Source organism: Carboxylicivirga sp. M1479, from assembly GCF_007097485.1.
Lineage (GTDB): Bacteria > Bacteroidota > Bacteroidia > Bacteroidales > Marinilabiliaceae > Carboxylicivirga.
Window position 1 is genome coordinate 1 of sequence record NZ_VKDE01000035.1, and the last position, 57671, is coordinate 57671.

50 protein-coding genes and 1 pseudogene (1 of these 51 running past the window's edge) are annotated in these 57671 nt (G+C 38.5%); 18 read left to right on the plus strand and 33 right to left on the minus strand.

The genetic code is table 11. The features are described from left to right. Both FNN09_RS21210 and FNN09_RS17900 read left to right on the plus strand, forming a co-directional pair. A pseudogene (locus tag FNN09_RS21210) lies at positions 1-259 on the plus strand (IS1595 family transposase); the annotation flags it as partial. Between the two features lie 169 nt (positions 260-428). Beyond that, positions 429-674 carry a hypothetical protein gene (locus FNN09_RS17900; protein ID WP_143303855.1) on the plus strand — a complete coding sequence of 82 codons (246 nt, stop codon included), beginning with the start codon at positions 429-431 and terminating at the stop codon, positions 672-674. Between the two features lie 30 nt (positions 675-704). Here the strand turns inward: FNN09_RS17900 and pgl are convergent, their stop codons facing one another. The 4 genes from pgl to FNN09_RS17920 form a co-directional block, all read right to left on the minus strand. Beyond that, positions 705-1406, minus strand: coding sequence for a 6-phosphogluconolactonase (pgl, locus tag FNN09_RS17905; protein ID WP_255434166.1), 702 nt, complete (start codon positions 1404-1406; stop codon positions 705-707). 61 nt (positions 1407-1467) lie between these two features. Further along, a complete protein-coding gene (gene zwf / locus FNN09_RS17910) occupies positions 1468-2997 on the minus strand; it encodes a glucose-6-phosphate dehydrogenase (RefSeq protein ID WP_143303857.1) in 1530 nt (509 codons plus the stop codon). A gap of 476 nt (positions 2998-3473) precedes the next feature. Next, the gene (locus tag FNN09_RS17915; RefSeq protein WP_143303858.1) at positions 3474-6119 is read right to left on the minus strand and encodes a DUF5686 and carboxypeptidase regulatory-like domain-containing protein; all 2646 of its coding nucleotides are present in this window, start codon (positions 6117-6119) and stop codon (positions 3474-3476) included. Between the two features lie 149 nt (positions 6120-6268). Further along, the gene (locus FNN09_RS17920; RefSeq protein ID WP_143303859.1) at positions 6269-7030 is read right to left on the minus strand and encodes a DUF481 domain-containing protein; all 762 of its coding nucleotides are present in this window, start codon (positions 7028-7030) and stop codon (positions 6269-6271) included. 175 nt (positions 7031-7205) lie between these two features. Between FNN09_RS17920 and FNN09_RS17925 the strand changes: the two genes are divergently transcribed. From FNN09_RS17925 to FNN09_RS17935, 3 genes are all read left to right on the plus strand, one after another. Continuing rightward, entirely contained in the window at positions 7206-8405 is a 1200-nt protein-coding gene (locus FNN09_RS17925) for a pyridoxal phosphate-dependent aminotransferase (protein WP_143303860.1), read from the plus strand. A 159-nt stretch (positions 8406-8564) separates the two neighbouring features. After that, positions 8565-9809 (plus strand): ABC transporter permease, encoded by a 1245-nt coding sequence (locus tag FNN09_RS17930; protein WP_143303861.1) that lies wholly within the window; start codon positions 8565-8567, stop codon positions 9807-9809. Positions 9810-10188: 379 nt separating this feature from the next. After that, the gene (locus FNN09_RS17935) at positions 10189-10869 is read left to right on the plus strand and encodes a CoA pyrophosphatase (protein WP_143303862.1); all 681 of its coding nucleotides are present in this window, start codon (positions 10189-10191) and stop codon (positions 10867-10869) included. On the opposite strand, the gene FNN09_RS17940 is transcribed toward FNN09_RS17935, so the two are convergent. From FNN09_RS17940 to era, 4 genes are all read right to left on the minus strand, one after another. Further along, complete coding sequence (locus FNN09_RS17940) at positions 10817-12235, minus strand: transporter substrate-binding domain-containing protein (protein ID WP_143303863.1); 1419 nt, start codon at positions 12233-12235, stop codon at positions 10817-10819. The genes FNN09_RS17935 and FNN09_RS17940 overlap by 53 nt on opposite strands. A 52-nt stretch (positions 12236-12287) precedes the next feature. Continuing rightward, the gene (locus tag FNN09_RS17945) at positions 12288-14294 is read right to left on the minus strand and encodes a putative porin (protein WP_143303864.1); all 2007 of its coding nucleotides are present in this window, start codon (positions 14292-14294) and stop codon (positions 12288-12290) included. Between the two features lie 151 nt (positions 14295-14445). Further along, positions 14446-15750: a ribosome biogenesis GTPase Der gene (der, locus tag FNN09_RS17950; RefSeq protein WP_143303865.1), complete on the minus strand. Its 1305-nt coding sequence runs from the start codon at positions 15748-15750 to the stop codon at positions 14446-14448. An 89-nt stretch (positions 15751-15839) separates the two neighbouring features. Further along, positions 15840-16724, minus strand: a complete 885-nt coding sequence (gene era, locus FNN09_RS17955) for a GTPase Era (RefSeq protein WP_143303866.1) — start codon at positions 16722-16724, stop codon at positions 15840-15842. 297 nt (positions 16725-17021) lie between these two features. On the opposite strand from era, the gene FNN09_RS17960 reads away from it, so the two are divergent. The 3 genes from FNN09_RS17960 (at position 17022) to FNN09_RS17970 (ending at position 21082) form a co-directional block, all read left to right on the plus strand. Then, the gene (locus FNN09_RS17960; RefSeq protein ID WP_221932532.1) at positions 17022-19322 is read left to right on the plus strand and encodes a family 20 glycosylhydrolase; all 2301 of its coding nucleotides are present in this window, start codon (positions 17022-17024) and stop codon (positions 19320-19322) included. 244 nt (positions 19323-19566) lie between these two features. Beyond that, entirely contained in the window at positions 19567-20151 is a 585-nt protein-coding gene (locus tag FNN09_RS17965; protein WP_143303867.1) for an FKBP-type peptidyl-prolyl cis-trans isomerase, read from the plus strand. A gap of 112 nt (positions 20152-20263) precedes the next feature. Beyond that, positions 20264-21082 (plus strand): FKBP-type peptidyl-prolyl cis-trans isomerase, encoded by an 819-nt coding sequence (locus tag FNN09_RS17970; protein WP_366520179.1) that lies wholly within the window; start codon positions 20264-20266, stop codon positions 21080-21082. A 995-nt stretch (positions 21083-22077) separates the two neighbouring features. Here the strand turns inward: FNN09_RS17970 and FNN09_RS17975 are convergent. Both FNN09_RS17975 and guaB read right to left on the minus strand, forming a co-directional pair. Further along, the gene (locus FNN09_RS17975) at positions 22078-23706 is read right to left on the minus strand and encodes an IS1182 family transposase (RefSeq protein ID WP_143303868.1); all 1629 of its coding nucleotides are present in this window, start codon (positions 23704-23706) and stop codon (positions 22078-22080) included. 122 nt (positions 23707-23828) lie between these two features. Then, the gene (guaB, locus tag FNN09_RS17980; protein ID WP_143303869.1) at positions 23829-25298 is read right to left on the minus strand and encodes an IMP dehydrogenase; all 1470 of its coding nucleotides are present in this window, start codon (positions 25296-25298) and stop codon (positions 23829-23831) included. Between the two features lie 200 nt (positions 25299-25498). Here guaB and FNN09_RS17985 point away from each other — a divergent pair, with 200 nt between their 5' ends. Further along, positions 25499-27415, plus strand: coding sequence for an ATP-dependent DNA helicase RecQ (locus FNN09_RS17985; RefSeq protein ID WP_143303870.1), 1917 nt, complete (start codon positions 25499-25501; stop codon positions 27413-27415). Positions 27416-27457: 42 nt separating this feature from the next. Then, entirely contained in the window at positions 27458-28396 is a 939-nt protein-coding gene (gene miaA, locus FNN09_RS17990) for a tRNA (adenosine(37)-N6)-dimethylallyltransferase MiaA (RefSeq protein ID WP_143303871.1), read from the plus strand. Between the two features lie 26 nt (positions 28397-28422). On the opposite strand, the gene FNN09_RS17995 is transcribed toward miaA, so the two are convergent. Continuing rightward, positions 28423-29244 (minus strand): hypothetical protein, encoded by an 822-nt coding sequence (locus tag FNN09_RS17995; RefSeq protein ID WP_143303872.1) that lies wholly within the window; start codon positions 29242-29244, stop codon positions 28423-28425. Positions 29245-29426: 182 nt separating this feature from the next. On the opposite strand from FNN09_RS17995, the gene FNN09_RS18000 reads away from it, so the two are divergent. Then, positions 29427-30833 carry an adenylate/guanylate cyclase domain-containing protein gene (locus FNN09_RS18000; RefSeq protein ID WP_143303873.1) on the plus strand — a complete coding sequence of 469 codons (1407 nt, stop codon included), beginning with the start codon at positions 29427-29429 and terminating at the stop codon, positions 30831-30833. Positions 30834-30872: 39 nt separating this feature from the next. Here FNN09_RS18000 and FNN09_RS18005 read toward each other — a convergent pair whose 3' ends face one another. Continuing rightward, positions 30873-32909 carry a M3 family metallopeptidase gene (locus FNN09_RS18005; RefSeq protein ID WP_143303874.1) on the minus strand — a complete coding sequence of 679 codons (2037 nt, stop codon included), beginning with the start codon at positions 32907-32909 and terminating at the stop codon, positions 30873-30875. 165 nt (positions 32910-33074) lie between these two features. Between FNN09_RS18005 and FNN09_RS18010 the strand changes: the two genes are divergently transcribed. Together FNN09_RS18010 and FNN09_RS18015 are read left to right on the plus strand one after the other, a co-directional pair. Beyond that, positions 33075-34241: a hypothetical protein gene (locus tag FNN09_RS18010; RefSeq protein ID WP_143303875.1), complete on the plus strand. Its 1167-nt coding sequence runs from the start codon at positions 33075-33077 to the stop codon at positions 34239-34241. A 26-nt stretch (positions 34242-34267) separates the two neighbouring features. Continuing rightward, a complete protein-coding gene (locus FNN09_RS18015) occupies positions 34268-35254 on the plus strand; it encodes a DUF6588 family protein (protein WP_143303876.1) in 987 nt (328 codons plus the stop codon). 431 nt (positions 35255-35685) lie between these two features. Here FNN09_RS18015 and FNN09_RS18020 read toward each other — a convergent pair whose 3' ends face one another. Then, a complete protein-coding gene (locus FNN09_RS18020; RefSeq protein ID WP_143303877.1) occupies positions 35686-36219 on the minus strand; it encodes a nitroreductase family protein in 534 nt (177 codons plus the stop codon). 90 nt (positions 36220-36309) lie between these two features. On the opposite strand from FNN09_RS18020, the gene FNN09_RS18025 reads away from it, so the two are divergent. Next, the gene (locus FNN09_RS18025; RefSeq protein WP_143303878.1) at positions 36310-37074 is read left to right on the plus strand and encodes a YdcF family protein; all 765 of its coding nucleotides are present in this window, start codon (positions 36310-36312) and stop codon (positions 37072-37074) included. Between the two features lie 20 nt (positions 37075-37094). Here the strand turns inward: FNN09_RS18025 and FNN09_RS18030 are convergent, their stop codons facing one another. Both FNN09_RS18030 and FNN09_RS18035 read right to left on the minus strand, forming a co-directional pair. Beyond that, positions 37095-37655 carry a hypothetical protein gene (locus tag FNN09_RS18030; protein WP_143303879.1) on the minus strand — a complete coding sequence of 187 codons (561 nt, stop codon included), beginning with the start codon at positions 37653-37655 and terminating at the stop codon, positions 37095-37097. Between the two features lie 10 nt (positions 37656-37665). After that, on the minus strand, positions 37666-37863 hold the full coding sequence (locus tag FNN09_RS18035) for a hypothetical protein (RefSeq protein ID WP_143303880.1): 198 nt from the start codon (positions 37861-37863) through the stop codon (positions 37666-37668). A gap of 143 nt (positions 37864-38006) precedes the next feature. Here FNN09_RS18035 and FNN09_RS18040 point away from each other — a divergent pair, with 143 nt between their 5' ends. Beyond that, positions 38007-38534 (plus strand): DUF4251 domain-containing protein, encoded by a 528-nt coding sequence (locus FNN09_RS18040; RefSeq protein WP_143303881.1) that lies wholly within the window; start codon positions 38007-38009, stop codon positions 38532-38534. 86 nt (positions 38535-38620) lie between these two features. Here FNN09_RS18040 and FNN09_RS18045 read toward each other — a convergent pair whose 3' ends face one another. From FNN09_RS18045 to FNN09_RS18125, 17 genes are all read right to left on the minus strand, one after another. After that, on the minus strand, positions 38621-39010 hold the full coding sequence (locus FNN09_RS18045) for an SRPBCC domain-containing protein (RefSeq protein WP_143303882.1): 390 nt from the start codon (positions 39008-39010) through the stop codon (positions 38621-38623). A gap of 92 nt (positions 39011-39102) precedes the next feature. Continuing rightward, positions 39103-39474, minus strand: coding sequence for a hypothetical protein (locus tag FNN09_RS18050; RefSeq protein WP_143303883.1), 372 nt, complete (start codon positions 39472-39474; stop codon positions 39103-39105). A 132-nt stretch (positions 39475-39606) separates the two neighbouring features. Beyond that, positions 39607-40290: a dethiobiotin synthase gene (gene bioD / locus FNN09_RS18055; protein ID WP_143303884.1), complete on the minus strand. Its 684-nt coding sequence runs from the start codon at positions 40288-40290 to the stop codon at positions 39607-39609. A 2-nt stretch (positions 40291-40292) separates the two neighbouring features. After that, positions 40293-41126 (minus strand): methyltransferase domain-containing protein, encoded by an 834-nt coding sequence (locus FNN09_RS18060; RefSeq protein ID WP_143303885.1) that lies wholly within the window; start codon positions 41124-41126, stop codon positions 40293-40295. Continuing rightward, complete coding sequence (locus FNN09_RS18065; RefSeq protein ID WP_143303886.1) at positions 41089-41757, minus strand: DUF452 family protein; 669 nt, start codon at positions 41755-41757, stop codon at positions 41089-41091. The genes FNN09_RS18060 and FNN09_RS18065 overlap by 38 nt, the downstream gene beginning before the upstream one ends. Beyond that, complete coding sequence (locus tag FNN09_RS18070) at positions 41747-42913, minus strand: 8-amino-7-oxononanoate synthase (protein ID WP_143303887.1); 1167 nt, start codon at positions 42911-42913, stop codon at positions 41747-41749. Before FNN09_RS18070 ends, FNN09_RS18065 begins: the two co-directional genes overlap by 11 nt. Then, on the minus strand, positions 42910-44202 hold the full coding sequence (gene bioA / locus FNN09_RS18075) for an adenosylmethionine--8-amino-7-oxononanoate transaminase (protein WP_143303888.1): 1293 nt from the start codon (positions 44200-44202) through the stop codon (positions 42910-42912). Before bioA ends, FNN09_RS18070 begins: the two co-directional genes overlap by 4 nt. Positions 44203-44210: 8 nt before the next feature. Beyond that, complete coding sequence (bioB, locus tag FNN09_RS18080) at positions 44211-45203, minus strand: biotin synthase BioB (protein ID WP_143303889.1); 993 nt, start codon at positions 45201-45203, stop codon at positions 44211-44213. Positions 45204-45256: 53 nt separating this feature from the next. After that, complete coding sequence (locus FNN09_RS18085; protein ID WP_143303890.1) at positions 45257-45583, minus strand: hypothetical protein; 327 nt, start codon at positions 45581-45583, stop codon at positions 45257-45259. A gap of 101 nt (positions 45584-45684) precedes the next feature. Then, positions 45685-46239 carry a 2-oxoacid:acceptor oxidoreductase family protein gene (locus tag FNN09_RS18090; protein ID WP_143303891.1) on the minus strand — a complete coding sequence of 185 codons (555 nt, stop codon included), beginning with the start codon at positions 46237-46239 and terminating at the stop codon, positions 45685-45687. Positions 46240-46267: 28 nt separating this feature from the next. Beyond that, on the minus strand, positions 46268-47032 hold the full coding sequence (locus FNN09_RS18095; RefSeq protein ID WP_143303892.1) for a thiamine pyrophosphate-dependent enzyme: 765 nt from the start codon (positions 47030-47032) through the stop codon (positions 46268-46270). A 3-nt stretch (positions 47033-47035) separates the two neighbouring features. Beyond that, a complete protein-coding gene (locus FNN09_RS18100; protein WP_143303893.1) occupies positions 47036-48118 on the minus strand; it encodes a 3-methyl-2-oxobutanoate dehydrogenase subunit VorB in 1083 nt (360 codons plus the stop codon). A gap of 30 nt (positions 48119-48148) precedes the next feature. Next, a complete protein-coding gene (locus tag FNN09_RS18105; RefSeq protein WP_143303894.1) occupies positions 48149-48385 on the minus strand; it encodes a ferredoxin family protein in 237 nt (78 codons plus the stop codon). A 127-nt stretch (positions 48386-48512) separates the two neighbouring features. Continuing rightward, positions 48513-49832 (minus strand): pyridoxal phosphate-dependent aminotransferase, encoded by a 1320-nt coding sequence (locus tag FNN09_RS18110; protein ID WP_143303895.1) that lies wholly within the window; start codon positions 49830-49832, stop codon positions 48513-48515. Positions 49833-49927: 95 nt separating this feature from the next. Continuing rightward, on the minus strand, positions 49928-50452 hold the full coding sequence (locus FNN09_RS18115; RefSeq protein WP_143303896.1) for a flavodoxin: 525 nt from the start codon (positions 50450-50452) through the stop codon (positions 49928-49930). A 71-nt stretch (positions 50453-50523) separates the two neighbouring features. Continuing rightward, entirely contained in the window at positions 50524-51231 is a 708-nt protein-coding gene (locus FNN09_RS18120; protein WP_221932533.1) for a hypothetical protein, read from the minus strand. A gap of 356 nt (positions 51232-51587) precedes the next feature. Next, on the minus strand, positions 51588-53648 hold the full coding sequence (locus tag FNN09_RS18125; RefSeq protein ID WP_143303897.1) for an acetate--CoA ligase family protein: 2061 nt from the start codon (positions 53646-53648) through the stop codon (positions 51588-51590). 246 nt (positions 53649-53894) lie between these two features. Here FNN09_RS18125 and hydE point away from each other — a divergent pair, with 246 nt between their 5' ends. The 3 genes from hydE to FNN09_RS18140 are packed head-to-tail and all read left to right on the plus strand — an operon-like array spanning position 53895 to position 56716. Beyond that, positions 53895-54989 carry a [FeFe] hydrogenase H-cluster radical SAM maturase HydE gene (hydE, locus tag FNN09_RS18130; protein ID WP_255434167.1) on the plus strand — a complete coding sequence of 365 codons (1095 nt, stop codon included), beginning with the start codon at positions 53895-53897 and terminating at the stop codon, positions 54987-54989. Positions 54990-55012: 23 nt separating this feature from the next. Next, a complete protein-coding gene (locus FNN09_RS18135; RefSeq protein WP_143303898.1) occupies positions 55013-56245 on the plus strand; it encodes an exo-beta-N-acetylmuramidase NamZ domain-containing protein in 1233 nt (410 codons plus the stop codon). 21 nt (positions 56246-56266) lie between these two features. After that, entirely contained in the window at positions 56267-56716 is a 450-nt protein-coding gene (locus tag FNN09_RS18140) for a VOC family protein (protein WP_143303899.1), read from the plus strand. A 21-nt stretch (positions 56717-56737) separates the two neighbouring features. Here FNN09_RS18140 and FNN09_RS18145 read toward each other — a convergent pair whose 3' ends face one another. Next, positions 56738-57671: the 3' portion of an MFS transporter gene (locus FNN09_RS18145; RefSeq protein ID WP_143303900.1), read on the minus strand. The gene runs 368 nt beyond the window's last position; only the last 934 of its 1302 coding nucleotides appear in the window; its start codon lies off the right edge, out of view — the gene reads right to left on this strand; its stop codon occupies positions 56738-56740.

A 57671-nucleotide genomic window follows, 5' to 3' on the forward strand; every position in this document is an offset into this window, starting at 1 on the left:
AGTAGTTAAGGAAGAGGATGAAAAAGTATTGCCAAATGTCCATCGTATAGCTTCGTTGCTTAAAAGATGGTTACTAGGAACACATCAAAGCTATTTGAATAAAAATAAGCTGGGTTATTATTTGGATGAATATGTATTCAGGTACAATAGAAGAACCTCTAAAAGCAGAGGCTTGCTATTTATGCGACTACTTGAGCAGGCTGTTATTACAGAACCTGTGACATACGATAAAATTATAAAAGAAAATCACGGGTGTTGATGAGATACCCCATTAAATTATATTCATAATGTTTCAACTGATGTTAGTAAAATTGCCTATTAATAATTGAATCTCACCTATGGAATTAAAGGCAAGAGTGGTGATCTCGTTGTGATAAGTATTTCAAGTGGTCATCTCGTTTTGCAAAGTGCACTTGAAAGTTGGCAAAATGTACTTGAAGGCAAGAAAAATGCACTTGAAAGATGGATTAGTGCACTTGAAAGACGACATAGAGTATCGCATAGGCAGATTTGTGTACCGCATAGGCAGTAATGTGCACTTGAAAGGGAACAGAGCCTACTTGAAAGACAGCAAAGCCTACCTGAAAGACAGCAATACGCACTTGAAGGCAAGAAACATGCACTTGAACACGCGATGTGTTCACTTCAATGGAGGAAAAATCTACCTGAAGTGAATTTTTGAGCACTTGTAAGAAAAACTATTGCTAAAGACTTTCAGCAGCTTCTTTATCCAATAGCCAAGTGGCCTTGTTCATATTTACTAAAGCCGCTGGATACTGTTGATAATTATTTTTTTTATTAAAAATCTCATCCACCTTTTCGGCTTTGTTAGCACCCGTTACTAAAAAAATGATCTCTTTACTGTTATTTATGACTTTGCCCGTAAGGCTCACTCGTACCTGCCCAGTTTCGGGGTGTTGTGCGAGCTCGCAAATGTTGTTACTATCCCACAACTTTATTTGATGTGGAAAGATGGATGCTGTATGTCCATCATCACCCATGCCTAGTAGCATAATGTCAAACTGGGGTATGTGGTTGACATGCGGCACATTGTCGTTTATTGTTGCGCTGTATGCTTTAACAGCTTCTTGTGGGTCAAGCTCACCCTTTACCCTAAATATATTGATGGCTCTTGTTTTAACATGATCAAATAAGTGCTCACGGGTCATGCCAAAGTTGCTCTCTGGATTGGTTGGAAGAACGCATCGTTCATCGCCCCAGAAGAAGCGAATTTTTGTCCAATCAATTGATTTTTCAAAATCTCGTGCCAACACTTCAAAAATGACTTTGGGCGTACTTCCTCCTGAAAGAGCTATGTTTAAATCGGGTTTTTCTTTTGTTTTGTTTAGTAAATACTCACCAAAATAAGTGGCTAATTCTTGTTTTGAATCAAATATCTTATGCATGATGTTTTAGTTTGTGTCAGGAATAGTTTTGCGGTATTTTGCAAGTGCAGATCCTGAAGTTTTACAATTCACAGTAATTACCGTCGTTAGCCAGGTTTTTACAAGGATAACGCCAGGTTATGTCATCTTCATCAATTAGATCGTCTGATACATCAGGGCCCCATGTTCCAGCCGGATAGCCATGCACTGGTATGCTTTCATCGTTTTTCCAGGCATTTAGTATTGGATCAACAAATTTCCACGCGGCCTCTACGGCATCGCCACGGTGGTATAACGTGCCATCGCCCAACATGCAATCTAATAACAATCGTTCATAGGCGCTCGGAAGATAGGTGTCTGATAAATCGCTGTAATGGAAGTCCATGTTCACATTCTGCACTTTAAAACCTGCACCTGGTACCTTCATGCCAAACTTCATCAACACACCTTCGTCGGGCTGAATACGAATGACCAGCTGGTTGTAATTTTTGCAGATGGATTCGTCATCGGCAAACAAATGATGCGGAGTTGCTTTAAAGTGAATAACGATTTCGGTTACTCGCGTTGGTAGCATTTTACCACTTCGGATGTAAAATGGTACATCGGCCCATCGCCAATTATCGATAAAAAGTTTAATGGCGGCAAATGTCTCAGTTCGAGAGTTATCGGCCACGCCTTCTTCATCGCGATACCCTTTTACGTGTTGACCTTTAATTTTTGACGCCGTGTATTGTCCGCGGATGGCGTATTTCGATACATCATCTTCTTTTATCGGACGTAAAGAATGAAATACTTTGGCAATTTCGTTACGTATATTCGTTGAGTCAATGAGAGCAGGCGGCTCCATAGCCACCAATCCAACCAAGAGCAATAAATGATTTTGAATCATATCGCGCATGGCACCAGAGCCTTCGTAATAACCACCTCTGTTACCTACACCAATGTTTTCAGCGCCGGTAATTTCTACATGATGAATGTAATTACGATTCCATAGCGGTTCAAAAATACCATTGGAAAAGCGTGTGACCAATAGGTTCTGAACTGTTTCTTTACCCAAATAATGGTCGATTCGATAAATCTGATCTTCCTTAAAATATTGTAGTAGTTCTTTGTTAAGCTTTTTAGCAGTTTTAAGATCGTAGCCAAATGGTTTTTCAACTATTAACCGTTTAAACCCGCTTGTTTCATCACTTAAGCCTTGCTCAGATAATTGTGCTGGTATAATGTTGTACATGCTCGGCGGCGTGGCCATGTAATAAATGAAATTACTGCCTGTTTTATACCGTTCATCTAATTCGCGCAGCTTCCCTTTTAGTAGGCAGTACTCATCCGGATCTTTGGTGTCAAATGAGAAGTAATGTAGTTTCTCAAGGTATTGATCAAGCTTTTTCTGGTTATCCGGTTTGTTGAGGGCAAATTGTTCGATACCCAATTTCATTTTCTCTCTAAACGCAACATCACTCAGGTCTGTTCTTCCTAAACCCAGAATGGCAAAGTTTTCTGGTAATAATCCCTGATCGAAAAGATCAAAAACAGCAGGAACCAATTTGCGATAGGTTAAATCGCCTGAGGCGCCGAATATTACTAGTATATGGTTTTTAGCTTGATTCATTTTTTTGAAATTTTTACAACCTGAGTTCGATTTATATTTAAAACTCGGGTTTATAAGTCAAGGTGCCGTAGTATTAAAGCAATACTAATACACACAGCAAAATAAACATGCCGTAATGATTTTAACAAGTGCAGGCTTGTTATTGTTTGCTCAAAAAAAGAACGCATCTCTATGTGCTATAAGCAGAGTGAGATGTGTTCTTAATTTTTTCATTGGGTTATCCACCCAAACCGGACTTCATTTTTTGTCATGACACAAAAAACGAAGCAAAAAAAGTCTAGGCTACACCCTTCTCACTCAAAAAAACAAGGATTTCATGACTGAAATTGTTTTAAACTCATCCTTTTCGTACCTCAAAAGGATTCAAACAGAAAACAATTTTTAACCGTCATTTCAAACCTGTTTTTTGGTTCACAGGCTGAGGCCAGTCCTAGCCAAGTATTCTTATATCTTAATTAAAATTGATTAGAATATAATTAATCATTGATGTTGATACCGACTCTAAATCCCCATCGTGCGTAATTACCATCTTCAAAACCGACAAATACACCTGCGCTGCCTATCAGGAATATTTGATTCATGCTGTAACCTACCTCGGCATAGTTTTTATAGTTTGGTTGAGTGAGATAGCTGGTATAAAGGTTTTCTGTCCACAAGCGATTACTCAGACCCGGTAAGAATTTAAGCAATAGGTAAGAGGCGGTGTAAGATACATGCGCTTTGGCATACCATTCGTTGGTGCTGTATCTGTAATCATCTAATAACATAAAGGCATTGTTCCAGCTTTTGAAATTAACTGGTATTTCTGATGTGTTGAAATGCTGGAAACGCGAGAAGTGCATTTGATCATTCCGCGAGAAATATCCTGCACCCACTTGCCAGTTAAAAGCATTAAAAATTCCCCATTCTCGTTTCTGCGAAATATCGCCACAGATGAGTTCATAATCTGAATCGCTTTCGAAAACACCGTTTAGGCCTCTGACATAATTTACCCTAAACGTTGGGTATTTTGAGCCATACATTATTTTACGCCCTTTATACATGCGGTAGCGTCTGCGAGGAGTATAGCTAATATCAATGGATGTAAACAGGTCGCTTTGATCCATTAAGTGTTCGGGGCCTACCTGATCATTGGGCGGAATATTATCAACATAGGGTGTGTCTTGCTCCAGAATTGACCAATTGGTATTGTTGTCGAGTTGTTCGTACTGACTGTATGATGCTGCCAATTTAATGCGCATGCCGTGTATGAGGTCAAAAGAACCATTGGCGGCCACATAATCCTTTTGGTAAAGCTTCATATAATGTTCTTTAAAAAACAAGGCAGAGAACATGTTTAAGGTTCGGTCAATACCGTATCGACTATTGAAATCGCGACTCAGTTGTCCGCCATACAGACCAATGTTGGCTCTTTTTAAAGGTGCAAAAGTGTAAGTTGCTTTGGCATCCCACATCACTTTTTCTCGTGCAAAAGCATAAGCTACCATTGGTTCAAAACGAAAGGAATGTACCGAATCAATTTTGTGGCGTATCGTGAATTTTTGCTGATAACTCCATCCGTCAACAGCATTAAAATCAACTTGACTAAGGCCAATTAAACCATGGTAAGTAATTCGTGTAGATGAGTCGTTGGCATAAAAGGTATGCCCCGATAGAAAACCACCTGAAATTTTACTAAAGGCCGACTGCTTTTTCTTTTTTGTTGAGGTGGTATCGCTTTTTATTTCGGCCAGCTTAATGGAGTCTTTGACTTCAAAACTGCGCAATTCATCACTGGTCAGCGGAATTGGTCGGATGGTTTCCCAATAGGATGAGTCTTTGCTGACTGTATCTTTTTTGTGCGTAATTTTATATGTGTCTTTTATTTCCAAAGGCTCTTCTTCCTGTTCATTTTTTCTGGATTCCTTTTCAATTAAACGCGATAGCCTGATCATATCTCGGTTTGATAGCTCTTCTTTGGCAAGGAGCTCCTCCATCTTTTTTTGTTGACGCGACTGTTCGGCTTGTTCTTGTGCTAGGGTTTCTGCTGCTTCTTTGGCAGCATCCTCGGCCGCGTATTGCTTCATTAAAGTATTGGGTACTGGTAACGAAGTATTGAGTTTAATGTCGGAGTATTTAACGGAGCCTGCATATCGAAAGTCGGCTTTAACCCCCATGATTGATGCCTTTAATATGAAGCGATGACTGATAGGGAGCCAAGAGCGTTCTTTAACAGGGGCATAAACCTGCTTGATGTTTAGTTCGCCATAAAAGGCATCGTTGGTAACATCAATAGAGTGGATGTTCCAAAGGTTATCTACAATGTAGATGTATCCGCTGTAGCTTTGTTGGCTTTTTCGCTTTGGTACCACCTTAATTTTATTAACCGCAACATCTCCCTCGTAGAAGAAGCCCTCGTATACAAATTTATAATGCGAAAAAGCATTGGGGGCCAGTGGCGAAATAGCCATGTCTTGCGTTGGTTCGTAAAAACTATAGGTAATGTAGCCAATTACATTATCATCATTGGTATCCGGAAAAGTAGAACGTGATGAGAGTACAGTATGGTTGTAAATATCAGGTGCTGTAAACTCAATTTCATTCATCGACTCCAGAGTGTATGTTTCGCCCACCTTAATGTCAGGTGCTTCCTCATCCTTTTCCATCATTTTTTGAAAAAGCTTAGGAATTTTCTTCATAAGCAAGCTTCCCTTAAGGTATACTTCAGCTTTGTATTGTTCTGTCTGCCGCTGGTAGTAGGGAGCTAAACTAATGGCTTTTCGCATTATAGGATAAGCAGGATCTTCGCCACCCGAATACACACGTACCTCTTTAATGCGATACTCTTGCTTTTTGAGCACAATGTTATTGGTAATGAATTCGTCATTCACATCAACGGTAATTTCGGTCTTTTGAAACCCCAGGCCTTGAAAAACGATGGTGTATTGGCCTTTTTCCAGTAGAATTTCATATTCGCCCAAGTCGTTTGTGGTGGTGCCTGATGTGGTTTCTTTAAGGTAAATAGTTGCGAATGGAACAGAATTGCCCTCGCTGTCACTAACAATGCCTTTAATACCTTGAGAAAAAGTGAGTATGGGCATAAGTGAAATCAACCCAGTCAGTAGTAATTTTTGGATTAACATAGCGTTAAGATGTTGGTTTAGTTAGTGTAAATATAGTTATTCTATTGAATATTTAATGCGACGATACGGTAACGCATTCCACAATTCAATGTAGGGCGAATAAGCAACTATAATAGTTACACGTTTTTCAACAAAAAACACTTGAACGCTTAAAATTTCAAGCTGAATGAGTTGTTAATTGTGTAGAACAAAGGATCAACATCGGGTGGTACCAAATTATCGTAATCAAAGCGCAGGTATAGAGCAAATGAAAACTTTTTGGTGATTTTTATGCCTAAGCGTGTTTCACTCCAAATACGAAAATCAGCAGGGTCTGAATAATCTGGCTCGTAATAGGTGCTGTGGGCTAAAGAGGCATTGGGTGAAATTTGCCAATCGGTTGACAACATGGAGCTAAACTTAACCAAGCTTTTTCTACGTTCGTACGTGCTTGTCTCAAATAATTCGTTGAGGTAGATGGTATAGGCCACCAAAAAGAGTGAAAACTTCTCTTTGTCAGCAATGTTAAAGCGAGGGCCTCCACCTAGTATGTGGCGGTGCTTTAATTGTTTTACTCTGTTGTAATGATATTGATAAAAGGCTTCTGCAATAATTATTTTATCGGGCACCCAGTAGTTGTACTTAAACATCATGCCTCCATTATTAACATTACTCTCGTTATCAACCTTGCTATAACCAACCTCCGACGAAAAAAGGTAGGTGTTGTCGTTATCGTTATACTGCAGTTTAAAGCGCGACATGATTTGAATCATATCGGTAGTCGTATGTACAAAGTTAAGTCCTAGGTTAACATCGCCCTGGAAACCCTTGTTAGGGTTTTTTGTTCGTCTTTTATCAATGCTAACAATTTGTGCAATTGAAGAAAAACTAACGAGTAGAAATAATATTAATGTAAAAAATCCCTTGTGCATAAGCTGGACAAATATGCCACAAAAATACGCTTTCCATTGAGATGTGAAAACATGTATTCAAAACAGCAACTTTCATCAGCTAAAAAACTGCTTAAAATCATGAAATTTGTATTGATTAATAATCTAAATTTGCGGATATAAAAGAATTATTTGAAACACATTAAAAAGTATTACAATGCCTAATATTTCTGATAGAGGACAACAGATGCCGGCATCGCCAATTCGTAAGCTGGTGCCATTTGCCGAAGAGGCGAAAGCAAGAGGAACAAAGGTGTATCATTTAAATATTGGTCAGCCCGATATTAAAACACCTGAGGTGGCTTTAGATGCTATACGCAACATTGACCTTAAAGTGGTTGAGTACAGTCATTCTGCTGGTATCGTAAGCTATCGTCAGAAACTGGCTAAGATGTACCAGAGCATTAATATTAATGTGGATGAGAATGAGATAATGGTAACTGCAGGTGGTTCAGAGGCCATTACTTTTGCCTTTTTAACTTGTTTAAATCCTGGTGATGAGGTGATTATTCCTGAGCCATTCTATGCTAATTACAATGGTTTTGCCGTGTCGGCAGGGGTTGAGGTTAAGCCTATTCGCTCAAGCATTGAAGATGGTTTTGCTTTACCTGCTATCGAAGAGTTTGAGAAAATGATTACTCCTAATACCAAGGCAATTGTAATCTGTAACCCTAATAACCCAACTGGTTATTTATACTCTCAAGATGAGATGGATCAGTTAAAGCAAATTGTGAAGAAGCATGAGCTTTATTTGTTTTCTGATGAGGTGTATCGTGAGTTTTGTTACGATGGAGAGAAGCATATATCAGCCATGCACCTGGATGGAATTGAGAATAACGTAGTAATGTTTGATTCGGTTTCTAAAAGATACAGTGAGTGTGGTGTTCGTATTGGGGCTTTGGTAACTAAAAATAAATCCATTATTGATACGGCAATGAAATTTGCTCAGGCACGTTTAAGCCCTCCTGGTTTTGGTCAGATTGCTGCCGAGGCATCATTGGATACGCCTAAAGAGTATTTTGATGAGGTGTACAACGAGTACATCGATCGTCGTAATTTCCTTGTGGAGGGATTAAACAAGATTGAAGGTGTTTATTCTCCAATGCCTAAAGGTGCTTTTTACACAGTTGCCAAATTACCAATTGATGATTCAGATAAATTCTGTCAGTGGATTTTGAGTGATTTTAATCATAATGGTCAAACGGTAATGATGGCGCCAGCTTCAGGTTTTTACAGTACTCCGGGAGCAGGTAAAAACGAAGTACGCATTGCATACGTTCTAAATAAAGAGGACTTAGGAAATGCCATTGAAACACTAGAGGCTGCACTTAAAGTGTACCCTGGTCGCACAAAATAAAAGTTAGTGTTATATAACGAAAAGCAGGAGAGTATTCTCCTGCTTTTTATTTATTCAACGGGTGTTGTTGGTTATTTAACCATGGCACCCGTTGACTATTTATAGGCTTAGCCCTTATTCTTTCTCTTCTTTTTCTACCTTTGTATAAAACCATACACATTGAATTTCGAACTATTTATAGCCAAAAAAATTGCTTCAGGGGGTCTAACAGGCAAACGTCTTGCAGGTCCGGTAATTAAAGTTGCCACACTTGGTATCGTATTAGGTGTAGTCGTAATGATTTTGTCTTTGGCTGTAGGTTTTGGGTTTAAAGGGGAAATTCGTAAAAAAATAAGTGGGTTTGCATCGCATATTCAGGTGGTTAGTTATGATTATAACTATTCGCCCGAAACCAATCCGATTACAGCCAATGCAACATTGGAAGAGCAAATTAATGAAGTAGATGGAGTTTCCTATATCCAAAGGTTTGCAACCAAGCCAGGCATCATAAAAGCCAATGAAGCTATACAGGGTATAGTACTCAAAGGAGTGGGGCAGGAGTATAATTGGGATTTTATTCAGTCCATTTTAGTCGATGGACGACTGCCTTCGTTCAGTGATACTCTTCGTTTAGGTGAGATTTTAATATCAGAAGAAATAGCAAAGCTTCTGGCCTTGCAAGTTGGAGATAAGATGCGCATGTATTTTATGGATGACAGACCCTTGCTAAGACGCTTTACGATAGCAGGTATTTATAACTCACACTTTCCTGAGTATGATAAATTATATGCTTTTGTTGATATAAAGCACATTCAGAAATTGAATGGATGGAATGAAGAGCAAGTATCGGGTTATGAAATTGGCGTGAATGATTTTAGCCAAATGCATTTGGTCAATGATGAAATATTTTATTTGACAAGTGCCACGGTGGAAGAGAATGGTACCATGCTGAGGACGCGTACTATTGAGCAGCTTCAACCACAAATATTCGGATGGCTCGATATCTTAGATACCAATGTGTATGTCATTCTTATTCTTATAATCCTGGTGGCCAGTTTCAATATGATTTCAGGTTTGTTAATTCTTATACTTGAACGAACAAACATGATTGGTATTTTTAAAGCCATTGGTGCCAATGACTGGAGCCTGAGAAAGGTCTTTGTTTATTTATCAAGCTTTATCATAGGGCGTGGAATGATTTGGGGTAATGTTATCGGTTTATCCTTGTGTTTGATTCAGAAATATACTCAATTGATTAAGTTGGATCCTTCCAATTATTATTTATCAACTGTACCTATTCATATTGATATTGTACAAATGATCGCCTTAAACTTATGTGTTCTCATTGTAACCATGAGCATGATGTTGGGGCCTTCATATCTGGTCTCTCGAATCCTTCCTGTCAAAGCAATACGCTTTAATTAGGGCTGTTCGATTTGTGACGCTCGCTGTCCGTTTTCGTACGTTTATTTTCAGTGTTAATTTCACGTAACTTAAAAGGTAAAAATTTTATTAAAAATTTTCGCGTTTGTAAGTTGTTGCTAGTTAAGTGTTATTGGTTTAATGTTGTTCATTTCTTAATGCGAATACCATCGCCTAATAAATGATGGTATGGTTGTTGGGTTAAAGGTGGCAAATACTTAATTAAGGTTTAAGTTAATAAATGGGACAAATGGCCGAGAACGCTCGGCCTTTTTTTATGCCCTAATTTTCGAAGCTTTGAAATAGGAAAAGTCATCACAATTATTTAACTTAAAAGAGAACAATCTATTCGTTTTCCAAGTTAACTTATAAAGAAAAGTGTATGACAAAGGAGATTAACTTACTTATCAAAGCATTAACAAAACCCTTACCTGGGCATGCTGCTCAAAAACTGATGTCGCCTTCAGTTCGCTTTACTGGGCATATAAAGTACGATGAATCCAGAGCCCGAATAAGCAGTGTTCTTATTTTATTGTATAAAAAGGATAACGAATGGTGCATCCCATTAATTCAGAGGCCTCAATACGATGGAGCACATAGTGGACAGGTTAGTTTTCCAGGCGGTAAGCAAGAAAAAGATGATAAAAGCTATTTAGATACTGCTTTACGAGAGGCATATGAGGAGGTTGGTGTTAATCCTTCTGAGCTTGAGTTTATTTGTGAGTTAAGTTCATTATATATTCCAAACTCCAATTTTATAGTATACCCACAGGTATGTATTACTGAAACACAACCTGTTTTTATCCCTGATTTGAGAGAGGTTGAGTCGATTATAGAAACACCTGTAAAACAGTTGTTATTGCCTGAAACAGTGCATCATTTTGCTCGTAATATTAACGGCAGACAAGTTGATGCTCCCTATTATAAAATTGATGATTTTGTAATTTGGGGTGCCACAGCCATGATGCTAAGTGAGTTTCTTGCAATGATTTCTTTATCTGAGGTATTTTCTAATCAGTTATCACGTTCTTATAATGCGTGTAGCGCTCCAGAATGTCGGTAACATAATGGTAGGGTTCTTCGCCTCGGCAGTAGCCATACTTAACCACTGGGTCGTTATAAAATGATGGTTTTGATTTGTTGAGCAAATAGTAATCAACATTATCTTCCCACAGATACGGGTCTTTATTGTTTTTCTCTGCCAGGCGCATCGCATCTTCCACATGGCCAGGTCCTACGTTGTATGAGGCAAGCACAAACTTTAGGCGTTCATCCGGATCTTCAATTCTACTTGTATAACGCTTATCTAACCAAATTAAGAATTTTAAGCCTCCTTGAATATTTTCCTGAGGCGATGTTGGCGTATCTACTCCAAATAGTTCTGCTGTTTGTGGCATTAATTGCATAAGACCAACGGCTCCTGCCCAGCTTTCTACTTCTGGTAAAAAACGCGATTCTTGATAAATAAGAGCCGCTATCAATCGCCAATCAAAATTGTGCTTCTCACTTTCTGATTTGATAATGGCATCGTAGGCCGATACGCGTCCTCCTTTAATGGAATGGAAGCTGGAGTTAACCAGATGCGTTGAGCGTTTATTGATGAAGTATTTGCGATATATGCGTTTGTATTGATTGGTTTTTTTAAAACTGATGAGCCAATTGTCCACTACATCTTTTAGGTCGATTGAATTGGGGCGAACAGCCCATGCAATTTTCTGTGGGAAGCTGATGGCTGTTTCCACATCTATATTATCATAGAAGTTGAGGTTGATGCGAGCCAAATTATCATCACAAACGGTAAAAGGAATTTCACCATTATCCACAAGGCCAATTAATTGTTCCACCTCATAATCTGGAATTTCCACAATGTTGATACTATCACCTATTTCGTTACTTAAGCTTCTTAAACGTGTAACATAGGCTGAGTTTTGTTGTACGTATATTGTTTTACCAGCTAATTCAAGTTGGTTACGTATTAGGTGGTTATTGAGCGATGATGTGTTTTTTTTATCGGGTTTTTGTTGCACCAGCACCTGATGAGTTATGCAATGTGGCTCGGTAAAAGCAACCTCATTACTACGATCTCGTGTAATCGTCAGGTTGGTGGCAATTAAATCAACATCACCATTGCGTAAGCTGTTGATATTTTTTTGAAGATCGTTTGAAACAACTATCTCCAACTTAATGCCTAAAGTGTTGCTCAGTGCTTGCAGTAATTCGAGCTGATAACCAAGAGGACGCCCTTTGTATACAAAATAATTGGTGGAATTATAATCAGTAACAACACGTATCTTTCCGCGCTTAACAATATCGTTTAAATCAATAGATATTAACTCTGCTGTAGTTTCTGTGTTGTTGACAGTGCTCTTTGGCTGACAGCTCCAGAGCACAGCAATAAACATTAGTACGATAATGTATGGTTGTTTCATAGCCTATAAAGTTACTTGCTTGTACTTTAATACAAGCACTTAAGTTACTTCCTTAGTCATAAAAATTCCACGATACACCAAATTTTAAGTTCCGAGGATTACCTGGGTATAGGTAGGTGGTGTAATACGGTTCGTTAGGAAATCCCTGATTTAGGTGGTCAAATTTGACATAGATACGCGCTCTCTTAAGCTGTAGGTTTACAAAGGCATCAACAAATGGATAATTACCAACTTTTTCGAGTTGCTGGTTCACAAACATGCCAGTTGCAGGCATGTACATGGGAGCATAATAAGATGTGTTATACCTAATGTCAAAACCCAATTGAAAGTGAAGTACCTTAAATAAAGTATTTTCGTAATACGTTGAATTGTACAGAGCAAGCAAAGGTAAAGGAATGTACTTGTCGTCGCTGGTGTATTGTACAACTACATCGTTTATACTATGCACCCTACCTAATATAAAATGTTTTTTCAAGCGGCCATTTAGTACTTGTAGTACCGAACTGGTTTGCCCTGGTAGGCCATTGTTTTGCCAATAAATATGCTCTGTAATAAGGTTTACGCCACCACTTAGTTCTAAACGGCGGGTTGGTATACGAATGCCTCCTTGAACTTTTATGCTTTTTACTTGGTTGAAATCTCTTGACCACTGAAGATGGTTTGAGAAGTATTGGTTTTCAAACAACTCGGGTTGACGGAAATATATACCACCATGTGCAAAAAAGCCTGCTGTATCTTTACGTATTCTAAATCGGGAATTTAAACTACCCGTTATTTCCGAATCGCCAGCGCGGTATCCCTGGAAATAGAGTTGAGCACCTGCATTCCACCAGAAATTATTACCTAAGTTTTTAAATATTTGGCCTCCAATGGCAGATGTTACCAAGGTGGTATCGCGCGTTTGGTAGTTAGGAATGCCGCCGCCATTCTCGTCATAATTCCATGATGTTTGTCCTGGAAATTTATAAAAGCTGATGTCGTTTATGATGTAAGCTCTTAATCCAAACTTTAACAAAGAATTGGCCTCCTCATTAAATTTAATCTGAAAAGTGTTGGATAGGTTATTGTACAAGGTGCTGTCACGCGTTTGTAACGAATCTCTGTAAATGTTTGGATAGAATGGTGTATCCGTAATGTAATAGTTGGGAAGGTCATCAATTTTGTGCAGTCGTTTACCTTGGTCAAACTTTATGGTATGATACACTGTACTAACCGGTAATTCAGTTGTCGTTGAATCTTTTCCTTTAACATTTATATTACCAATCGATAAAGAGTGGTTGTAGAAAAACTGATATGATGTGATTTGATTATAAGCTGTTTGAAACTGAACAGGAATTTCATCTGGTTCCAATTCCTGAAAATCACGTCCTTCACCCAATGGGTTAATTCCACCATTTTCCTGATTGTCAATATCGGTATATATCAATCCGGCATGCGCGTTGTAACGATTACCATTGTAGCTTGTCCAGAATTTAAAGTTTTGATTTTCGGCTTTCTGACCTTGATATTGTCCAATTGAAGAGTTCAGTTGGTATTGTATTCCTACATTTAGGCGTTTGTTTACGTTTTGAGTGTAAGTAGCGCTAATCGCTTCTTCTGATCGTCGTTTAGGTCCGCCAAAGTGATAAGTGACATTAACGTAGGGTGTTTTGGTGTCGTAAAAGTATAGTTCGTGCGGCTGAGGAATGTATGTTAGAAATGGGTTGTAAAACAAATGCCCATAATGTTGTTGTTGCTCGTGAAAAATCATGGATTGATTGGCCGAGTTCATGTTGCCTAACCAAGCTTGTGCAATGCTCTTGTTAAAAATCTGATTGTATATCTGATATCCATTGGATAGTGTATCCACTGGAACTGTGTCGCTGAAAGTGAAGTTATTGGTCAAATGCCAGCTACGAACATCGGGGCGTATAAAGTCACCTTCTGTTTTACCAATCTGATCTTCGGGAGCGCCACCTCTTGATTGGCTGCCACCTGTTGGACGTTGAGCTACAGAAAAGCTCAGTGAGAAAATACTAATTAATAAGGCTGTAAGGTATTTGTTGAAGCTTAGTTGCATATTAATTCTGATCAAATCGCTTGAATTGAAATTATTTGCGATAAATTATTCAATTTAACATGAGCAAATATAGCCAAAAAGTTTGCAATTGCCCTTTGATGATACTGAGGTGTGCAAAACAAAGAAGCTACCAGAGGTAGCTTCAATAATTTTATTTCTTACGTAATACAATATTTACCTGAACACCATTAAAATCCCAATGTTCTCTAATTTTATTCTCCAAAAAGCGCATGTACGGATCTTTGATGTATTGCGGCAGATTGCAGAAGAAAGCAAAGGTTGGCGAATGAGTTGGTAATTGTGTAACGTACTTTATTTTTATAAACTTTCCTTTTGTCGATGGCGGTGGGTACCTTTCGATTAAAGGAAGTAATGTGTCGTTAAGCTTAGAAGTTGTAATTTTTGTGTTTTTGTTCTCGTAAACTTCTAAAGCAGCCTCAATAGCTTTGTGTATTCGCTGTTTGGTTGTAGCAGAGGTAAACACGATAGGGAAATCGGTAAACGGAGCCATAGATTCACGCACCATAGCCTCAAATTTCTTAACCGTATGTGTATCTTTTTCAATAAGGTCCCATTTATTAACCAATACAACGATGCCTTTTTTATTACGCTGGATAAGGTTGAATATTTTTTGATCCTGTGCTTCAAATCCACGCGTTGCATCAATCATTAACATGCAAACATCTGCATTTTCAATGGCTCGTACAGCACGCATTACAGAGTAAAACTCCAGGTCTTCATTTACTTTCGACTTTTTACGCAAACCAGCTGTATCAACCAGGTAAAAGTCATGACCGAATTTATTGTAACGTGTAAAGATTGAATCACGCGTAGTGCCCGAAATAGGCGTTACAATGTTTCTGTCTTCACCAATAAAGGCATTTATAATTGAAGATTTACCAGCATTTGGTCGACCTACAATGGTAAACTTAGGTAAGTCTAGTTCTTCTTCGTTCTCATCTTTTGGGAACATCGAAACCAACTTATCAAGGAATTCACCTGTTCCAGATCCATTAATAGCCGAAAGAGGGAATAGGTTTTCTAATCCAAGAGAATAGAAATAACTAGCCTCAGTTATACGTTCACTGTTATCAACTTTGTTAACAACCATCAAAACAGGTTTAGCCGAGCGGCGAAGTAAATCAGCAACACCTTCGTCATAATCCGTAATGCCAGTAACCACATCAACAACAAAAACGATGATGTCGGCTTCCTCAATGGCGATCAATACCTGTTTACGTATGGCTTCTTCAAAAATGTCATCAGAGTTGGTTGCATAACCTCCAGTGTCAATCACTGAAAAATCAACACCATTCCAAAAAGCTTTGCCATAAAGTCGGTCGCGTGTTACTCCCGCTTGCTCATCAACAATTGCTTGTCGGCTTCCGGTTAATCGATTAAATAATGTTGACTTACCGACATTTGGACGGCCAACAACTGCAACTATATTTCCCATGATGCTATTTTCTTTTATTATTTCGGGGCTGCAAAGGTAGTTAAACTCCTGCGTTACACCAATCTTTATTTTTGAATTAGGTGCAATTACTATTTTAGTTCGTAACCATGTCCGCGAAGGAAATTCTCCTTGTCGCGCCAATCTTTACTCACTTTAACGTAGGTAACCAGGTTTACTTTCTTTTTAAAGAAGGCCTCCATGTCTTTGCGAGCTTCTATGCCAACCCACTTCAATTTCACGCCTTTATGACCAATGATAATGCCTTTTTGCGACTCGCGAGCCACATGTATAATGGCACGAATGTCAATGCGTTCTTTGGCCTCTTTAAATTCTTCCACTTCTACCTCTACAGAGTATGGAATCTCCTTTTTATACTGTACCAATATCTTCTCACGGATGATTTCGGTAACAAAAAAGCGTTCTGATTTATCGGTAATAGCCTCTTTGTCAAAGAAAGGAGGTGAATCTGGTAGCATTTCAATGATGCGATTAAACAAGTTTTGCGTGTTGAATTTACGCAAGGCCGACATTGGGAATAACTCAGCCTTAGGGAGCTGTACTTTCCAAAAATCAACAATGTCATCCAGTTTACTTTGGTCAATCAAATCAATTTTGTTGATTACCAATAATACTGGAATATCTGTTTTTTGAACTGAACTTAAGAATTCATCATTCTTATCTGGTTTTTCAAAAGTATCAGTTACGTATAAGATGATATCCGCATCGTTAAGGGCCGATTTAGAAAACTTGAGCATCGACTCTTGTAATTTGTAATTGGGCTTCAATACACCAGGTGTATCTGAAAAAACAATTTGGTACTCAGGCTTATTAACAATGCCAAAAATACGATGTCGTGTAGTTTGTGCTTTCGATGTGATAATAGATAAGCGTTCGCCCACTAATTCGTTCGACAAAGTTGATTTTCCAACATTGGGGTTACCCACTATATTTACAAAGCCTGCTTTATGTGTCATATGTTATTTTTGTTTTAGAGCGCAAAGATAAGATAAATAGTTAAGCTTAGTTGCTTGTTGTAAATCAATAACAAGCAAATGACTCATTAGAACCTAACATTATGGCGATGAGTACTCCGTGTGAATGAGGTATCGATTGCACCATGTCGTGTACTGACGAATGTTTTTGTGTTTTATTGTTTTGTAATAAGAAAGTCAAAAAAGGGATAAAATGTTTGGTAACACAGCAAAAATGCTTGCTTTTCATTAGCTTTAATCTTTTATAAATATTTTGTTACTCTGATAAACCCTTTAACTATGAAGACTGTGTTAACCCGTCATTATCTTTTTGTACTTCTTATGTCGTTTTTAATGGCCTGTGGCCAACCTGAGGAGGTGAAAAAAGGGATTATTTCAGTTATTCCACAGCCCAATTCTATTGTACAAAAACACGGCTACTTTAAACTTAATAAGTCAACCCAGTGGCTTATTAACGATGATGAAGTAAAAGAATTAGTTACTTATTTTTCTGAAAAGATAAATACTGCTACTGGTTATCAACTATCGATGAGTAGTGATGAACCAGGCTCTAATTTTATATCTATAAATATCGACCCATCATTAAACATGACTAAAGAGGGTTATACTGTTTCTGTGATGAAAGATTTTATTCATGTTGCGAGCCCTACTAAACATGGTTTATTTTACGGCTTGCAAACTTTGTTACAATTATTGCCACCCGATATCGAGGCAAAAACAGAGCTTAATAATGTAAATTGGAAAATACCTGTAGTTGATATTAAGGATGAACCACGCTTTAAATGGCGCGGGATGCACCTGGATGTATGTCGTCATTTTGTGCCTGTCGAAAACATTAAAAAGCATTTGGATATGATGGCCATGTTTAAAATGAACACCTTTCATTGGCATCTGACGGAAGATCAGGCTTGGCGTATTGAAATAAAGAAATATCCTCTATTGACTAAAGTTGGATCGAAACGAACAGAGGGAGAGGGCTTTGTTAGTTCTGGGTATTACTCTCAGGAAGAGGTAAAGGAAATTGTAAAATATGCGGCTGATCGGTTTATCACAGTAGTGCCCGAAATAGAATTACCTGGGCATGCATTGGCTGCTTTATCCGCCTACCCTGAATATTCATGTACGGGTGGTCCTTTCGAAGTCAGGAATGTGTGGGGTGTTGAGCCCGATGTGTTTTGTGCAGGGAAAGATGAAACCTTTGAGTTTTTGGAAGATGTGATTAAGGAAGTTGTTGCTTTATTTCCATCAACCTACTTTCATATTGGTGGAGATGAGTGCTCTAAAGAAAGATGGGAAGAGTGCCTTAGCTGCCAGCGTCGAATTCGGCGTGAACGCTTAAAGGATGAGCATGAACTACAAAGCTACTTTATAAAGCGTATTGAGAAAGTTCTGCTGGATCATGGGAAAAAAATGATTGGGTGGGATGAGATACTGGAAGGTGGTCTCGCGGAATCAGCTGCCGTGATGTCGTGGCGAGGTGAAAAAGGTGGAATCGAAGCGGCAAATGAGGGGCACGATGTTGTAATGACGCCAGGTAATTGGTGTTACCTGGATCATTACCAGGGCGATTATAGGGTAGAACCGGTAGCCATTGGAGGCTACACTACCTTGGAAGAGTCTTATAATTACGAACCGGTTCCTGCTGAATTAGTCGAAGATAAGATAAAACACGTGTTAGGTACGCAAGGTAATGTGTGGACAGAATATATGTATACACCTGAGTTAGTTGAATACCGTGTTTATCCGCGCCTGATAGCTTTGGCTGAAGTCAACTGGACGCAAAAAGAGCAAAAAGAGTATAAGCAGTTCGTTAAACGTTTGGATAAGCAATTCGTACGTCTGGATCATCACAATATTAATTATCATATTCCTTTACCCGAGGGGCCTCTTAATAGGGTGGTTTATTTAGATGAAGCTAAATTGGAATTCAGCAATACACGCAATTATCCAATGGTTTATACAACAGATGGCACGTTACCAACACCTAAGTCAAAGGTGTATAATAAACCACTTTTTTTCGACGAAGATCAAACTGTTAATATTGCTACTTTATTGGTAAGTGGTAAAATGAGTAAGCATCGCGAAATAAATGTAACTAAAACCAAACTAATACCTGCAACAAACGTGAGAACAACAAAACCAGGACTAGCAGAAGAATATGTAGATGGGTCTTTTTTGAATGTTTCTGACTTAAAAAAGGTAAGAGATTGGCAAACACGCGATGGTGTAATAGATGAAAGAGGGGTTAAAGACCGTCGACTCGATTATAAAACACCATCTGCACATGTGTTCAAAGGTTATATTAGCATACCAAGTGATGGTATTTATGAGTTTCAGTCTAACTTGGATCAATTGTTTTTATCCAATCAATTACTCATCGATAACGATGGTGAGGTGAAGCGTTTTTCACGCAATAACACAAGTGTAGCTTTGGCAAAAGGTAAACACCCGATCAAACTCATTTATCTCAATAATGTTATTGGTGGATGGCCTCAAACATGGAATGGTCCTAAAATACAATTCCGAAAAATGGGAAAAGAAGATTTTATCACTGTAAATAACGACATGTACAGTAACTAATAAAAACGCTTGCTTTTACTTGTGGCTAGCTATTGAAAATTAATATTTTGAAGCCTTGTGTGTTTATAAAGCCACAGTGGGCGTTGCAGAAAAATATATCGCAAAAGAGAAAAAGCCTTATCGATTAATCGAGAGGCTTTTTTTACGACTTGGTTTTGCTAAAGCATGGTTTTCTATTTCGCATTAAATAATGTATTTTCGCACTCGATTTTGAAAGAAATAATATCATTTTAAAAATAAACAAATGAACAAAATTAGTTATGCCCTAGGGATGAACTTGGCGCAAAATCTTAAAGCGTCAGGTATTGAGACGATTGAATATTCTGAATTCACACAAGGGCTAGAAGCTGCTTTTGAAGGTAAAGACACTCAAATGTCTGCTGATGATGCTAATCAGGTACTACAACAGTTTTTTGGTGAGCTACAGGCTAAGCAAGCAGAAGTTGCTGTTCAGGCTGGTAAAGACTTTTTAGCTGAGAACGCTAAAAAAGAAGGTGTAGTAACATTAGAGAGCGGATTGCAGTATGAAATTATTACTGAAGGAAACGGTGCTAAGCCTGCTGCTACTGATCAGGTAGAGTGTCATTACCATGGTACTTTAATTGACGGATCTGTATTCGATAGTTCTGTTGAGCGTGGCGAGCCTGCTACATTCCCGGTTAATGGTGTTATCCAAGGTTGGGTTGAAGCATTGCAGTTGATGCCAGTTGGAAGTAAGTGGCGTTTAGCTATCCCATCTGACTTGGCTTACGGTGAGCGTGGAGCTGGTCAGCACATTGGACCTCACACAACACTTGTGTTTGAAGTTGAGCTTTTAGCTATTAAATAATCAATTCGTATATAATTAAACAGATGAAATGAGTCATGAGAATAGCTCCTCACACATGAGGATGACTAAATTGGCGAGTTTCATGTGTCAAATGAAAGCAAATTATTATCAGATGAAAGTAACAAATCTACTAGCGGCCTTTACTTTACTTGTAATGGTAATGGCATCGTGTACTAAAGTTCCTAACACAGGAAAAATGGATTTTGCAGACCAGACAGATAGTGTGAGTTATGCACTAGGTTATCTTCAGGCTGCTAATTTAAAACAGCAATTTGAGCGTTGGCCAATTGAGGTTGACTCGGCAGCATGTGTTGGTTTAGCAAAAACATTAGCTAAGCAAGAAGTAAAAAAGGCCAATATTGAGCACCTGGAAGGTATGTTCAATGAGATTGACGAGGCTGTTTTTATGAAAGGATTCATGAACGAATTCGCATATAACAAGTCGTATTTTACTGAAACAACAGCAGACATGTACTTACGTAAGGTGATGGAGTCGTTGAAAGCGGTGAAAGATGCTGAACGTGCAGAGAAAGCTGTTGCTAACCTGGCTGAAGGGCAGAAATTCTTGGAAGAGAATGGTAGTCGTGCAGAAGTAATTACTACTGCTTCAGGCCTTCAGTACGAAATTATTAAAGAAGGTAATGGACCTATTGCTACAACAGCAGATCGTGTGAAGTGTCATTACCATGGTACTTTAATCGACGGTACTGTTTTTGATAGTTCTGTTGAGCGTGAGCAGCCTGCTACATTTGGTGTAACTGGAGTAATTAAAGGTTGGACCGAAGCATTGCAGTTAATGCCTGCAGGTAGTAAATGGCGCTTGTATATCCCTGCTGAATTGGCGTATGGTGAGCGTGGATCGGGAGCTAAAATTGGCCCTAACACAGCACTTATTTTTGACCTTGATTTAATTGAGGTTGTGAAGAAGTAAGCATCGCTGCTTTATAATATAAACGGGTTGGAGAGTCTTCTTCAGCCCGTTTTTGTTTTAATACGTGGATGAATTTGCTGCGACTCTCTATTTTTTATCTACTCCTATTCAAAAGGTGTAATACTGTTTACAATCAAAATGTCTTTCGTTCGCTTCGCTCCTAAAAGCACTATGAATATGTATCGGCATTATACCAGCGCATTTGAATATAAATGGTGTTATTAACTCATGTTGGTTTACATAGATAATATGTAGGCTTACCGCTAATGAATTAAGAATTAATCTTACTCTCACCAAGCGGAGTTACTTTCCCCTGAAAAAGGGAAGAGGATGGGCAATGTAACCGGTTCCCACCCTTTATAAGGTGGAGTGCTATAGGTAGGGTGGTTTTGACTAATCAAATCAGACCTTTAGAAATGCAATACAACCTAGTAAGGTGTATTTTGATGAGTAAACGGTATTACAGTCTGTCCGTCGACTGGCTTTATTGTTGCCGATAGGTATATCGCGACCCAATTGGGTCGTGCAATATGACCCAATTGGGTTATGGTGTCTGACCCAACTGGGTCGGATTATGTGGGTGATACTATCTTTATATTTCAGAATGCGCTGGTATCATGCTATAACATCATCAATGCGACTTTTGAAATGGAATGTACTAAAGGCATATTTTGATGAGTGAACGATATAAGTGGTAATTCTTAGAGAGTTAAATGTGATGACACTTAACTAAAAAGAGGGTGTCCAAAATTACGGCATCCTCTTTTTTTTATGTTTTAAAATTGAATCGCGTTTGTTAATATGCTATACCGCTGAGAGGCTGTAGTTGAGCTGGTATTTTGTTTTAAAGCTAGATATGGAGGCTATTATTCGTATTTGGAGTAAAATAGTCTCCTTTAGAGCCCTTTCTACTAACTTCTTGNAAAAAGAGGGTGTCCAAAATTACGGCATCCTCTTTTTTTATGTTTTAAAATTGAATCGCGTTTGTTAATATGCTATACCGCTGAGAGGCTGTAGTTGAGCTGGTATTTTGTTTTAAAGCTAGATATGGAGGCTATTATTCGTATTTGGAGTAAAATAGTCTCCTTTAGAGCCCTTTCTACTAACTTCTTGGTCATTTTACTAATGTTTATAGCGATGGCAATCAAGCCAAATTCCAGGCCAACACCTTCAAGCCCTTTTAGCTTAAAACGATTAAATCCTTTGTTGTATTTAATCTGACCAAAGACAGCCTCTGGTTCAATAGGCCGTTTACTTCGGTGATGTAACCCCTTATCGCTATTAAGAGCCTCTCTGGCTTTTTGTTTATAAGCTCTCAGCCTAAAATTGACTTCGATGCTACGGTTGCCTTTGCCTTTAAAGCATCGCCCTCTGATTTGGCAGTTGCTGCAGTTTTTTGCTCTATACTTTCTAAGTGTACTTTTATAACCATGAGCATTTTGCTTTTCGTACTCCGCAACAAAATGCATGAGTTGCCCCATTGGGCATACAAAGAAATCGCCTGTTGAATTATAATGTAAGTTCTCTACTTTGTATGGATCGGTTTTAAACGCTTTCTTTTGTTCGGCATGAAAATAGTTGAACTTCACATAGTGCTCAATCTGCTCCTTTTCAAGGTGCTCGTAGTTTTCTTCACTGCCATAGCCACTATCGGCTACTACTTCTTTTGATTGCTTATTATAGCGGGTCTGAAACCCTGTGAGGTAGTCAATAAAGGTGCGTGTGTCAGTTGGGTTCTGATAAATACCATAATGGGTTATAAACTGGTTTTCGGTACTTATCTGAACATTGTAAGCTGGCTTTAACTGTCCGTTCTTCATGTGATCTTCTTTCATGCGCATGAAGGTGGCTTCCTTATCGGTTTTGGAGCAGGAGTTGCGCTGGTCGCCAATGTCTTCGAGTTTTTGTTCGTACTCTTCAAGTTTGGGCAGGTGTTTATTTTCCAACTCTTTTACCAGCTTCTTGACTGGTTTTTCCTGCGCTTTCTCTGACTGCTTGATTTGCGAAATCCGCTTTTTGAGTTCGTCCGAATCAAAAGGACGTGATTCATCATCCCGACTTTGATTATCTTCTGCAATACCCTGTTCTATCTGCTCTAGAATGTTGGCTATTTTCTTTTCCAGCCTAGCTTTATGCTTTTCTACGGACTTGCGCCAGACAAAACTGTAACGGTTGGCCCTGCTTTCAATTTTTGTTCCATCGATATATTGAACATCTAAGCTTACATAGCCTAAATCAACAAGGATGAATACCACTTGGCTAAACAACTTATGGATGTGCTTCTTCAAACGTTTACTTCTAAAGTCGTTAATGCACGAATGTTTAGGGAATTGTTTCCCACTTACCCACATATAAGCAATGCTTTCTGTCAAGGCCTGCTCCATCTTTCGGCATGAAAACACATTACTCAGATAACTGTAAAACAATACCTTTAGTAACATGCGGGGATGATAACCTTTACACCCACCAGCCTTATAACTCCTAACGATATCGTCTAAATCGAGCTCATCTACTACTTGACTAACTATACGAACAGGTGCATTCTCTGGAATGAACTCATCAAGGCGCGATGGGAATAATTCAGATTGACCTTGATTATAGGGATTGAAATTGATTTGTTTCATGCTTTTAAGATACTAAATATCAGGCACATGAACAAACTAACTCAGCTGTAATCAATTGATTATGAACGAAAAAAGAGGGAATCCGTTTTTGGACACCCTCTTTTATATTATTTTCAAAAATCTTATCTCGAGTAGTTAGGTGCTTCACGAGTAATGGTCACATCATGTGGGTGACTCTCGCTCATACCTGCATTTGAAATTTTAGTAAATTTCGCTTTGTGCAATTCTTCAATATTGGCAGATCCACAGTATCCCATACCTGCACGCAATCCACCTATTAATTGATAAATCACTTCGTATAAAGTTCCTTTATATGGTACACGAGCAGAAATTCCTTCAGGAACAAGCTTCTTAATATCGTCTTCCACATCCTGGAAATAACGATCTTTTGAACCTTGCTGCATCGCCTCTACAGAACCCATACCACGGTAAGACTTAAACTTACGTCCGTTATAAATAATAGTATCTCCAGGAGACTCATCAACACCAGCAAATAGTCCACCTAACATTACTGCATGTGCACCAGAAGCCAAAGCTTTTACAATATCGCCTGAGTAACGAATACCTCCATCAGCAATAACTGGTACACCTGTACCTTCTAATGCGCGTGACACATCAAAAATAGCAGATAACTGAGGCACTCCTACACCTGCAATTACACGTGTAGTACAAATAGAACCTGGACCAATTCCCACTTTAACACCATCAGCTCCAGCTTTAACTAAATCAAGAGCCGCTTGTGCTGTTGCAATATTACCTACAACTACTTCTAATTGTGGATACTTCTCTTTTGCTTTTTTCAATGTCTCCAGTACACCAACACTGTGTCCGTGTGCAGTATCAATTACAATGGCATCTACATTGGCTTCAACCAAAGCTTCAATTCGCTCAAAAGTATCGGCAGTTACTCCCACACCAGCAGCAACACGTAATCGACCTTTTTCATCCTTGCAAGCAAAAGGTTTATCCTTCGCTTTAGTAATATCTTTATAAGTTACCAATCCAACCAACTTGTTGTTAGCATCTACAACTGGTAATTTTTCAATTTTATATTGTTGAAGAATGGCAGCAGCTTTTTCCAAATCTGTTGTTTGGTTAGTCGTTACCAAATTCTCGGTAGTCATTACTTCATCAATTGATCGAGCCATATCTGGCTCAAAACGTAGGTCACGGTTGGTTACAATACCAACCAAGTAGCCATATTGATCAACAACAGGAATACCTCCAATTTTATACTCTTTCATGTAGTCAAGAGCCTGACCAACTGTGCTACCTTGCAAAATAGTAACCGGATCGTAAATCATACCATTTTCGGCACGCTTTACGGTTACTACTTGTTTGGCCTGATCTTCAATTGACATGTTTTTATGTATCACACCAATTCCTCCTTCGCGAGCAATTGCAATAGCCAGGCGAGCCTCGGTTACTGTATCCATTGCTGCTGATACGATTGGGGTATTTAATACAATGTTTTTGGAGAAGCGACCGTTTAATTTAACATCGCGTGGTAACACCTGTGAGTAAGCAGGGATAAGTAAAACATCATCAAATGTTAAACCTTCAGAAACGATTTTATCCTCAGTAAATGACATGGAACCTTTTTTTTGGGGATTAAAAAATTTTGGCAAAAGTAGTGAAAAATTATTCACATAAAACTTAATTACGACATTTTACAAAGTAATTTTTTCATAATCAAGATACAAACACTACTAATCAACCAATTACACTCTAATTATTTTTTTATCATCGCAAGCAAGCAGGGCTAAACTCTTAATATTACCTTTGCTTTCGCATGGATATTTTTCATCACATACTAAAACAGTATTGGGGCTATGATGCTTTTCGTCCTTTACAAGAAGACATTATACGCTCTGTTGCAGATGGTAAAGACACCTTAGGTCTTATGCCAACTGGCGGCGGAAAATCGCTTACCTTTCAAGTACCTGCTTTGGCTAAGGAGGGCACATGCATTGTTGTTACGCCATTAATTGCTCTGATGAAAGATCAGGTAATGAACCTCAAAAAGCGCGACATAAAAGCTGCTGCCATTCACTCTGGTTTGTCGCGACACGAGATCAACATCATCCTTGACAATTGCATCTATGGTGGCACCAAGTTCCTCTACCTCTCCCCTGAAAGGTTAGGAACCGATCTTTTTCAGGATAAGGTTCAACTAATGAATATTAACCTGATTGCGGTTGATGAGGCACACTGTATTTCACAATGGGGCTACGATTTTCGTCCATCTTACCTAAAGGTTGCTAACATACGTGAATATATTCCTGATGCCCCAATACTAGCACTGACAGCGACTGCAACACCTCTTGTAGTAAAAGACATTCAGGAAAGGCTACTGTTTAACAAACCTAATGTATTCCAAAAAAGCTTTAAACGAGATAATTTGGTATACGTTGTTCGTCAGGCTGAAGACAAAGAACAACAACTGTTGAGTATTTTAAATAAAGTACTTGGCAGTGCAGTTGTTTATGTTCGTAATCGTAAAAAAACACAAGAATACAGCGACCTGCTGGTAAAAAATAACATTTCGTCCAGTTCATTCCATGCTGGCATGCCACAAGAAGTGAAAGATACGCGTCAAAAAAATTGGACTGATGGCCAAACAAGGGTTATTGTTTCAACCAATGCTTTTGGAATGGGTATAGACAAACCCAATGTTAGACTGGTTGTTCATATGGATGCGCCCGATTCTTTGGAAGCCTATTTTCAGGAAGCAGGGCGTGCAGGGCGCGATGGGCACAAAGCATTTGCCGTATTGCTTTGGTCGAACAACGATAAAATGAGGCTTAACAAAAGCATTAGTGTTACTTTTCCTCCTAAAGAAAAAATTCTGCAGGTGTACGAAGCACTTGGCAACTACTTTCAATTGGCGGAGGGCAGTGGATTTGGTATGGTGTATGATTTTAACTTAAGCCATTTTTGCAAGTCGTACAGAATGAACCTCATGACTGTTTTTAATTGTCTTAAAATTCTGCAACGAGCTGGATATATCGAATTTACTGAAGAGCTGCAGTTATCGGCCAAAGTACATTTCATCATGCGCAGAGATGATTTATATAAATTCCAGGTGGCCAATGAAGATCACGACCATTTCTTAAAGCTATTACTTCGATCCTATACAGGTTTGTTTACCGAGTATGTGCCAATTAATGAAGATTTATTGGCTAAACGCATGAATACATCAAGAAACACCATATATCAACACCTAACACAACTGGGCAAATTAGGTGTTATCAAATACATACCTCAAAAGAAAACACCACTCATTAGCTATACAACATCGCGAGAAGACAGCAAATACATAACACTGCGGAAAGAGATATACAAAGACCGAAAAGAGAAATATGAAGAGCGCATTCAGAGTGTAATTGATTACGGCACCGTCGCTCACATCTGTCGTAGCAAGCAACTAATCAGTTATTTTGGTCAAACAGAAAATGAAAACTGCGGACATTGCGACATCTGTAACACAATTAAAAAAACAGAATTACCTGTTAAAGATTTTAACGAGATTCAGGAGCTAATCGAATCAAAACTAGAAAAACAAGCCATAAGCTTTGACGAACTATTGCTAAGTGTAAACATTAAGCAACCTAAGCTTGAAAAGGTAGTGCGTTGGTTGGAGGAATACGATGTGATTTCAGAAAACGAAAAGGGACAACTCATTTTGAATCGCCCCAATAGTATATAATAATTGGCCAATTTGTTATAAATTTGACACAAATTATCACTCATGCAAGATCTCAATTCTCCTTATAATTTATTAGTTATCCTTGGCCCCACTGCATCGGGCAAAACAACTTTTGCAGCGCACCTTGCCAAACGTTTACAAGGAGAAATTATCAGTGCCGACTCGCGCCAAATATACAAAGGGATGGATTTAGGAACTGGTAAGGACATTGAGGATTATACAATAGATGGTTACACCATACCCCATCATTTACTCGACATTGTGGATGCTGGTTACAAATACAATGTTTTTGAATATCAGGCCGACTTTTTTAAGGCATTTGAAAAGGTAAAAAACAATAAGGCCTGGCCAATTATGTGCGGCGGAACAGGAATGTACATCGAATCGGTGCTTAAAAAGTATAAATTAATAAATGTTCCTGTTGATCAACCCCTACGCGACAGCTTGCAGGGCAAGAACCTGCAAGAATTAACCAGCCTATTGGGCAAATACAAATCGCTTCATAACCAAACCGATACCGACACAATTAAGCGAGCCATACGAGCCATAGAAATAGAAGAATTTTACCTGCAGAATCCAGGAATAGTTGTAGAGCTACCAGATGTTAAACCTCTTATTATCGGAGTTAACATTGATAGAGATGCCCGTAGAAAGAAAATTACAGATCGATTAAAAAAGCGCTTCGACGAAGGTATGGTCGATGAAGTAAAACAACTTATTGATAGTGGCGTTGCTCCTGATGATTTAATTTATTATGGCTTGGAATATAAATTTTTAACCATGCATGTAATGGGCGAACTTACTTATCAGCAAATGTTTGACAAGCTGAACGTAGCCATCCATCAGTTTGCCAAAAGACAGATGACATGGTTCAGAGGCATGGAGCGTAAAGGTGCTCACATACATTGGGTTGATGCTTTTGATCCGATGGAAGAGCGCGTGGAAAAAGTTATTCAGTTGATGTATCCCAAAACATACTAATTCCACACGTAATCTATCCTCATGTGTTAATCTTTTAGGTACGATACCACCTCATTTGAGAAAAAGGTTGGCACTAAAACCTCATTTGTATTGGGATTATAGCCAATATCGGCACTTTGCACATTATCAACAGAAGAATTTAACAGCTGAACAGGCTCATTGCCAGGTTTGAAATAAAACAATTCGCCTTTCCAGTACGAATAATAATAGCCTCCATAACCATCTGCTTCCAAGCCATCAACCTGCCCTGTTGTCTCGACAAAAACAGACATTTCGCGTGTGTCAATATCTACTTTTAATATATTTGTATTAGTACCGACCAGCACATAATCATGTTCGGCGTACAGGCCATTAACTCCAACAACTCCCTCTTTTTGCAGCCAAACAACTAATTCTCCTTTAAACAAAAGATAAACGATGCCCGTTGCCGAATCGGATACGAACACTTTTCCATCAGATGCAACCGTCACATCGTTTAAAAATTTTGCGTCCGATCGTTTAACCCGAGTCAATATCTCTGCTTTCTCAATATCGATCGCTACTAACTCATCAATATTAGATACGTATAAAACCCCATCGTTAATGGCCATGCCCTTAGGTGCATCCAGACCAACCAACCATTTTTGAGAGATAACTTTACCATCTACAGACAGCTTGCTGATGTAACCATTACCATCTTTATCAGCAGGTTTACCAACAATGTTTGATACAAACAAACAATTCTCTTTAGTATAGTACTTTACCGACTCTGGCACTTCCATAATCGGACCTGTTTGCCATTGCTTTGTTATTTGAGCATAAGATGTACTACAAAGCACCATTAAGAAGAATAGAATTAGGTCTTTCATTGTCATTATTTAAACGTTAATGTAATTTTTTAGAACAATTATAAATAAAAATAACATTTTTAATCCCATTAACGTATTGTTAATTGACCTTTTACAGAAATCGGCTATATAATGGCTTCTGTACATTGTTTTAATACTATTAATAATGCATTAATTTAGTGCTCAATCAAAATACCCAAACGATGGAAAGCATTGAAGATTATATATTAAGAATTACAAAATTGGCCAACAGAAACAAAGAGCTGAACGATCAGCTACAGGGTTTAGTTGGACGATATGAAGTTATTCAAAAGCAAAATGAGAAGTATCTCAATCTATTGTCTGAGTATTCGTATGAAGAAATTGAAGAGCGTTTAAAGCAACCATCTAAAAAAAGAGTGAAACGCTTTAAAATGGTTTCCATACTATATGCCACTTTCGATGGCTTTGATCGATTAAATGATCATGCCCACCCTCAGGAATTGGTTGATGCCCTTGATGAACTCTATTTAAACTTCGATGATATTGCCAAGAAGTATGGTATCCTAAAGGTTAAAACAATAGGAGACACTTTTTTATATGCAGGGGGTATTTTAGAAGAAAACAGAACCAACCCCATTGATGTTGTAAACATGGCCCTGGAAATGCAAATTGCGGCCAAAAATTGCATCATTAACGGTGATAAAGAAGCTTTTTGGAAAGTAAACATTGGTATACATACGGGGCCAGTACTTGGCGAGCCAACAGGCAAGAAAAATTCGCCCTACACCCTTACAGGAGAAAGTACCAACATAGCCTCGCGTATGGGTATGGCTTGTAAAGGTGGAGATATTAATATATCGGTAATGACCTATGAGCTGATAAAAGAATTCTTTAGTGTTGAAGAAAATGGGCATATGCCAGCCAAGTACAAAGGCTTTTTAGACATGTACAAGGTAAATGGTATTCGCTATAAATTATCAATCGATAGAGATGGTATTCGTCCAAACCAACGGTTTAAAACCAAATACAACCTGATTCAATTTATGGATATCCAGGAGGAATTATTGGATATACTTGAGCAAAAACTACCAGAAAACCTGTATTACCATAACATAAAGCACACAATTGATGTGGTTACCGAGGTAGAACTAATTGGTTGGGCTGAAGGATTAAAAGAAGAAGAAATTCTACTGCTCAAATTAGCGGGCTTGTTCCACGACTGCGGACATACCATTGATTACAAAGAACATGAATTACATGGTGCACAAATAGCCCGTGATATTTTAACCAATTACAAGTACCCAAAAGATCAAATTGACACGGTATGCCGACTCATTATGTCGACCAAATTCCCTCCTGAACCCAAAGACATACTGGAGCAGGTAATATGTGATTCAGACCTTGATTACTTAGGTAGAAGCGATTTTATTCCTGTGTCGAACACCTTATTTCAGGAGCTTAAGGAACGCAGCATGATTGGCACAATAGATGAATGGAACCAACTGCAGTTAAGCTTCATTAAAAAGCATCAGTATTACACTGAAACTGCTCGCAACTTAAGGCAAATTAATAAAGAAAGTCAGATTGAGCGCCTGGAAGGCTTGCTAAATATTAAGGTAAAAGCATAAATATAGGGCTGAGCAAAACTCAGCCCTTATTATTTTTTATTACTTTACTAAACCACTTCGCTTTAACAAGGGTTCAATAGAAGGCTCATGACCTCTAAACTTTTTGTATAGCTCCATCGGGTGCTGAGTACCACCTTTCTCTAAAATTTCGGTTCTAAATTTATCAGCAACACCCTTATCAAAAACGCCTACCTCTTTAAACGCCTCAAAAGCATCAGCATCCAGCACTTCAGCCCATTTGTAGCCGTAATACCCAGCAGCATAACCACCATCAAAAATATGAGCAAAGCCTGTTGAAAAAACGGAACCCTCAACCGTTGGAAAAAGCTCAGTAGCAACCATCGATTGTTGTTCAAATTCAGCCACATCGCCCTCAAACACCTCAGTTAGTGAGTGCCATGCCATATCATTCATTCCAAAGCTCAACTGACGAACTGTTGCATAACCACTTTGGTAATTTTCGCTATCTATAATCTTTTGAATTAGTTCATCAGGTATAACTTCCCCTGTTTTGTAGTGCACTCCTACATCTTTAAGCCACTCCTTTTGCGTACCCCAATTTTCCATTATTTGAGATGGAAGTTCTACAAAATCGCGATACACATTAGTACCTGATAAACTTTCGTAACACACTTTACTGAGCATTCCATGCAAGGCATGTCCAAATTCGTGTAAAAAAGTTTGCACCTCGTTAAAAGTTAGCAAAGATGGTTTACTATCCGTTGGTCGAGTAAAATTACAAACAATGGAAACATGTGGCCGCACATCTTTTTTGCCATTTTTGTGCTGCTCCCTAAAGCTCGTCATCCATGCACCACCTTGCTTACTGGTACGCGGATGATAATCAACGTAAAAAACACTTAAAAAGCTGCCATCCTTATCATATACCTCATAAGTCTTAACCTCGGAGTGATATACTGATATATCTGTATTCTGTTTAAAAGTGATACCATACAATTGCGTAGCTAATCCAAAAACGCCTTGCTCTACTTTATCTAACTGAAAGTATGGCCTTGTGGCTTCATCATCCAAACCATAGCGTTTCGCTTTAAGTTGCTCGCTATATAGTGGGTAGTCCCATCGTTGCAAATCATCCTCCAAACCATTTTCCTGAGCATAACTCTCCACATCTTTAACATCCTGCTTAGCTACACCAATGGAAGCATCAAACAACTCCTGTAAAAATCGATTTACTTTATCGGGATGTAGAGCCATGTGCTCCTCCAATACAAAATGTGCATAACTCTCAAAACCTAATAACTGAGCCAAGTTAACGCGTAATGAAACGATGCTTTTAATCAGATCTTTATTATCATGCTCGTTGTTATTATTACCACGCTTTGAGTAGGCCATGAACATTTGCTTTCGTAAGTCACGGTTTTTGGCATACTTCATAAACGGCATGTAGCTAGGAAACTGCAATGTGAAAATCCAGCCATCTTTATCCTGACTTTTTGCCAATGAAGCTGCGGCATCTAACACACCATCAGGCAGGCCTTCTAATTCATCCTTATTGCTTACATGTAATTGATAAGCATTGGTCTCGGCCAATAGATTTTCGCCAAATTGCAATGTTAACTTTGATAATTCGGTGGTAATTTTTCGATATTCATCACGCTGTGCCCCTTTTAATAAAGCTCCTTTGCGCACAAAGCCTTTGTAAGTCTCTTCCAATAATTGCACCTGTTCATTGGTCAGTTCTCCTTTATTCTGGTGCTCGTAAACCAACTTTACCTTTTTAAACAAATCTTCATTAAGCCAAATATCATTGGAGTATTCGGTAAGAATAGGCGAAACCTCGCGGGCTATTGCCTGCATCTGCTCATTTGTTTCGGCATGGTTAAGATTAAAGAAAATGTGACTCACAACTCCCAACTGACCACCTGACTTTTCAAGCGCCACAATGATATTATAAAAATCAGGATCATCGGCATTCTTCACAATAGAATCAACCTCTTTCTTAGCTGTATCAATCAAGTCCTTAAAAGCCTGTAAATAACTATCCTCTTGAATCAACTCAAAGGGTGGTGTTTCAAAAGGTGTATCAAAAGTTTTTTGTAAAATATTATCTAGCATAATTATAAATCATTAGTCGGATTATAAAAAAACAAAAGTAAACATCAATTAGCGTAAAATTCATTTAATAACAACAAACCTTTTTGAATAACGTTCGTTAAAAATCGTTAACGGGAAGATGTTAGAAGTTATAAACGAATGAAAACACACAAACGCTTACTTACTATGAATCATTTAATTCTAAGAATATTATTTATTACCTGTGCATTTTTTACAATTCAACACGCTAATTCTCAAGATAAAGCTTTAACAAAAACACTTGATGAGAAGTCGAACAAACGCATTGAGTCTGCAGAAAAGCTAATATCAAAAGGCGATAACATTGTTGATGAAACAAAAGACTTACAAGAAGAAGTTGAGGCCTTACAAAATGCTGATGGCAGAATTAAAACCCGTAAGATTAACAAACGGAATAAAAAAATCGCACAAGCCAAGGTAAAAGCTTCATTGTATTACCAGGATGGATACAAGAAGTACATTGATGTATTGGATGACCATTTAAGAGCGATAGAAAAATCGGGTAATTCAATAGCAAAGCAAATGCGCGATGATACAAAAGATCTGGAAAGAAAAGCAAAGAAGCAGTACAACAAAGCAGAAAATCTATCATCGCCCGACAAAATGATTGAGTTGATTGAACTGGCGCAAAGCAATCAGCAAAAAGCAATTGAACTACAGACTAAGTGCATCTTAAGCCTAAGTGAGCTTGAAATAGTTGAGGAAGCTCCATTATTGGCTGAAGAAACTGTAGCGCCTGACTCAACTCTTATAAATGAAGTTGTTGCCGAAGAACCTGTGATAGCAGCTGCCGACACAACAAGCATGAGTCCTGTAAACGAAACAGTAATGGCTGAAGCCACACCTGAAGCAACTACAGCAAGTACGCCTGTGCCTGCTACACCAGCTGTTGCAATGGGTGCTACGATGGGTGCTACTCTCATTCCTACGGCTAGTGACTCCCTACAAAATGACTCCCTACTAGTAGATGAAATAATAGAAGCTACACCGCTTGTCGAAGAAAAAGCAACACAGGAATTAGTTGTTCTTGAAGAGCCAAAAACTGTGATGGATATTTTTCTAACCATTCAATTTATGGCCGACAAAAAACCAGCATCAACAGAGCAAATAGAGAGTTTATACAGTGGCAGCAAAGAAATAATTGAGATGAATATTAACAATTGGTTTAAATATTCAGTTGGTAAATATCAAGACTTAGAAAAGGCAAAAGCAGAAATGAAAGCAGAAAATATTAAAGGTTTCATAGTTGCATACAACAAAAATCAGCGTATATCAGTTAAAGAGGCAGTATCTTTGTTGAATGGAGAATCATAGAAAGTAAATACCTAAACATATTAAAAATGAAAAAAATTCGCATAATTCTAAGCATTGCTTTAATAGCGAGCAGTGTACAGCTTTTTGGTCAAAGTCAAATTGTTGATTTCCTAAAAGCCGGACAAGCAGATGCCAATACCTTGTCACAATCTTACCTATTACCTTACGGCGAAATGCTTGGGGTTAACTTAAATAGTGGTTGGTACAATAGTGCTAAAGTGCACAAAATTGGTGGTTTTGATATTACATTCTCGGCCAGTTACGCAACAGCACCAAATAGCAAAAAAAGCTTCGACCCATCAAATTTAAGCCTAGAAGCCGTAACGCCTGAATCTGATGGTATGGCACCAACCATGGCAGGTAGTAACAAAGAGAGCATGGGCTTTTATTTTCAGGATGATCCAACGAAAACTAACATTATAGATATGAAAGGTGCAAATGCCGATGTATTTGTTAGTCCGATGATACAGGCTGCTATTGGTCTTCCGTTTCACACCGAGATTATGGGGCGTTTTATGCCTAAAACAAGCTATGGTGACTATGGTGATGCGGGACTTTGGGGAATTGGCCTTAAGCACTCTATCAAAGATTATATCCCATTTGTGAAACGAGTACCATTTTTAAATGCATCTGTTTTGGCCGCTTACACCGATTTTGATGCAAAACTTGGAGTTTCAAATGAAGGCTTTGCTGGTGAAATTGGAGAAGGATCTGGTAACCTTGAAACTACGGCGGGTGCCTTTACTACCCGACTACTTATTGGCGTGAACGTGCCTGTTGTTTCTTTTTATACTGGATTAGGTTATGGCACCACTACAAGTAATTTTGATGTGGTTGGTGAGTTTGTGGGTTATGAAGATACATCAAAGCCTATCGCCCTAGAATATAAAACATCGGGTTTTGATTTTAACGCTGGAATGCGCTTGCGATTAGCTATCTTCTCGCTACATGCAGATTACACGGTGGGAGAATATTCGGTTATTACCGCTGGTGTTGGTATCAATTTCAGATAAAAAATAAGATTACTAAATAATCAGCCCGGAGCAATCATTGTTTCGGGCTTTTTTATGCTCGATAGACCTTGAAAAAAAGCCATCAGTGAAGAGGACTACCATAATAACAACGAACATGATTCAGGTATCGAAAAGTATCGATTTGTCAATGCCGAGTATGAACACGACTATCAAGAGCACGCTACTAAGGATTAATAGTAGCTCCATAACTTTAACGATTACTACTGAAGCAATGCCCCTAACTATGCTAACAATCCCCCGTAAGCTCCTAACAGTCCCCCGGACAACACTGTCACTTTCCTTTAAGCATCTGTCTAAGCCCGCTAGCGTTTTGCTTCCCTAGAGCTTTAGTGGAAAATTTTTTTTGAATTATAAAGACACATAAAAACCCAGAACAAAGAACTATTCCGAGCTTCAAAAACAATCAGACCTTATTTTTTTAGTGGAGTACCAAATTCTTCTTCAAAGGCCACATCAGAAAATGCTTTTCTATTTTTTGCGGGAGCCTTAATCTCAATAGGATAACCCAATGGTAATAGTGCCATTGGCTCAATATGCTCAGGTAGCTTCAAAGCTTCTCTAACTATTTCTGGATCAAAATGACATACCCAACACGTACCCAAACCAAGCTCAGTGGCTCGTAAAGTCATGTGATCAATGGCTATTGCAGCATCAACATCACAATGATCTTTACTGTCAACACTCCTTTTCCACGATTCTTGATGATCGCCACATACTACAATCACTTGTGGCACATTTTTAAACCACTCCCTGTCATATGCTTGTTTAAGCTTATTCAAATTTTCATCTAGCGACACAAGAATAAAACACCAAGGTTGTTTATTAGCAGCCGATGGTGCCATACGCCCCGCCTCCAGTACTTCAACAACTAATGCCTTTGATACCTTTAGTGGTTTATATTCTCGAATAGAGTAACGCTCACGAAGTAGTTGATTAAAATGCATAAACAAGAATTTTGATGGATAGCTAACAATGTATTTCTTTACAACAAATTTAAAAGGACTCGCGTAACTTCCAAATTTTAATTAAAACAAATGTTCTTCTTACTATCTAAAATATTAGGCTTTATTATTATTCCATTTAACTGGTGCATTGCATTATTGTTAGGAGCACGAATAAGCAAAAAGTACAGGCTTAAAAAAATAATGTACACTGCAGCGGTGAGTATCTTTCTCCTATTCTCAAATACTTTTTTATTTCAAAAACTTATTACCAACTGGGAGGGGCCGTGTCAAGCCCTTAATGAACATTACAAAAATGCCAAGCCCTTGGTCATACTTGGAGGTTTATCCAGCTACGATGAAATGGTAAAGCGCATACACTTTAAAGACGCAAGCGATCGTCTTTTACAAGGAATATTACTTCATAAAAACAACCCTGATAGGCTTATGATTATTTCCGGCGGATCAGCTGAGATTTATTTCACGGAACGACCGGAAGCCGATTATTTGAACGAATACCTAATTAACATTGGTATTGACTCGTCGAAAGTTGCCTTTGAAAAAAAATCGAGAAACACCCATGAGAATGCTTTTTATACAGCGGCTCTATTCGACAGTTTACAGATTAATAAAGACATCACCCTCATTACTTCAGCCTTTCATATGAAACGTGCTCAACAGTGCTTTGAAAAAATGGGTTTCGAAGTAAGTCCATTAGGCACTCAATATTTCAGCAATCATCAGGCATTAAAACCAGCCGATTACTTTATACCATCGTTAACAACATTACAGCTATGGCCTATTGTGATAAAAGAATGGCTTGGACTACTTGTTTATAAGATGAAAGGCTACATATAATTAGTCAGTAATTCCTGGTTTTAAATACCTACACCAAAACCTACACTAAATATTGGTTCCCAAGAATTATAAGGAGAATGTTGGTGTTGTAACACATCGAACAACACTTGCATGGTTACAAAGCTTCGTTTTGACAACATTTGACGATAACCTCCTCCAATGTATACGAAAGGAACAAAGTCACGCTCTTTTTCAGATAATACATAGCGCTCCATACTATACCCCGCAACTTCGGCATGGGCAAATAAATTGGGCACAATATTGTATTGAGTAAATATGCGCCCTCCATACTGATTATAGGTATAAGATGGTGTATAGCGCTTATCCTTGGTATACTGATACTCTAAACCCAGGCCAGCATACACTTTAGGATTAAACCGAACCCCAATTACCGGACTTACGGTTACATTGGTATAATCACCAAAGGACAAGCCCAAACTGCCGCCAGCAAATAGTTTATCTTTAAATGGCTTATTTTCCTCAACATTACTACCATCAGTTTTAACTTCATCTTGAGCATTTAAAACAAATGCTGATTGAAATAAACTAAATGCAATTAATAATACACTAAATTTCTTCATAAGATTAGGTTTAAATACATCCACACACAAAACCATCAGCCAAACCATCGAGTAGCTCATTCACTTTCTCCCGTTCTTCTAAGGTATTATTACAAGCACTGCAAATAGGCATATTAACTTTTGAATGATAGTGAACATCAACACTGTTAATGTTCTGTTCACAAACAAAACAACGGAATGACTTGTTATTAATTTGATGCTGTGGCATACTATTTGTTTAGCAAATTATGCGTTTGTAAAAATACAATTTTAAATTTATGTTACGAATTGGACAAATGCAATGTTAAAGCAATTAAATACAGTACATAATATTAAAACACATAGTTTATTTAACCTTAAATTTTTGTTGATATGAAATCATTATTTAGCATACTTATTCTTTCATCATTTTTACTAATGCCCAACCAGGTTGCATTAGCTAAGGATAAAAAAAGCAAGAAAGAAAAACGCATGGAGCAATTTACCGAGACAAAGAAGTTGGTAGATAGTAAACAATTTATCTTTGTTCCGGACAGAGCATTCCCGCAGGGCGGTCGCTCAATTGACCTCACAACCAATTATGGTTTTGTGAAAATCATGGATTCTGAAACAGAAGGTGACATGCCATTTTTTGGTCGTGGGTTTTCTGTTCCTTACGGAGGTGGAGAAGGAATCAAATTTGACAAGACTAGCATTGAAAACGAAGAAATAGAAATTAATGAAAAGAAGATGCGCTTAACTTATAGCTTTGAAGCAAGAGGTGATAACGACACCTATCGCATTAGTATGGATATTAGTTATGGCGGCAGTACATCGGTTAGTGTTACGAGTAACAACAGAAGCCACATAAGCTACAATGGTAGCATTTCAAAAATTGAAGAAGACAAAAAGAAAGATTAGTAAAATTAATTTATACGATCATACAAAAGGGGCCACATACATTGCGGCCCCTTTCTATATTGTATTGCGTACTACCGTTGAATTTGTTATTGTACTTCCAAAAACGTTTTGATGGCACCCAAGTAGTAATCATTCCACCCCTCAACAATGTCATCAAAAGCCTCTTCAGGTATATTTGTATGTTCGAGGTCTATTTGCACTTTAGAACCTCCTTGTTCAAAAAACTTTAATGTTACAATAGAGGCATCTGTTTGTTCGCCAAAGTACCACTCTTGCACTATTTTCTTCTGATCTTCAACCTCAAGTATTTTTCCTACTATATCACCCTCCCACAAAGAGAACTCTGAGTTTGGCTCATCACTCATAACAGCCGGATATCCACTCCACAACTCAATGGTAAATGGATTGATAAAAGCTGCAAACGCATCTTCCAATTCCGCCTTTACTTTTACGCGTGATTTAAAATCTTTATACATGATTTAATATTTTAAGCAAAGAAACAAAAAAAAAGAACTTACATGAGGTATATCACGTAAGTTCTTAGTCCAAGCCATATCTGAAAACGCTACTAAATACCCAATGCAACGATCAGGTCTGCAACTCTATTAAAATGAATCTTCGAAACATCATTCATCTTTTCTCTTAAACCGGTGTGCTCTTTATAATACTGATGATTGCTGGTAATGGGGAAATCTTTGTTATAAAACTGCAACTCATTCTCCTGTACCTTGATGCGATTAACATGCTTAGTTAATTGGTCAATGTGCTCATCCAACACCATAAGCTCCACCGTATTAAGCTCGGCAATAAACTCCTCATTTTTAACCTCTTCATTTCGCTCTTTCAAAATCTCAATTTCTTTTATAAACAAGTTAAGACGATTCTTCCACATCTTATACTCAAAATCAAGATCGATCATATTTATTTTACCACCTTTCATAGTCTTAACTTTTATCAGCAACACTAAAAAGTTAGAAAAAAACGTTTACAAATGCATGCAATAGCAAGTTTTATTTATTGAAAGTTGACCAAACCAAGGTATGGTATTGCAAACTACTTATACCAATTGATTTTATTCAAACCAGCCTTGAAATAAGCTTTTATCCAAAGCATGAGTTAAGGTTCGAAGCACCGGAACTTCACCCCATAATGCTTGAGGATAGTAACGTTTTAGATATGTTTTTAAAAGCTGCGCCGAATCCAATGTGATTTCAGATTCTGTAATGGGGAAATGATTATACACAAGTCCATAAAGTGAGAGGCCACGAGATTTAAGAACTTCCAAAGTGAGTAAGGTATGATTGATGGAGCCTAAACGACCATACGTAACTAATATAACCGGCAAACTATTCTCTTGTATAAAATCAAGCACCAAAGTATCAAGATTGATTGGCACCATAAGACCTCCAACACCCTCAATTAAAACTTGCTCATACTTTTCCTCAATCAATTGTTTGGCTGTCAGCAACTCACTTTTTTCAATTGTGGTATTTTCCATTTTGGCTGCCAAATGTGGACTTGCAGGAAATTTAAATAAATACGGACAAGTAATACCCTTGTGGTCGTCTGAACATAAAGGCACATCCATTAATTGGCGATGTACAACTATATCATCCGAAACATCTTGGCAACCAGTTTGCGCAAGCTTCATTGTCATAACATTGACTCCCTTGTCTTTTAGGTATTTGGCCAATAATCCTGTGACCACAGTTTTGCCACTATCAGTGTCAATGGCGGTTATAAAAAATGTAGACATACTTATTTCTTTTTAAAAATCATTAAATACGGATGGTAAGTCATTGGGAACCTATCAAACTGAGCAAATTGGTGGTAAGCATCAGTGAAATTCTTCAAACTTCCTTTGTTCCACCCACAACGACTTACGCCATTTACGCCAGTATTACGCATATGCATTAAGATTTCACGAGGAGATTTAAACCACAATTGTTCTTGCCATTCATGCATAGTTACCAATTCAAAGTGATCGCTAGCGAAATGAATTACCTGATCGTTACTCGGATAATCAATTCCACGCCCAGTAATTGCTTTAATCTCGGCATAATTATTTGGTCCAAATGAAGACAACACCATAAAACCATTTGGAATTAACAGAGCTGACATCCTAGCAAAAAAGGCAGTTAAATCAGTCACCCATTGAATGGTAGCACCAGACCATATACTACTCATTAAACCTGGAAACATCTGCAACTCAGCATCACCAGCTATAAAGCTAGGGTGGTCAACCTTATTTTTAAGAATGGTTTCAATATTATGCTTCACATTGTCTACAAGGTCATTAACGACATAATCAGATATGTGAAAATTACGAATAATTTGACGTGTCAAAAGACCAGTCCCACAGCCAATCTCAAGAACTTTCAACTGGTCACCGGGCAAATACTTGCGTGATAATTCCACCAACTTACACGCCATGCTTTGCTGAACGGTAGCGTGGGCATCATATGAATTAGTGGCTGACTCAAAACGCTGTTTTAGTAAAACTTTATCAATCTCCATCTGCTGTTTCTGAACTTCAATAGCTGTTTCCATTTCCTTATAAACTGATGATATCTTGCCAGGTAGTAAATTCATAAAAACAAAAATGCCCTTGCTTCAACTTTAAAATCCTGGTATTATTTCTTTCCCAATAGCGCATCTGATTCTCGCTTGAAAAAATGCGATCTTCTGAGCCAATTATTGCCTTGTTGTAAAACTTAGTTTGTAGCTTCTGCACCTTAAAATGCTGATAAAGCAAAAACAATTCATTTTTCACATCATCAATCAAGCGCTCTGGTTTACGATTATTGAATCTTTCCCATTGAGACCTATGACAGAACATGCGTTTGTGAAACTTTTCCAGATTTACTTCGGACAAGCCGGCAAGAGTACCCATGGCAATGGGTAAAGGAATACCACATTCTATATCTAATGGCTTTAAGGTTCCATTAATGGCTATGGCCTCGTAAATTTTATGCTTTATTGGATACATAAGCATTTGTGCAACCCAAACCCCAAATGACCATGCCACCACATATACTCTCGAATACTTATCCAATTGAGAAAGCACTTCTTCAGGCAATGATATACTCCTATAATCGTAGAACATTAAAACGTCGGCCTTTTTACTTTTTAAAAACTGAAAAGGCTTCTCATCACAACTCCAACCATTAAAGTATAAAATCAGTTGTTCGGCATTTGTTTTATGTAACCAGCTATACTTCATATGTTCGATATTCAGGTATTAGATTCACAAATTCATTTAAATCGCTTAAGTGCATATTTGCCGTTAATGAAATACGCAGTCGGGCCGTATTCTTAGGAACAGTTGGTGGCCTTATCGGAAAAACCAGAAAGCCTTTTTTTCGCAAGTGATTTGCCAACTCTACAGCCGATTGATTATTTCCAATCATAATTGGAACAATATGACTCATGTGTACTTTATAGACCTTTTTCTTTAACTCCTCGTTAAGATGATGTGATAGCTTGCTTAAATTGATACGTTGAGCCCTAAATTGAATCATTTGCCTTATAACAAACTTATTCCAGGCCATATTAATTGGCGGTAAAGCTGTAGTATAAATTAAAGTACGCGCTTTGTTAACCAAGAGCACTTTGAGTGTTTGGCTTAGAATTACAAAAGCACCAATTGAAGCATACGCTTTACCTAGTGTTCCAACGATTAGGTCGATTTTACTTACAACATTTTGTTGCTCACATACCCCCAAACCATTTTCGCCAATAGCACCAACAGCATGTGCTTCGTCAATGTATAAATAACAATTAAAACGTTCTTTAATGGTAACCAATCGCGCTAGGTCAGCTGTATCACCATCCATGCTAAAAAGCGACTCACTAACTATAAAAACACGCTGATACAAGTGACGTTTCTTCTGTAAAATCATCATCAGTTGTTCATAATCCAGGTGCCGGTAGCGCAGGTGATCTGCCTGTGATAATCGAATGCCATCAATAATACTAGCATGACAAAGTTTATCGGATAAGATCAAATCCTTTTTTTCGCTTATGGATGGTAAAATACCCATATTGGCATGGTATCCGCTATTAAAAAACAGTGCTGCCTCAGCTGAGTAGTTCATTTTTAGCAGGTATTCCGCATCATCATACAAATCGCTATTACCAGTCAGCAAGCGCGATGAAGAAGCTCCAAACCCCAGAAGTTTTGGATCATCCATCACCTCTTGCATAAAATCCTGCTTTAACGAAGTATTGGTAGCTAAACCTAAATAATCATTTGATGTTAAGTTTAACAATTCTCTTCCCTCATAAATACATCTCCCTGATTCTTCCGGTACTACCTGTTTAAACTCTCGAAGCAAGCCTGTATCTATTATTGATTCTATTTGTTCGTGGTAGATCATTTTTGAGCTTCTAATTGAATGACATGATAGATGGCTGAGCATAATTTTTTCAACTCAGCATCTGTTATAATATATGGAGGCATTAGGTACATATTTCTACTAAATGGACGAATCCAAACACCCGCATTTACAAAGCGTTTTTGAATAGACCCCACATCTACTGAATGAAACATCTTAACAACACCAATGGCACCAAGACACCTAACCTCCTTAACCCCCGGCAACTGTTCACAAACCGCCAACTCACTTGATAACACCTTTTGGATATGTAGTACTTTAGCTTGCCAATTTGATTTCAATAATAAATCTATACTTGCATTCGCTACAGCACATGCCAAAGGATTACCCATAAACGTTGGACCATGCATAAACACACCTGGAGAACCATTACTGATTGCACTCGCCACCTTACTTATTGTTAAAGTAGCAGCAAAACTCATATACCCACCTGTAATTGCCTTACCCAAGCACATAATATCAGGCTCAATACCAGCATGCTCACATGCAAACAATTTTCCTGTACGACCGAAGCCTGTTGCAATCTCATCAACAATTAGCAACACATTGTATTTATAGCATAGCTCTCGCACTTCTCGTAAATAGTTGGCCGAATAAAACCACATACCCCCGGCACCTTGCACAATGGGCTCTAAAATAACTGCAGCCAATGCATGGTGACGTTTCTCAAACAATTCACGTATTGAAGCCAAATCATATTCTACATCAATATTTCCGAATCGGCTTTGAGGCTGCGGAGCAAAATATTGAATCGGTAATGATTTATTAAAGATGTGGTGCATTCCTGTATCCGGATCACACACTGACATAGCATTCCAAGTGTCGCCATGATAGCCAGAACGAATAGTAGCAAACTTGCATTTTTCATCTTGCTTTAAAGCATTCCAATACTGAAGAGCCATCTTCATGGCCACTTCAACCGCCACAGAGCCAGAGTCACAATAAAAAACTTTTTGCAATGATTGGGGCACGATAGCCAGCAATTTCTGAGTTAACTCAATGGCTGGCTCATGTGTTAAACCACCAAACATGATATGAGACATTTGCTTCAATTGCTCTTGCACAGCATTATTTAATACCGGATGATTATAACCATGAATAGCTGCCCACCACGATGACATACCATCAGTCAACACACGTCCATCCTTCAAGTATATCGAACAGTCCTCCGCCCTATCGACCATATAAATGGGTAGTGGATTATCCATAGATGTATAAGGATGTATAATGTGCCTTCGATCTATTTGCAGCATCTCTTGCATATTGGTCATTTCCATGTTTATTTTAAAGCTGACTCCCTATTGACACACAACTCATGATCAAGGCGAAAGCCGGCCGAACTAAATGCATCTTTATCTTGGTTGATATTAGTTCCTATTGTGGTTAGGTAATCGCCCACCAAGGCTGCACTTACACCAGCTTTCAAAGCTTTATCCTGAATATGATTGATCAGGTTGCGTCCTCCCGCCAAACGTATATGTGCTGTAGGATTAATTAATCTAAACAAGGCAAATGTGCTTAATACCTCTTCGTCTGTTAAGGGCTCCACATTGGCCAATCGAGTTCCCTCAACAGGCATAAGCACGTTAATTGGTATGGATTCTATCTCCAACTCACGCAAGGTAAGAGCCATTTCAATTCGTTGCTCCATGCTCTCACCCATACCAATTATACCACCAGAACAAACACCCATACCGGCCTCGCGTGCCTGCTTAATGGTTCTTATTTTATCTTCGATGGTATGTGAGGTACAAACCTCTTTAAAATAAGATGGCGCTGTTTCTATGTTGCAATGATAATGTCTCACACCTGATGCATACAATTTATCTAACTGCGAACGATTGAGTAAACCCATTGATGCACAGAGGTGAATTGGCGTTTTTTGCTTGATATTTTTATAAACACCACATAACTGATCCAGATTTTTATTAGAGATAGCTCTTCCACTGGTCACTAAGGAAAAACGGTAAACTCCCTTTTGAGCATTCTCCTCGGCCAATTCTTCAGCTTCTTTTAAATCTACTAATTCATACTCCTCCACATTGGTATTGTGAAACATCGATTGCGAGCACCAGCTACAATTCTGGGTACACTTTCCCGACTTGGCATTCATAATAGAACACATCTCCAAAAAGTCGCCTTTAAATTCACATCGAATATCATCAGCCAAAGCATACAATTGCTCTTTGTCTTCAAAATTTAATAAAGTGATTGCTTCGTCCTTGCTAATAGAGCCACCATTTAAAATTCGTTGTTTAATCTCTTGTATCATGTTTTTACAAATAAAAAACCGCCAACAAGGTGATTCCCTGTTGGCGGTTGTTACTATATTAATATCTTATTTATCTCACATGCCGATGCACTATTAGCATCTACAATGGTAATTAGCATTAATTCATTTTCCTCTAAATTTACATCATCGTCCTCATCATCTACTTTCAACGATTGATCTAACACTGTTTCAATGCACAACAGCATTTGACTAATTGTTTGCAACAACGAAACAGACAGGCAACCAATGTGCACAACTGATCCTAAGGAGCTAAAAACAGCATAACCTTTACGGCTCCATCGTTTGAAACGATGCCTTTGTTGATTGCTATGTGATGGCTGCTGAGAAAACATGTGCGCAAAACTAATAATATTTAGCATACGCACGAACTGTTATATATTGTTGTGCAACACATGATTTTAAGAATACAAAAAGAGCGTACCAAAAATGATACGCTCCTTAAACTTATAATTTGAATGGCTTATTTCACCATTGAAACTTCTTTAATCACTTCGCCTCCGCGTGTAATCGCTTTCTCATTCATTGGAATAAGGTGGTGGTGACGCTCAGGCAATGACTTTTTAAGACCTGCCACAACGTTCTCCATTTCAACCACAGGTTTTACTTGTAAATACCCACCTAACACAATCATGTTAAATGTTTTAACAGCATGCATACGAGCTGCTTCAGCAGTTGCATCAACACGGTAAATATTAATATCTGTACGCTCTGGATGACGAGTAATACCATTACCATCGTAAATTAATGTACCTCCTGGCTTCACATCCTTTTCAAACTTATCCATCGATTGTTGGTTAAGAATGATGGCTGTATCATATTCGTGTAGAATTGGCGAGCTAATGCGCTCATCGCTCAATATAACAGTTACATTGGCTGTTCCACCACGCATTTCCGGACCATAAGCTGGCATCCAAGAAACTTCCATATCTTGCATAACGCCTGAATAAGCCAAAATCTTACCCATTGAAAGCACACCTTGTCCACCAAATCCGGCTATAATTATTTCTTCTTTCATTTCTTAAATTTTAAAAGATTAAACCGAACTACTGATTTTTAATGTCACCTAGTGGATAATAAGGGAACATATTCTCTTCCATCCATTCATTAGACTTGATAGGTGTCATTTTCCAACCTGAGTTACAGTTTGAAACAATTTCAACCAATGAAGTACCTTTGTTGGCTTGTTGGTTTTCAAAAGCCTTACGTAAAGCTTTTTTAGATTTACGCACATTGGCAGCTGTATGAACCGACTGACGAGTAACGTAACATGTACCAGGTAGTTGAGCTAAAATCTCAGAAATCTTAATTGGCTCACCATCATGGCTTACATCACGTCCGTGAGGACAAGTTGATGCCGCCATACCAGGCAATGTCGTAGGTGCCATCTGACCACCTGTCATTCCATAGATACCATTGTTAATGAAGATCATTACAATGTTTTCGCCACGGTTACAAGCATGAATTGTTTCTGCAGTACCAATCGCAGCTAAATCGCCATCTCCCTGGTATGAGAATACATTTTTCTCAGGCATTAAACGCTTAACAGCTGTTGCCAATGCTGGCGCACGACCGTGAGCTGCTTGTTGCCAATCAATTTCTAAATAATTATAGGCTAATACAGAACATCCTACTGGTGCTATACCAATGGTTGTATCCTGAATACCCATTTCTTCAATTACCTCAGCAATTAATTTGTGTACTGTTCCATGACCACAGCCAGGACAGTAGCTTAAATCATTATCAGAAAGAACGTCGGTTCTTTTATAGATAAGATTCTCAGGTTTTATAATTGTATTAATATCTGACATTGCTTAACCTCCTATTAATTTTTGCTCCAATGCTTCAACTACCTCACCTGGTGAATGTACTGAACCACCAAAACGACCAAAATGCTCAACTGGTACAGAGCATTCAACTGCTAACTTAACATCTTCAACCATTTGACCAGCACTCATCTCAACAGATAACATTCCTTTTACCTGCTTGGCTCTCTTCATTAGCTGCTCTGTTGGAAATGGGTATAAAGTGATAGGACGAAGCATACCTACTTTAATACCTTTAGCACGGGCTATTTCTATTGATTTCTGACAAATACGAGCACTTGATCCGTATGCTACAATTAGGTATTCTGCATCATCACACATTACCTCTTCAAAGCGTACTTCGTTCTCTTCTACCGAACGATATTTTGCTTGCAATTTATGGTTAAACTCTTCCTGAACAGAAGCTTCTAACTGCACTGAAGTAATGATATTTTTAGCACGATTGGCCTTTTTACCCGTTGTTGCCCAAGGATAATTCTCATTGATATAATCCTCAGTCCAACGTGGCTTTTGCTCATTAAGCTCCACCTTCTCCATCATCTGGCCAATAACACCATCAGACAAAATCATTACTGGGTTACGATATTTAAATGCCAAGTCGAAAGACAACTCAACAAAATCTGCCATTTCTTGTACCGAAGCAGGCGCTAGGGTAATTAATTTATAATCGCCATGTCCACCACCTTTTACTGTCTGAAAATAATCAGACTGGGCTGGCTGAATCGTTCCTAAACCAGGACCTCCTCGTACAACGTTTACTACTACACAAGGTAATTCGGCTCCTGCCAAATAAGTTAAACCTTCCTGCATCAAACTTACACCAGGGCTTGATGAAGAAGTCATTACACGCTTACCACAACCGGCACCACCATACACCATATTAATAGATGCTGTTTCACTCTCTGCCTGCAACACAACCATCCCTGTTGTCTCCCAAGGCTTCTCGGCCATCAGCGTTTCCATTACTTCCGATTGAGGAGTAATAGGATATCCAAAGTATCCATCCACACCGGCGCGGATAGCTGCTTCAGCAATCGCCTCGTTGCCTTTCATTAATTTTAGTTCTCTCATGTGTGACTAATTTCCTTTATGAGTTTTACATTAAGCAGTAGCACCTGCTTTAGCGCGATAAACAGTAATACAAGTATCGGGACAAATTATCCCGCAATTAGAACAACCAATACAGGCATCTGGATTTGCCATATAGGCGTAATGATACCCTTTGCCGTTAACCTCGGCTGCCAATTCAATTACCTTTGTGGGACACACCGTTGTACAAACACCGCAGCCTTTGCACCTTACTGTATCAACCACAATTGCACCTTTTGCTTTTGCCATTTTATAGAGTCTTTAATAGATGTTACAAATTTAAACTTATTCGTCTACTTTTCACAGAACCACCATCAGTATACTCTTGTTTATAAAGGATATAAACAAGCTTATGATTTGATAGCATCCATCAACTTTATGCATTATCTGCATTAAATGCTTCCAGTCGCTTTTTTAATTCATCAAATCGTTCTGCTCCTGTTTGCGATACACAAGCACGTAAACTTTCTTGCTTACTTCCGGTTTTTCCTAATGTTATGGCACTAATTCCATAATACAATAATTTTTCAAGCAACTGACCTCCGGTCAAATCACCAAACGAAACAGTGAAATAAAAACCATCAGCCAATGGTTCGTCTATATCTTTATCATAGGTTAAGTTAAATCCATTAGCTAAAAATAGCTCTTTCATCACTTTACCTCTGTTCTTATAATCAATCACTTCTTCTAAGAAGTTAAAATCACCATCGTTAGCAGCTTTTAGCATGGCAGCCAAGGCATATTGGGCAGAGTGGCCAGTACCTGACGACAAAGCGTACAACACACGGGTAACCAGCACCTGTCCGTATTTATCAACACCAAAACGCTCTTGTAAGTTAGCATAACGGCGATTGTACAGCTCATCTGACATACACGTTAAGCTCATGCGTTGCCCGGCATAACTAAATGCTTTTGAACTAGATATAAGCAATACATAATTATCGGTATAATGCCCCACAGACACCTGGTAGGGCGCTTCGAAAGGCTTGGATAAATCCTGGCGGAAATCCATTGCGAAGTATGCTAAATCTTCAATAACTACCACATCGTACTTGGTAGCCAGCTCACCAATAATTTGCAACTCAGATTCGGTAAAACACACCCATGTTGGGTTGTTGGGGTTGGAGTATACAACGGAAGATATCTTTCCTGTCTTAAAGTACGATTCTAACTTATCACGCAGCGCTTCACCACGATAATCGTACACATCAAATGATTCGTATTTATATCCGAGTACATCTAACTGTTGTTTTTGAACCGGAAACCCAGGATCGATAAACAACAAGGTATCACGCTCTTTGTAAAGTTGACCACACACCAGAAAGTTAGCATATGAGCCTTGCATAGACCCAACCGTAGGCACACAACACTCAGGCGAAATATCTAAATTTAGAAATGCCTTCACAAAACGACTTGCCTCATCCTTCAAAGGCTTAATTCCTTCCAACATAGGATATTTGGATGCAACTCCTCTCTTTAATGCCTCGATTTCTGCATTGGTAGCAATTTCCGACGGCATGAGTCCGGGAACACCCATTTCCATACGAATGAACTTTTCTCCACTTTCTTCTTCAATATCGTTTACAATGGATACAATTTCTCTAATTGTAGCATTGTTTAAGTCACCAATCTGATATTTCGCTAAAACCTTAGTGACAATTTCAGCATTAATTGGTGTTTTAGTGTGTGATTGCATGTGGTGTGATTTATTTTATTTTGCGAGCTATACAGCCCTATGGCAAAAGCCAATAAAAAGGGTGACACAATTAAGCATCACCCTATTAATCCTATTTAATACCCAAACTCGTTAACGAGTCGGTTAATCCAATTTTCTACGCGTACAGCTGTTTTATCAGCTTCGTTATCTTCATCTACTGGCAAACCAAGGAAATGACCATCTTTAAGTCCTTCCGATTCTTCATACACATAACCTTCGGTACTGCAAAAACCTACAACTTCAGCTGAAGTGTTTTTTAAGCGCTCGTACACCCATCCCAATGCATCAACAAAATGCTGTGGGTACTGTACGTGATCACCTAAGCAATACATGGCTACTTTTTTGTCGTCCCAGTTAGCTTTTTCAATAAGGGTAGCAAATACATCCCAGTCCGTATCTTTATAGTCCGAATCCCAATTAGTCTTACCAATGGTTGACATTCCAAAAATGACTTTATCAAAGCGATTCAGCTCCGTTTCACTAATGTTTTTAACGGCAATTAATTCAACTTTATCTGCTCCAAACTTGCTTTCAATTACGTGAGCAACTTTCTCTACACTACCAAGTTGAGGGCCGTAAAAAATACCAATTTTTGACATATTTTTTTTAGTTTAAATGAGGTTGTTATATCAATTCAAATATGCTTTTTTTAAGCGAGATATGCAACCTATCACTTATTAGAACCTCCTTTATTTCCTGCGATTGCTAACAGAACTCCCAAAACTATTCCCAACAATGCTGCAAATAGAACACGGTACTCTGCAGGCATTAAAAAAGTGATGGTATGAGCAGGTATCCAAAAGAATGGGATGGTCTTTTTAAAAACAAAGTTCCATTGCATTCCCCAATCCATTTCTTTCATAATTTTTCCAAACTGAATAGTCCTAAACAGACAAGCGATTTTACCACTATTTGCTACAATATGCATATCTGTTATTCGATGCAAAGTCATCATTACAGGAGCATAAATTAAATTCATAGCTGCACTAATACTAAATGCCACTAACAATTTAGAAGATGAAATGGGCTCTTTCATAACTTCCAAAGCATTATCCAATCCCATTTTCACGAGAAAAACAGGAACTCCAGAAGCAAATACCACAAATGCCATTTTGATAGTTAGACCAAGAAAGCCCCAAACAATTGCTCTTGGCAGTACTCCAAAACCTTTAGCTGTATAACTTCCTGTTTTAATTCGTAACCCAATAACCTCACCTAAAGTAGCTAAAACAGCAAACTTCAAAAAACTCATCACCATAGGATGATTGAGATTAAAAGCATCGTACCAATTAAAAACAGTTTGACTTAAAAAAAATGGCAAAAACAATAATACCACTCCTGCCACAAATAATAAATCATTAAGTCTTTTCCCCATCATCCGTATCTATTTATTTCTTATTTCAAGCACTAACTTTCAAATCATCACAAAACCCAATCTAAAAGCCCCCTACAAATCGCCTAAACCTTTCCACTCAATACATTTGAACACATTACGATTCATAAGACATCACAAAAATAAAAGGATTTTGCATAATTCAAACACCATTATTGATGATTAAAATCACTTTTAGAGATATTTTTCTTTAAACTCCTAATATAAACAAATGCCAAAGATAAAATTTCATCCGCATTTAATTAATTGCAGAAATAATTCTTCATTAAAAAATTGAGCACAAAAAAAGCCGACCTTCCTTTGAAGCGCCGACTTTTTCATCATTATCAATACACAAACAGTTACTTCTCAATCCGTATGCGGGCATCAACTGCGATGATTTTTTCACCTTCGCCCAATAAGGGATTTATATCCATTTCTTTTATTTCTGGAGCATGATTAAGCATGTTCGACAAACGAACAACAATCTCAGCATACTTGTTTTCATCAATTCCTTGCTGACCTCTTACTCCTTCAATTATTTTATAACTTTTTAATCCTCGAATCATCTCCAATGCTTCATCCTGATTGATTGGAGCAAGTCCTGAGGACACATCTTTTAATACCTCAATAAAAATACCTCCCATTCCACACAAGACCATGTGACCAAAGCCAGGCTCATACGTGGCACCAACAAATAACTCTTTACCACTAATCATTGGTTGCAACATAACACCAGTGGCATCCTTAATATCCATCATACGAGCAAACTCACTTTTCAGCTGCTCATTGTTATCTACACCCAAAACAACACCGCCTACATCGGACTTATGTACAGGACCAACAACTTTCATTACAACTGGATACTCAACCTCCTTCATTGCTCCTAGCAAAACATCGACCTGATCACTCACAAACTCTTTAACACGAGGTACACCAGCCGCATCTAACAACTCCTGCACAACTTCAGGCGAAACATATCCACTTTCCTGCGCATCAATGATACTACGCACCTTCTGCACATCCACATCATTCCCGCCTGCTTCAGTCTGTGCAGGCTTTGCCGTATTATATATCTTTGTTAAGGCATTACCAAACATTACCTCATCAGGAAAATTGACGTTGCCCATATTAATAAACATCTCAATATCCTCTTTCACATTAACAACGGATGGTAAAATTGGATAGATTGGTTTTTTACACTCACGCATTTTCGCATGAAGCACCTTGTAAACCTCTTCATTAGAGAATAAACCAGGGCTTCCAAAAACTACAGCCATGGCATCGATGTGCTCAAAATCATTTTCACAAGCATCAATAATATCGCTCAACTGCTGTGCTGTACCAGTAGCTAAAAAGTCGATTGGATTGGCCACACTCGAACCTGGATAAAGCTTTTCTAACAAAGCATCAGCCTTAGGCCCGTCGATAGATGGCACCTCTAAACCGCCATTGGATAAAGCATCCGTTAACATCACTGCAGGACCACCTGCATGCGTGATAACAGCCACATTCTTACCTTTCAATTCTTCAATCATGAATACTGCTGCCACATTGGCCAGTTCTTCACGACCATAACAACGAACAATACCCGCCTTTTTAAATAAAGCATCAACAGCCAAATCACTGCTTGCCAAAGCACCTGTATGACTCGAAGCCGCTCTACTACCCGCTTCTGAATTACCAGCCTTAATGGCGGCAATTTTACATCCTTTATTAATTAACGATGCAGAATGCTTCAATAATTTCTGAGGATTATTAACACTCTCAAGGTATAATAACTTAATCTTTGAGCTTTGCCCCTCAACGTATGTATTATCTAAATATTCAAGTACTTCCTCAACTCCTGTTTGCGCACTATTCCCAACAGAATAAACACTATTGAACTTAAGCCCTTTAGCCATACCAGCCTCAATAATAAATACAGCCGTTGCCCCTGAACCCGAAATAAAATCGGCTCCCATTGGCTCCAAAGCAGGTATTGGTGTTGTAAAAACACTACTGTGATGCGTGGTTAAAACACCAACACAATTTGGTCCTATCAAACAACCACCTACTTCATTAATTGTATCAACAATCTGATGCTCCAAAGCAGCACCCTCTTCATTCTCTTCACTAAACCCTGCAGATATAATAATAAACGCCTTAGTTCCTTTTTGCTTCGCCAGCACCTCAACTGTTTGTGGACAAAATTTTGCAGCAATGGCCAAGACAGCCAAATCAACCTGCTCCGGTAAATCAGCCACATCACGATACGACTTAATACCTTGCACTACGTCACTTTTTAGGTTAGTAACATACAGATCTCCTCCATAGTTACCGTCCACAATATTTTTAAGGATTTTACCCCCTGGCTTCATTACATCATCGGAGGCCCCAACCACCACGATGCTTTTGGGGTTAAGTAATTGTTCGTTTATCATTGTTTAATGTTTTGTCTGTCCTTTAATCAAATTCAAGCGAATTACGAAAAGTCATCTCTAAATATGATGAAAATCATAAGTTGTCAAATTACTTATAAACAAAGCAACTAAGAGACTATCAACACCCACTCAAATAACTTTTAGTAACAAATTGTTACCTGCGCAAAAATACACGAATGATTCAACTTTCAAACCATTCACTATTGTTTTTTTCTTATTTTTACGCAATCTAAAAAGGGATATATTGTGAGCGAAAAAATAAACATACTACTTAATAAACAAACACTTACAAAGAACGACTTAAGCTATTTACTAAGTCTTAAAAACGAAGAACGTGACTTTTTTCTTCGAGGTGTAGGTAATAAATATGTGGAAACACTTGGAAAAAAGGTCTTTTTCAGAGGATTGGTTGAGTTTTCGAATTATTGCACCAAAGATTGTTATTACTGTGGCATTCGAAAAAGCAACAGCAATGCTGAGCGCTACGAGATCGATGATAAAGCAATTGTTGAGGCAGCTATATTTGCACACGAAAACAAGTATGGCTCACTTGTTCTGCAAGCAGGAGAACGAAGCGACACCGCTTTTACAGAGCGCATTACAAAACTCCTCAAAGAAATTAAATCGGTAACCAAGGGCGAATTAGGCATAACAATATCCTTGGGAGAACAAAGCGAAGAAACCTACCAGGAATGGTTTGACGCTGGCGCCCATCGCTACCTCTTACGAATTGAAAGTTCAAAAAGGGATTTATACTATCAAATTCATCCCGAAGACAAGAAACACGATTTTGAAACCCGTATTAATTGCTTAAAAACACTTCAGAAAATAGGGTATCAAACAGGCACGGGCGTAATGATTGGCCTTCCATTTCAAAGCTATGACGATTTGGCCGAAGACCTACTCTTTTTCAAAAGTATGAATGTTGACATGGTGGGCATGGGCCCATTTATTGAGCACACCGAAACTCCCCTATATGAACACAAGGATGCACTATGGCCAATCCAAAGACGTTTTGATGTATCCTTAAACATGATAGCAGCACTACGACTACTGATGCCAGATATTAACATAGCAGCTGCCACCGCACTGCAGGCTATTGACCCCATGGGGCGTGAAAAAGCTTTACGATACGGTGCCAACGTTATTATGCCCAATATAACACCAACAGCCAACCGTAAGGACTACACTCTTTACGAAAACAAACCATGTACCGATGAGGGCGCTGAAGACTGCTCCAACTGTTTGGGCATTCGCGTTGAAATGGCGGGCAGAGAAATAGGTTATAATGAATGGGGCGATTCAAAGCACTTCTTTAAGCGACAGAACAAAAAGAAATAAACCATACCCTAAGATTTATGACCATGACTAGATGCTGGTATCTTTGCCTTGTATTCTTTTACACAACAAGCCTGATGGCGCAAAATGTTAAGACAGGCATTGAAGTATTACAGGAGCATAATTTCTACTCACTAGAGGGCAAAAATGTTGGTTTAATTACGAATCCCACTGGCGTTAACCAGCAACTTAAGGCGACTATTGACATACTGGCCGAAGCTGCCAATGTTAAGCTAGTAGCACTCTATGGACCCGAACACGCCGTGAGAGGCGATTATTCCGCAGGAGATAAAGTTCAGTTCTTTAGCGACCCGAAAACACAACTGCCTGTTTACAGCCTTTACGGTAAGCACAAAAAGCCCAGTGCTGATATGCTTACCAATATAGATGTATTGGTCTATGATATTCAAGATATCGGATCACGCTCTTACACTTACATCAGCACCCTAGGTTTAGCCATGGAAGCTGCAGCAGAAAATAACATTAAACTAGTGGTGCTCGATCGGCCAAATCCACTTGGCGGCCTTAAAATGGAGGGAATGATAACCGAATCAGGTTTCACTTCTTTCGTTAGTCAATTTCCCATACCCTACATACACGGTTTAACGGTTGGCGAATTAGCACTTTATTTAAATGGCGAACAACTATTAAGCAATGGTGTGCAATGCGATTTGGAGGTTGTGGCCATGGAAAACTGGAAACGAACGATGAACTTTGAAGACACTGGCCTACCATGGGTTCCGTCATCTCCACACATACCACGGGCTACTTCATCCTACTTCTATCCGGCAAGTGGCATTTTGGGGGAGTTGTACATTTTTAACATTGGCGTTGGCTACACTTTACCATTTGAGCTCTTTGCTACTGAATGGATCAATGCCGACAGTTTAGCTCATAACTTAAACAGCTTAAACTTAGCGGGCATTACCTTTCGACCAATACACTACAAACCCTATTACAGTACATCGAAAGGCAAGCTATTACACGGTGTGCAAGTACACATAAGCGACTACCAACAAGCTCAATTATCGTTGATTCAGTTTTACATATTGCAGGAGACCCATAAGTTGTGGCCCGAACACAACGTATTTGACATGTGCGAACCCTCGCGCATTAGCATGTTTGATAAAGTTTGTGGAAGCGATAAAGTAAGAATAGCCTTTACCAAGCATTGGCTGGTTGGTGATATTATAGACTTGTGGACAAAAGACATTAACTCATACAGGCAAAGGGCTGAGAAATACTTTCTTTACGATTAGATGATTAAAAACTGATAAAACATGCAAATAAAAACACTCATCCTATTCGTTGCTTTAATTACCCTTACTACATCCTGTGTTCAAAAAGAAAAGAATATGAAGTACTCATCGGCCATTACATTTTTATATTATAGGGACTTTGCCTACGGCATTGATTTTATTGAGAATACCTTACAATTGGATTTAGTAATGGATCAAGGTTTTGCAAAAGTCTATCAAGTAAATGAAAAAGCTTTTTTAGGCATTGTACAAAAGAAAGATAACGAAGCATCTGGCAGCACTCTATTCTCTTTAAGCACGGATAAGGTAGAAAAGGAGTATGCAAGAGTTAAGCAATTGGAAGTATTTAATTTATCAGAAATAAAACACTTCGAATCCATTCCTCTTAAATCATTCTTCTTCGACGATGCCGAAGGACACAAATTTGAAATCCAGCAATTTTTAAAAGACGAAGATATTTTAAGATTTTAGTTCTCTTAAAACAATTACAAGCTAGTCCTCTTCTTTTTTCTTGATTCCAAAACTGGCATCCACCTTTATAAGCTTAACCATTATAAAGCTTGGAATGGTACACAATACCACCCAAATAAAGAAGTGCTGATAACCGATTAGCTCCTGGATCCACCCTGACACCATGCCAGGAAACATCATGCCGGCGGCCATTAATCCCGTACAAAACGCAAAGTGTGCCGTTTTATGCTCTCCCTCCGAAACATAGATTTGATAGAGCATAAATGCAGTAAAACCAAAGCCGTATCCAAACTGTTCAATGGCAACAGAAATGCTTACCAACAAAAAGGAATCGGGCAAAGCATAGGACAAATACACGTACACCAAATTGGGCAGATTAATGGCAATAACCATTGGCCACAACCAATATTTCAAGCCATTTTTTGAAGCCAGCATGCCTCCAAGAATTCCGCCAATAGTGAGAAAAATAACGCCAATAGTTCCATAAACAATACCTACCTGACTGGTACTTAAACCCAGCCCGCCAATATCTTTTGAGTCGAGCAAGAAGGGCGAGGCCATTTTTACCAATTGCGATTCGCCCAAGCGATAAAACAACAACATTCCTAAAATTGTCCAAATATTCTTCTTCCTAAAAAAGGAAGTTACAGTCTGCCCAAATCCTTTCATTGCCTCACCCACACTGAGCACCTCTCTATCCTTATCTTCATCGGGATGTGGCAGGGCATATTTATGGTAAAGTGCGAGCAATACAAATAAGCCAGTGATAATATAAAAGGTTAAGGACCATGCTAAAGGAATACTGGGCTGATCGCTACCAAATAAGGGCATTTGCTCAAATTGACCAGCCAAAAACACCAACAGTCCTTGTCCGGCAATCATCGCCAAACGGTAAAATGTACTGCGAATACCAACAAAATAAGCCTGTTGACTTTGATTTAATCCAAACATATAA

Excerpts from the sequence above, each read along its gene's own strand:
- guaB (WP_143303869.1), bottom strand. The coding sequence starts at position 25,298 with ATGTCATTTACTGAGGATAAAATCGTTTCTGAAGGTTTAACATTTGAT.
- zwf (WP_143303857.1), bottom strand. The coding sequence starts at position 2,997 with ATGAATCAAGCTAAAAACCATATACTAGTAATATTCGGCGCCTCAGGC.
- FNN09_RS18050 (WP_143303883.1), bottom strand. The coding sequence starts at position 39,474 with ATGAAAGGTGGTAAAATAAATATGATCGATCTTGATTTTGAGTATAAG.
- FNN09_RS17915 (WP_143303858.1), bottom strand. The coding sequence starts at position 6,119 with ATGTTAATCCAAAAATTACTACTGACTGGGTTGATTTCACTTATGCCC.
- FNN09_RS17935 (WP_143303862.1), top strand. The coding sequence starts at position 10,189 with ATGACAAAGGAGATTAACTTACTTATCAAAGCATTAACAAAACCCTTA.
- FNN09_RS18105 (WP_143303894.1), bottom strand. The coding sequence starts at position 48,385 with ATGGCAAAAGCAAAAGGTGCAATTGTGGTTGATACAGTAAGGTGCAAA.
- pgl (WP_255434166.1), bottom strand. The coding sequence starts at position 1,406 with ATGCATAAGATATTTGATTCAAAACAAGAATTAGCCACTTATTTTGGT.
- FNN09_RS18125 (WP_143303897.1), bottom strand. The coding sequence starts at position 53,648 with ATGATAAACGAACAATTACTTAACCCCAAAAGCATCGTGGTGGTTGGG.
- FNN09_RS18000 (WP_143303873.1), top strand. The coding sequence starts at position 29,427 with ATGGAAAGCATTGAAGATTATATATTAAGAATTACAAAATTGGCCAAC.
- FNN09_RS17970 (WP_366520179.1), top strand. The coding sequence starts at position 20,264 with ATGAAAGTAACAAATCTACTAGCGGCCTTTACTTTACTTGTAATGGTA.
- FNN09_RS18035 (WP_143303880.1), bottom strand. The coding sequence starts at position 37,863 with ATGCCACAGCATCAAATTAATAACAAGTCATTCCGTTGTTTTGTTTGT.
- FNN09_RS17940 (WP_143303863.1), bottom strand. The coding sequence starts at position 12,235 with ATGAAACAACCATACATTATCGTACTAATGTTTATTGCTGTGCTCTGG.
- FNN09_RS18010 (WP_143303875.1), top strand. The coding sequence starts at position 33,075 with ATGAATCATTTAATTCTAAGAATATTATTTATTACCTGTGCATTTTTT.
- FNN09_RS17900 (WP_143303855.1), top strand. The coding sequence starts at position 429 with ATGTACTTGAAGGCAAGAAAAATGCACTTGAAAGATGGATTAGTGCAC.
- FNN09_RS17985 (WP_143303870.1), top strand. The coding sequence starts at position 25,499 with ATGGATATTTTTCATCACATACTAAAACAGTATTGGGGCTATGATGCT.
- FNN09_RS18015 (WP_143303876.1), top strand. The coding sequence starts at position 34,268 with ATGAAAAAAATTCGCATAATTCTAAGCATTGCTTTAATAGCGAGCAGT.
- FNN09_RS18140 (WP_143303899.1), top strand. The coding sequence starts at position 56,267 with ATGCAAATAAAAACACTCATCCTATTCGTTGCTTTAATTACCCTTACT.
- bioB (WP_143303889.1), bottom strand. The coding sequence starts at position 45,203 with ATGATACAAGAGATTAAACAACGAATTTTAAATGGTGGCTCTATTAGC.
- FNN09_RS17975 (WP_143303868.1), bottom strand. The coding sequence starts at position 23,706 with ATGAAACAAATCAATTTCAATCCCTATAATCAAGGTCAATCTGAATTA.
- FNN09_RS18070 (WP_143303887.1), bottom strand. The coding sequence starts at position 42,913 with ATGATCTACCACGAACAAATAGAATCAATAATAGATACAGGCTTGCTT.
- FNN09_RS17920 (WP_143303859.1), bottom strand. The coding sequence starts at position 7,030 with ATGCACAAGGGATTTTTTACATTAATATTATTTCTACTCGTTAGTTTT.
- FNN09_RS18045 (WP_143303882.1), bottom strand. The coding sequence starts at position 39,010 with ATGTATAAAGATTTTAAATCACGCGTAAAAGTAAAGGCGGAATTGGAA.
- FNN09_RS17925 (WP_143303860.1), top strand. The coding sequence starts at position 7,206 with ATGCCTAATATTTCTGATAGAGGACAACAGATGCCGGCATCGCCAATT.
- FNN09_RS18090 (WP_143303891.1), bottom strand. The coding sequence starts at position 46,239 with ATGAAAGAAGAAATAATTATAGCCGGATTTGGTGGACAAGGTGTGCTT.
- FNN09_RS17995 (WP_143303872.1), bottom strand. The coding sequence starts at position 29,244 with ATGAAAGACCTAATTCTATTCTTCTTAATGGTGCTTTGTAGTACATCT.
- FNN09_RS18095 (WP_143303892.1), bottom strand. The coding sequence starts at position 47,032 with ATGTCAGATATTAATACAATTATAAAACCTGAGAATCTTATCTATAAA.
- der (WP_143303865.1), bottom strand. The coding sequence starts at position 15,750 with ATGGGAAATATAGTTGCAGTTGTTGGCCGTCCAAATGTCGGTAAGTCA.
- FNN09_RS18110 (WP_143303895.1), bottom strand. The coding sequence starts at position 49,832 with ATGCAATCACACACTAAAACACCAATTAATGCTGAAATTGTCACTAAG.
- FNN09_RS18115 (WP_143303896.1), bottom strand. The coding sequence starts at position 50,452 with ATGTCAAAAATTGGTATTTTTTACGGCCCTCAACTTGGTAGTGTAGAG.
- FNN09_RS18135 (WP_143303898.1), top strand. The coding sequence starts at position 55,013 with ATGACTAGATGCTGGTATCTTTGCCTTGTATTCTTTTACACAACAAGC.
- FNN09_RS18020 (WP_143303877.1), bottom strand. The coding sequence starts at position 36,219 with ATGCATTTTAATCAACTACTTCGTGAGCGTTACTCTATTCGAGAATAT.
- bioD (WP_143303884.1), bottom strand. The coding sequence starts at position 40,290 with ATGTCTACATTTTTTATAACCGCCATTGACACTGATAGTGGCAAAACT.
- FNN09_RS17960 (WP_221932532.1), top strand. The coding sequence starts at position 17,022 with ATGAAGACTGTGTTAACCCGTCATTATCTTTTTGTACTTCTTATGTCG.
- FNN09_RS18030 (WP_143303879.1), bottom strand. The coding sequence starts at position 37,655 with ATGAAGAAATTTAGTGTATTATTAATTGCATTTAGTTTATTTCAATCA.
- FNN09_RS18025 (WP_143303878.1), top strand. The coding sequence starts at position 36,310 with ATGTTCTTCTTACTATCTAAAATATTAGGCTTTATTATTATTCCATTT.
- era (WP_143303866.1), bottom strand. The coding sequence starts at position 16,724 with ATGACACATAAAGCAGGCTTTGTAAATATAGTGGGTAACCCCAATGTT.
- FNN09_RS18005 (WP_143303874.1), bottom strand. The coding sequence starts at position 32,909 with ATGCTAGATAATATTTTACAAAAAACTTTTGATACACCTTTTGAAACA.
- FNN09_RS18085 (WP_143303890.1), bottom strand. The coding sequence starts at position 45,583 with ATGCTAAATATTATTAGTTTTGCGCACATGTTTTCTCAGCAGCCATCA.
- FNN09_RS18120 (WP_221932533.1), bottom strand. The coding sequence starts at position 51,231 with ATGATGGGGAAAAGACTTAATGATTTATTATTTGTGGCAGGAGTGGTA.
- miaA (WP_143303871.1), top strand. The coding sequence starts at position 27,458 with ATGCAAGATCTCAATTCTCCTTATAATTTATTAGTTATCCTTGGCCCC.
- FNN09_RS18100 (WP_143303893.1), bottom strand. The coding sequence starts at position 48,118 with ATGAGAGAACTAAAATTAATGAAAGGCAACGAGGCGATTGCTGAAGCA.
- bioA (WP_143303888.1), bottom strand. The coding sequence starts at position 44,202 with ATGACCAATATGCAAGAGATGCTGCAAATAGATCGAAGGCACATTATA.
- FNN09_RS17945 (WP_143303864.1), bottom strand. The coding sequence starts at position 14,294 with ATGCAACTAAGCTTCAACAAATACCTTACAGCCTTATTAATTAGTATT.
- FNN09_RS18040 (WP_143303881.1), top strand. The coding sequence starts at position 38,007 with ATGAAATCATTATTTAGCATACTTATTCTTTCATCATTTTTACTAATG.
- FNN09_RS18060 (WP_143303885.1), bottom strand. The coding sequence starts at position 41,126 with ATGAATTTACTACCTGGCAAGATATCATCAGTTTATAAGGAAATGGAA.
- FNN09_RS18065 (WP_143303886.1), bottom strand. The coding sequence starts at position 41,757 with ATGAAGTATAGCTGGTTACATAAAACAAATGCCGAACAACTGATTTTA.
- FNN09_RS17965 (WP_143303867.1), top strand. The coding sequence starts at position 19,567 with ATGAACAAAATTAGTTATGCCCTAGGGATGAACTTGGCGCAAAATCTT.